The sequence below is a fragment of the Achromobacter piechaudii NBRC 102461 genome, assembly GCF_001571245.1.
GTDB classification, from domain to species: Bacteria; Pseudomonadota; Gammaproteobacteria; order Burkholderiales; family Burkholderiaceae_B; genus Achromobacter; species Achromobacter piechaudii.
This window is the reverse complement of record NZ_BCTK01000001.1, coordinates 560733-616518: the sequence shown is the minus strand read 5'-3', so window position 1 is coordinate 616518 and position 55786 is coordinate 560733. Positions and strand designations below refer to the sequence as shown.

Annotated in this window: 55 protein-coding genes (2 of these 55 only partly in view); 16 read left to right on the top strand and 39 right to left on the bottom strand. The window is 65.1% G+C overall.

Annotated elements, in window-relative coordinates; genetic code table 11:
- Nucleotides 1-1429, top strand: the 3' portion of a protein-coding gene (locus API01S_RS02960) for a TonB-dependent siderophore receptor (RefSeq protein WP_061303019.1). 662 nt of this gene lie to the left of the window's left edge; the window shows 1429 of its 2091 coding nt (coding positions 663-2091); the start codon falls outside the window, past its left edge; its stop codon occupies nucleotides 1427-1429.
- 38 nt (nucleotides 1430-1467) lie between these two features.
- Here the strand turns inward: API01S_RS02960 and API01S_RS02955 are convergent, their stop codons facing one another.
- The 8 genes from API01S_RS02955 to API01S_RS02920 form a co-directional block, all read right to left on the bottom strand.
- Nucleotides 1468-2262 (bottom strand): SDR family NAD(P)-dependent oxidoreductase, encoded by a 795-nt coding sequence (locus API01S_RS02955; RefSeq protein WP_061303018.1) that lies wholly within the window; start codon nucleotides 2260-2262, stop codon nucleotides 1468-1470.
- A 13-nt stretch (nucleotides 2263-2275) separates the two neighbouring features.
- Nucleotides 2276-2782, bottom strand: coding sequence for a 2,4'-dihydroxyacetophenone dioxygenase family protein (locus API01S_RS02950; RefSeq protein ID WP_061303016.1), 507 nt, complete (start codon nucleotides 2780-2782; stop codon nucleotides 2276-2278).
- Nucleotides 2783-2806: 24 nt separating this feature from the next.
- Nucleotides 2807-3826, bottom strand: coding sequence for a LacI family DNA-binding transcriptional regulator (locus API01S_RS02945; protein ID WP_039883322.1), 1020 nt, complete (start codon nucleotides 3824-3826; stop codon nucleotides 2807-2809).
- Between the two features lie 60 nt (nucleotides 3827-3886).
- The gene (locus API01S_RS02940) at nucleotides 3887-4417 is read right to left on the bottom strand and encodes a VOC family protein (RefSeq protein ID WP_061303014.1); all 531 of its coding nucleotides are present in this window, start codon (nucleotides 4415-4417) and stop codon (nucleotides 3887-3889) included.
- Between the two features lie 9 nt (nucleotides 4418-4426).
- On the bottom strand, nucleotides 4427-5191 hold the full coding sequence (locus tag API01S_RS02935; RefSeq protein WP_061303012.1) for an SDR family NAD(P)-dependent oxidoreductase: 765 nt from the start codon (nucleotides 5189-5191) through the stop codon (nucleotides 4427-4429).
- Nucleotides 5192-5250: 59 nt separating this feature from the next.
- Nucleotides 5251-6210, bottom strand: coding sequence for a Bug family tripartite tricarboxylate transporter substrate binding protein (locus API01S_RS02930; RefSeq protein WP_006220119.1), 960 nt, complete (start codon nucleotides 6208-6210; stop codon nucleotides 5251-5253).
- A gap of 120 nt (nucleotides 6211-6330) precedes the next feature.
- Nucleotides 6331-6771, bottom strand: a complete 441-nt coding sequence (locus tag API01S_RS02925; RefSeq protein ID WP_061303010.1) for a nuclear transport factor 2 family protein — start codon at nucleotides 6769-6771, stop codon at nucleotides 6331-6333.
- A 204-nt stretch (nucleotides 6772-6975) separates the two neighbouring features.
- Nucleotides 6976-7881 (bottom strand): LysR substrate-binding domain-containing protein, encoded by a 906-nt coding sequence (locus API01S_RS02920; protein WP_061303008.1) that lies wholly within the window; start codon nucleotides 7879-7881, stop codon nucleotides 6976-6978.
- 103 nt (nucleotides 7882-7984) lie between these two features.
- On the opposite strand from API01S_RS02920, the gene API01S_RS02915 reads away from it, so the two are divergent.
- The 3 genes from API01S_RS02915 (at nucleotide 7985) to API01S_RS02905 (ending at nucleotide 10468) form a co-directional block, all read left to right on the top strand.
- The gene (locus API01S_RS02915; RefSeq protein ID WP_061303006.1) at nucleotides 7985-8968 is read left to right on the top strand and encodes a Bug family tripartite tricarboxylate transporter substrate binding protein; all 984 of its coding nucleotides are present in this window, start codon (nucleotides 7985-7987) and stop codon (nucleotides 8966-8968) included.
- Nucleotides 8969-9041: 73 nt separating this feature from the next.
- Nucleotides 9042-9764, top strand: coding sequence for a PIG-L deacetylase family protein (locus API01S_RS02910; protein ID WP_006220123.1), 723 nt, complete (start codon nucleotides 9042-9044; stop codon nucleotides 9762-9764).
- On the top strand, nucleotides 9761-10468 hold the full coding sequence (locus API01S_RS02905; RefSeq protein ID WP_061303005.1) for a 4-carboxy-4-hydroxy-2-oxoadipate aldolase/oxaloacetate decarboxylase: 708 nt from the start codon (nucleotides 9761-9763) through the stop codon (nucleotides 10466-10468). The genes API01S_RS02910 and API01S_RS02905 overlap by 4 nt, the downstream gene beginning before the upstream one ends.
- A gap of 37 nt (nucleotides 10469-10505) precedes the next feature.
- On the opposite strand, the gene API01S_RS02900 is transcribed toward API01S_RS02905, so the two are convergent.
- On the bottom strand, nucleotides 10506-11729 hold the full coding sequence (locus tag API01S_RS02900) for a serine aminopeptidase domain-containing protein (protein WP_061303003.1): 1224 nt from the start codon (nucleotides 11727-11729) through the stop codon (nucleotides 10506-10508).
- Nucleotides 11730-11974: 245 nt separating this feature from the next.
- On the opposite strand from API01S_RS02900, the gene thiM reads away from it, so the two are divergent.
- Nucleotides 11975-12796, top strand: coding sequence for a hydroxyethylthiazole kinase (thiM, locus tag API01S_RS02895; RefSeq protein WP_061303002.1), 822 nt, complete (start codon nucleotides 11975-11977; stop codon nucleotides 12794-12796).
- Between the two features lie 98 nt (nucleotides 12797-12894).
- The gene (locus tag API01S_RS02890) at nucleotides 12895-14112 is read left to right on the top strand and encodes an MFS transporter (protein ID WP_061303000.1); all 1218 of its coding nucleotides are present in this window, start codon (nucleotides 12895-12897) and stop codon (nucleotides 14110-14112) included.
- A 16-nt stretch (nucleotides 14113-14128) separates the two neighbouring features.
- On the opposite strand, the gene API01S_RS02885 is transcribed toward API01S_RS02890, so the two are convergent.
- The 5 genes from API01S_RS02885 to API01S_RS02865 are packed head-to-tail and all read right to left on the bottom strand — an operon-like array spanning nucleotide 14129 to nucleotide 19907.
- Nucleotides 14129-14887 (bottom strand): iron ABC transporter ATP-binding protein, encoded by a 759-nt coding sequence (locus API01S_RS02885; protein ID WP_050730151.1) that lies wholly within the window; start codon nucleotides 14885-14887, stop codon nucleotides 14129-14131.
- A complete protein-coding gene (locus API01S_RS02880) occupies nucleotides 14884-15864 on the bottom strand; it encodes an iron chelate uptake ABC transporter family permease subunit (protein ID WP_174544657.1) in 981 nt (326 codons plus the stop codon). The genes API01S_RS02885 and API01S_RS02880 overlap by 4 nt, the downstream gene beginning before the upstream one ends.
- On the bottom strand, nucleotides 15857-16849 hold the full coding sequence (locus API01S_RS02875) for an ABC transporter permease (protein WP_061302998.1): 993 nt from the start codon (nucleotides 16847-16849) through the stop codon (nucleotides 15857-15859). The genes API01S_RS02880 and API01S_RS02875 overlap by 8 nt, the downstream gene beginning before the upstream one ends.
- 31 nt (nucleotides 16850-16880) lie before the next feature.
- Nucleotides 16881-17831: a siderophore ABC transporter substrate-binding protein gene (locus tag API01S_RS02870; protein WP_061302996.1), complete on the bottom strand. Its 951-nt coding sequence runs from the start codon at nucleotides 17829-17831 to the stop codon at nucleotides 16881-16883.
- Nucleotides 17832-17885: 54 nt separating this feature from the next.
- Nucleotides 17886-19907 (bottom strand): ligand-gated channel protein, encoded by a 2022-nt coding sequence (locus API01S_RS02865; protein ID WP_061302995.1) that lies wholly within the window; start codon nucleotides 19905-19907, stop codon nucleotides 17886-17888.
- A 210-nt stretch (nucleotides 19908-20117) separates the two neighbouring features.
- Between API01S_RS02865 and API01S_RS02860 the strand changes: the two genes are divergently transcribed.
- Both API01S_RS02860 and API01S_RS02855 read left to right on the top strand, forming a co-directional pair.
- On the top strand, nucleotides 20118-20831 hold the full coding sequence (locus tag API01S_RS02860; RefSeq protein ID WP_061302993.1) for a response regulator transcription factor: 714 nt from the start codon (nucleotides 20118-20120) through the stop codon (nucleotides 20829-20831).
- Nucleotides 20831-22303 carry a sensor histidine kinase gene (locus API01S_RS02855; RefSeq protein WP_061302991.1) on the top strand — a complete coding sequence of 491 codons (1473 nt, stop codon included), beginning with the start codon at nucleotides 20831-20833 and terminating at the stop codon, nucleotides 22301-22303. Before API01S_RS02860 ends, API01S_RS02855 begins: the two co-directional genes overlap by 1 nt.
- Here API01S_RS02855 and API01S_RS02850 read toward each other — a convergent pair.
- From API01S_RS02850 to API01S_RS02835, 4 genes are all read right to left on the bottom strand, one after another.
- Nucleotides 22293-24599, bottom strand: coding sequence for a TonB-dependent receptor domain-containing protein (locus API01S_RS02850; protein WP_254598507.1), 2307 nt, complete (start codon nucleotides 24597-24599; stop codon nucleotides 22293-22295). The two genes, API01S_RS02855 and API01S_RS02850, sit on opposite strands and share 11 nt — an antisense overlap.
- 207 nt (nucleotides 24600-24806) lie before the next feature.
- On the bottom strand, nucleotides 24807-25625 hold the full coding sequence (locus API01S_RS02845; RefSeq protein WP_061302989.1) for a TatD family hydrolase: 819 nt from the start codon (nucleotides 25623-25625) through the stop codon (nucleotides 24807-24809).
- A gap of 53 nt (nucleotides 25626-25678) precedes the next feature.
- Nucleotides 25679-26377, bottom strand: coding sequence for an ABC transporter ATP-binding protein (locus tag API01S_RS02840; protein WP_006220143.1), 699 nt, complete (start codon nucleotides 26375-26377; stop codon nucleotides 25679-25681).
- Nucleotides 26370-27602, bottom strand: coding sequence for a lipoprotein-releasing ABC transporter permease subunit (locus API01S_RS02835; protein WP_061302987.1), 1233 nt, complete (start codon nucleotides 27600-27602; stop codon nucleotides 26370-26372). Before API01S_RS02835 ends, API01S_RS02840 begins: the two co-directional genes overlap by 8 nt.
- Nucleotides 27603-27780: 178 nt before the next feature.
- Here API01S_RS02835 and API01S_RS02830 point away from each other — a divergent pair, with 178 nt between their 5' ends.
- Both API01S_RS02830 and recJ read left to right on the top strand, forming a co-directional pair.
- On the top strand, nucleotides 27781-28725 hold the full coding sequence (locus API01S_RS02830; RefSeq protein ID WP_061302984.1) for a hypothetical protein: 945 nt from the start codon (nucleotides 27781-27783) through the stop codon (nucleotides 28723-28725).
- On the top strand, nucleotides 28707-30407 hold the full coding sequence (gene recJ / locus API01S_RS02825) for a single-stranded-DNA-specific exonuclease RecJ (RefSeq protein ID WP_050730142.1): 1701 nt from the start codon (nucleotides 28707-28709) through the stop codon (nucleotides 30405-30407). Before API01S_RS02830 ends, recJ begins: the two co-directional genes overlap by 19 nt.
- Nucleotides 30408-30486: 79 nt before the next feature.
- Here recJ and API01S_RS02820 read toward each other — a convergent pair whose 3' ends face one another.
- Nucleotides 30487-31797: an MFS transporter gene (locus API01S_RS02820; RefSeq protein WP_006220147.1), complete on the bottom strand. Its 1311-nt coding sequence runs from the start codon at nucleotides 31795-31797 to the stop codon at nucleotides 30487-30489.
- Nucleotides 31798-32084: 287 nt separating this feature from the next.
- On the opposite strand from API01S_RS02820, the gene prfB reads away from it, so the two are divergent.
- The 4 genes from prfB (at nucleotide 32085) to API01S_RS02800 (ending at nucleotide 35856) form a co-directional block, all read left to right on the top strand.
- Nucleotides 32085-33189 (top strand): peptide chain release factor 2 gene (prfB, locus tag API01S_RS02815; RefSeq protein WP_156329936.1). Its coding sequence is split into 2 segments (ribosomal slippage): nucleotides 32085-32165 and nucleotides 32167-33189, totalling 1104 coding nucleotides; the frame shifts between segments, so codons are not numbered across the junction.
- Between the two features lie 41 nt (nucleotides 33190-33230).
- Nucleotides 33231-33986 carry an SDR family oxidoreductase gene (locus API01S_RS02810; protein WP_061302982.1) on the top strand — a complete coding sequence of 252 codons (756 nt, stop codon included), beginning with the start codon at nucleotides 33231-33233 and terminating at the stop codon, nucleotides 33984-33986.
- A 10-nt stretch (nucleotides 33987-33996) separates the two neighbouring features.
- Nucleotides 33997-35520, top strand: coding sequence for a lysine--tRNA ligase (gene lysS / locus API01S_RS02805; RefSeq protein WP_006220150.1), 1524 nt, complete (start codon nucleotides 33997-33999; stop codon nucleotides 35518-35520).
- 15 nt (nucleotides 35521-35535) lie between these two features.
- Nucleotides 35536-35856, top strand: coding sequence for a preprotein translocase subunit TatB (locus tag API01S_RS02800; RefSeq protein ID WP_050730139.1), 321 nt, complete (start codon nucleotides 35536-35538; stop codon nucleotides 35854-35856).
- 100 nt (nucleotides 35857-35956) lie between these two features.
- On the opposite strand, the gene API01S_RS02795 is transcribed toward API01S_RS02800, so the two are convergent.
- The 8 genes from API01S_RS02795 to API01S_RS02760 form a co-directional block, all read right to left on the bottom strand.
- Complete coding sequence (locus API01S_RS02795; RefSeq protein ID WP_061302980.1) at nucleotides 35957-36613, bottom strand: TetR/AcrR family transcriptional regulator; 657 nt, start codon at nucleotides 36611-36613, stop codon at nucleotides 35957-35959.
- 6 nt (nucleotides 36614-36619) lie between these two features.
- Nucleotides 36620-37774 (bottom strand): thiolase family protein, encoded by a 1155-nt coding sequence (locus tag API01S_RS02790; protein WP_061302978.1) that lies wholly within the window; start codon nucleotides 37772-37774, stop codon nucleotides 36620-36622.
- Nucleotides 37771-39627, bottom strand: a complete 1857-nt coding sequence (locus tag API01S_RS02785) for an AMP-dependent synthetase/ligase (protein WP_061302976.1) — start codon at nucleotides 39625-39627, stop codon at nucleotides 37771-37773. Before API01S_RS02785 ends, API01S_RS02790 begins: the two co-directional genes overlap by 4 nt.
- A complete protein-coding gene (locus API01S_RS02780; protein WP_039884277.1) occupies nucleotides 39624-40418 on the bottom strand; it encodes an ABC transporter ATP-binding protein in 795 nt (264 codons plus the stop codon). Before API01S_RS02780 ends, API01S_RS02785 begins: the two co-directional genes overlap by 4 nt.
- A 64-nt stretch (nucleotides 40419-40482) precedes the next feature.
- Entirely contained in the window at nucleotides 40483-41664 is a 1182-nt protein-coding gene (locus API01S_RS02775) for an ABC transporter substrate-binding protein (RefSeq protein WP_061302974.1), read from the bottom strand.
- Nucleotides 41665-41721: 57 nt separating this feature from the next.
- A complete protein-coding gene (locus API01S_RS02770; RefSeq protein WP_061302972.1) occupies nucleotides 41722-42759 on the bottom strand; it encodes a branched-chain amino acid ABC transporter permease in 1038 nt (345 codons plus the stop codon).
- A 3-nt stretch (nucleotides 42760-42762) separates the two neighbouring features.
- Nucleotides 42763-43641 (bottom strand): branched-chain amino acid ABC transporter permease, encoded by an 879-nt coding sequence (locus tag API01S_RS02765; protein ID WP_061302970.1) that lies wholly within the window; start codon nucleotides 43639-43641, stop codon nucleotides 42763-42765.
- Nucleotides 43641-44465 (bottom strand): ABC transporter ATP-binding protein, encoded by an 825-nt coding sequence (locus tag API01S_RS02760; RefSeq protein WP_006220161.1) that lies wholly within the window; start codon nucleotides 44463-44465, stop codon nucleotides 43641-43643. The genes API01S_RS02765 and API01S_RS02760 overlap by 1 nt, the downstream gene beginning before the upstream one ends.
- A gap of 266 nt (nucleotides 44466-44731) precedes the next feature.
- Here API01S_RS02760 and API01S_RS02755 point away from each other — a divergent pair, with 266 nt between their 5' ends.
- Entirely contained in the window at nucleotides 44732-45535 is an 804-nt protein-coding gene (locus tag API01S_RS02755) for an enoyl-CoA hydratase/isomerase family protein (RefSeq protein WP_061302968.1), read from the top strand.
- A 12-nt stretch (nucleotides 45536-45547) separates the two neighbouring features.
- On the opposite strand, the gene API01S_RS02750 is transcribed toward API01S_RS02755, so the two are convergent.
- Genes API01S_RS02750 through API01S_RS02740 form a run of 3 tightly spaced genes read right to left on the bottom strand, consistent with a single transcriptional unit; the run spans nucleotide 45548 to nucleotide 48542 of the window.
- A complete protein-coding gene (locus tag API01S_RS02750) occupies nucleotides 45548-46330 on the bottom strand; it encodes an enoyl-CoA hydratase/isomerase family protein (protein ID WP_061302966.1) in 783 nt (260 codons plus the stop codon).
- A complete protein-coding gene (locus tag API01S_RS02745) occupies nucleotides 46327-47547 on the bottom strand; it encodes a CaiB/BaiF CoA transferase family protein (RefSeq protein ID WP_061302964.1) in 1221 nt (406 codons plus the stop codon). Before API01S_RS02745 ends, API01S_RS02750 begins: the two co-directional genes overlap by 4 nt.
- Before the next feature lie 23 nt (nucleotides 47548-47570).
- Nucleotides 47571-48542 (bottom strand): Bug family tripartite tricarboxylate transporter substrate binding protein, encoded by a 972-nt coding sequence (locus tag API01S_RS02740; RefSeq protein ID WP_061302962.1) that lies wholly within the window; start codon nucleotides 48540-48542, stop codon nucleotides 47571-47573.
- Between the two features lie 128 nt (nucleotides 48543-48670).
- On the opposite strand from API01S_RS02740, the gene API01S_RS02735 reads away from it, so the two are divergent.
- A complete protein-coding gene (locus API01S_RS02735) occupies nucleotides 48671-49606 on the top strand; it encodes a LysR family transcriptional regulator (protein ID WP_050730127.1) in 936 nt (311 codons plus the stop codon).
- A gap of 8 nt (nucleotides 49607-49614) precedes the next feature.
- Here API01S_RS02735 and API01S_RS02730 read toward each other — a convergent pair whose 3' ends face one another.
- The 9 genes from API01S_RS02730 to iscR all read right to left on the bottom strand — a co-directional run.
- Nucleotides 49615-50505 carry a methylglyoxal synthase gene (locus tag API01S_RS02730; protein WP_006220168.1) on the bottom strand — a complete coding sequence of 297 codons (891 nt, stop codon included), beginning with the start codon at nucleotides 50503-50505 and terminating at the stop codon, nucleotides 49615-49617.
- Between the two features lie 126 nt (nucleotides 50506-50631).
- A complete protein-coding gene (gene iscX / locus API01S_RS02725; RefSeq protein ID WP_006220169.1) occupies nucleotides 50632-50826 on the bottom strand; it encodes a Fe-S cluster assembly protein IscX in 195 nt (64 codons plus the stop codon).
- Nucleotides 50826-51167 carry an ISC system 2Fe-2S type ferredoxin gene (gene fdx / locus API01S_RS02720; RefSeq protein WP_006220170.1) on the bottom strand — a complete coding sequence of 114 codons (342 nt, stop codon included), beginning with the start codon at nucleotides 51165-51167 and terminating at the stop codon, nucleotides 50826-50828. The genes iscX and fdx overlap by 1 nt, the downstream gene beginning before the upstream one ends.
- Before the next feature lie 9 nt (nucleotides 51168-51176).
- The gene (gene hscA, locus API01S_RS02715; protein WP_061302961.1) at nucleotides 51177-53039 is read right to left on the bottom strand and encodes a Fe-S protein assembly chaperone HscA; all 1863 of its coding nucleotides are present in this window, start codon (nucleotides 53037-53039) and stop codon (nucleotides 51177-51179) included.
- Between the two features lie 72 nt (nucleotides 53040-53111).
- Nucleotides 53112-53624 (bottom strand): Fe-S protein assembly co-chaperone HscB, encoded by a 513-nt coding sequence (hscB, locus tag API01S_RS02710; RefSeq protein ID WP_061302959.1) that lies wholly within the window; start codon nucleotides 53622-53624, stop codon nucleotides 53112-53114.
- A gap of 3 nt (nucleotides 53625-53627) precedes the next feature.
- The gene (gene iscA, locus API01S_RS02705; protein WP_006220173.1) at nucleotides 53628-53951 is read right to left on the bottom strand and encodes an iron-sulfur cluster assembly protein IscA; all 324 of its coding nucleotides are present in this window, start codon (nucleotides 53949-53951) and stop codon (nucleotides 53628-53630) included.
- A gap of 2 nt (nucleotides 53952-53953) precedes the next feature.
- Nucleotides 53954-54358: a Fe-S cluster assembly scaffold IscU gene (gene iscU / locus API01S_RS02700; protein WP_006220174.1), complete on the bottom strand. Its 405-nt coding sequence runs from the start codon at nucleotides 54356-54358 to the stop codon at nucleotides 53954-53956.
- Nucleotides 54359-54391: 33 nt separating this feature from the next.
- Complete coding sequence (locus tag API01S_RS02695) at nucleotides 54392-55603, bottom strand: IscS subfamily cysteine desulfurase (RefSeq protein WP_006220175.1); 1212 nt, start codon at nucleotides 55601-55603, stop codon at nucleotides 54392-54394.
- A gap of 21 nt (nucleotides 55604-55624) precedes the next feature.
- A protein-coding gene (iscR, locus tag API01S_RS02690) for a Fe-S cluster assembly transcriptional regulator IscR (protein ID WP_006220176.1) crosses the window boundary here: on the bottom strand, nucleotides 55625-55786 show its 3' end. Its footprint extends 381 nt past the window's final position; the window shows 162 of its 543 coding nt (coding positions 382-543); the start codon falls outside the window, past its right edge; the stop codon is at nucleotides 55625-55627.

Genomic DNA, 55786 nt, shown 5'->3' with positions numbered 1-55786 from the left:
GTTCAAGAATCGATGGATCGCACCGTCGCTGTCGCTCGATCTTGGAACGCGCACCGACTTCACGATCCTGACCAGCTATCAGGAACGCCGGTACATCCGGCAGCAAGGCCTGCCCGTCGTGGGGTCCGTGCTTGAAAACCCCAACGGAAGCGTCCCTCGCGATCGCTTTATCGGCGAGCCGGATCAGGACCCCTATCGCGGATTCCAGAGCCGGGTGGGATACGCGCTGACGCATCGTTTCGACAACGGCTGGACGGTCAATCAGAACCTGCGCTGGCAGCAATACACGCTGGACGGCCAACTGGTGGCGGCCGGCACGCTGGCAGCTGGAGGACGCAGCCTGAGGCGTACCTCTACCGACCAACATTTCGATGGCGACACGTTTTCGATGGACACGAATGCGCAGCGCCGCTTCGACACAGCATGGGGCAAGCACGAGATCACGCTGGGCGTCGACTATCTGCGCTCGCGCGAGAACGCGCTGCAAACCAGTTGTTCCGTCGGCGCATTGAACCTGTACGACCCGGTCTACGGAAGCCCGATAGTCTGCCCCGCCCAACCGCGCACCGACAGCGCCAGCACCGTGCGTTCCGTCGGCGTGTATCTGCGCGACCAGATCCAGATCGGCGAACGCTGGCGCCTGATCGCCGGCCTGCGCCGCGATGACGCCGCCAGCTATTCGACGGACAGGCTGACCAGCAACCGGCAGGACAATCCTTCCCAGAAGACGACGGGGTCCGGCGCCGTCATGTACGAGATCGCGCCGGGGGTGCGCCCGTACATCAGCTACGCCACCTCGTTCTATCCCAACCTGGGTACCGACGCCAACGGCCAGGGCTTTGATCCCGAGACGGGCCGCCAATGGGAGGCGGGCGTCAAGTTCGACCTGGATGACGGCAACACCAGTCTGACGGTGGCCGCCTTTGACCTGCGCCGTCGCCAGGTGCTTCAGGCCGATCCGGTGAACGACGGCTACAGCATCGCCGTCGGCGAGCAACGCACGCGCGGCGCCGAGCTGGGCTTTGCTTCCGACCTGGGCGATGGACTGAGCCTGATGGGCGGCTACGCCTACATTGCCGCCGTGGTCACGGACGACGGCGGCCAGGCAACGTCCACGGTAGGAAGCTGGCTGGACAACGTGCCCCGCCACAGCTTCAACGTGACGGCGCGCTACCGCTTGCGCGGCAAGGCGCTAGGCTGGGAACTGAACGGCGGAATGCGCGGCGAAAGCCCTCGCCATGCTTATGGATACGTCATTCCGGGTTATGCCGTGGCCGACGCGGGCATCGCCTATCAAGCGGACCATTGGCGCGCCGCGCTGACCGTGCGCAACCTGTTCGACAAGGATTATTTTGCCGGCGGCCTGCGCAACGCCGTCGCCTTGGGTGACGGCCGCAGCACCATGCTCACGCTGGGATATCGGTATTGATAGCGGGGCCGGGCAGCCGGATTGGCCGCCCTTTAGCGCTACAGGCTCGATCCGCCATCTACCACCATCAAGCACCCGGTGACATAAGCTGCCTCGTCAGAGGCCAGGAACAGCGCCGCATTGGCAATATCCCAGGGGCTGCCCTGGCGCCCCATCGGACACCTTGCGTCGCGGGCCTCATGGCCCTGTTGCGCAGCCTCTGCGCTGGAATACAGCGCATCGGCATGCGGCGTGCGGATCATGCCCGGAATGATGCAATTGCACCGCACCTGGTCCGCCGCATATTGCCGGGCGATGACCCGCGTCATGTGATTGACCGCCGCCTTGGCCGTGCTGTAGGAAAGGAATTGCATCGGGCTCCATTTCAAGCTGGCCGTTGACGAGACATTGATGATGGAGCCGCCACCGCGCGCTTTCATCTGCGGCAGGAAGGCCCGCGCCATCGCCATGGATCCACGCACGTTGACCGTCATGACGCGGTCCCACTCGTCGTCCTGCACCGCCAGCAGATCGCCCTGGATTTCGATGCCGACATTGTTGTGCAGGATATCGATCCCCCCAAAACGCGTTGCCACGTCTTGCGAAGCCCGCTCGATCTGGGCGGAATCCGTGACATCCAGCTCAAGCGCCTGCGCGACGCCGCCTTCCGCCCGAATCCTGTCAACGGTCTCTTGCGCGGCCGCCAAGGACCGGTCAGTGCAGATGACGGTTGCGCCTTCACGCGCGAACCGGATCGCACAGGCTGCGCCATTGCCCACCTGATCGGCGGCGGAAAACGAATTTCTCAATGTACCGGCGCCTGCTACCAGCGCCACTTTCGATGCCAAGCGCATAATCCGCCCCCGCTCAGTCGCGCGTGAACTCGGCGCCGCCCTTCGGGCGGATATAGCGAGGCATGGGCAGCCCAGCCTTCTTGGCTGCCTCGATGATCGAGTCTTCGATGGCGCCCGCATCGCGGATGTTGGCGAACTGGCCGTCGATGAAGTTGATGTTGGCGCCGAACACCACCATGAAGCCTTCGGCCGGCTCCGTGGCGTCCTCGGGCACGGAAAACGTATGGACGGATCCGCCCGGCTCGTACAGATAGCTGCCGGCCTTCTGCACGTCGTCCGGATACTCCAGATAATTCCACTGCCCCTTGGTGGTGTAGAAGTGGACGACGCCGGTATGAAAGTGCGTGGGCAGGCGCGTGCCCGGTGCGAACTTGCCGTACAGCACCCACACGCCGTTCTCCCGATCCAGGAACAACGGAATGATGGACGAGCCTGGCGCAGCGCCTGGCAGCTGCACACCGTCTTCGATGTTGACGGTCAGCAGGCGATCTTGATGGGTGACTGTGTACGGTTGTGTCATGAGGGTTCCTGATGGTTGGTTAGGTCAAGACGGCGCTGCGGGCGCGCACGATTCACGCAATATCAGCTGCGTCTTGATGACGATGCGATCGCCTTGCGCTGGCGCGCTCTGGCGATCAAGTTGCTTTAGGACCAGCTGCGCCGCGCAAGTGCCGACCGCCTCCAGGTCCCAACTGAGCGAGGTGATGGCAGGGCTGAATAGTTGAGACAGATCGGTGTCGCCAATGCTGATCACGCTGATATCGTTGGGAACCGAATCTCCGGTATGGCGCAGGGCCTGAAGCACGCCGGACAGGATTCTGGTGCCCAGGCATACAAACGCCGTGGGGCGATTGGCGTGCGACAGCAGTGACATCGCTTCGGAAAACGCAAACTGCATCGCGGACGGTTCAGCCCGGATCAGCGCGGGATCGAGAACGATGCCGCGCTCTTTGAATGCCTGACGAAAGCCCGCGATACGCTCTTTGCCGGTTCGCAAATCCGTCCCCGGGGTCAGCAGCGCAATCCGGGTGTGGCCCAGGTTCAACAGATACTGGGTCGCCTGCAAGGCCCCCGCCGCATGGTCGACGTGAATGCCGACCGACGATGCGCCGAACTCGCGGTCCAGCGCGACGACGGGCAGTTCTTGCGACAACTTGTCGATCAGGTCGGCGGATTCCTTTTCGCACGGGCCCAGAATCAACGCATCGACTCGGCGGCCACGAAAGATGTCGACTAAGGACGCTTCGCGCCGTCTTTCGTTATGCGTGCTGGCCACCAGCAACGAATAGCCTTTGGCTTGTAGCGCGGTCTCGGTGGCGGTGATGATCCGGGCATAGAGCGGGTTGGCAAGGTCGGACACCAGCAGCCCGATCACGCCGGAGGATTTCGTGCGCAGGCTACGCGCCACGGCGTCCGGCCGATAGTCCAGACTGCGTACCGCCTGCTCGACCGCCGCAATGGCGGCTTCGCTGACTCGGCCCGTCCGGTTGAGCGCGCGCGACGCCGTACCCAGGGAGACCCCGGCCTTCTTGGCAACGTCGCGTATGGTGATGCGGTCTTTCATGATTGAAGTTTTGTCCGTGCCGAAAGTGGCTAACATACACCGTCTTCGGCACTCGGCCGGCTAGGTGCGCGGGCGTATCGGCGCGGAGCCGTCCCATGATTCGCTTGCCTTCCTGATCTCTTCGAAATACTCGCCTTTGCCGCCCTTCATTTCCGACACTTCGATCATGCCGCTTGGAAGTTCGGGGTGAACGAAGTATGCGAAGCGGCCACGCAACCCCATCCGTCCGCCGTGCCCTTCCTCGTAGCCGCTGGTCAGCAGCCGGTCACAAAACTCGTCGAAGTTGTCCAGCGTCCAGAACGCCACGTGCTGGGCGCATTCCCCATTTGTGCGCAGGGAGTCCAGATATAGCGACGGCGCATCGTCGCGTTGCTGGATCAGTTCGATTTGCAGGTCACCCGAATTGGCCAGCGCAATCGACAGGCGCGGCGGCTGCGAGACCTGACCGCGATACCGGAATTCAGTGGTTCCCACCTCTTCCTTGTAGAACCAGGGCCCCACCCCCAGCACCGCTGACCAGTGATGCATGGCCTTCTGGATATCGCGCACGACATAGCCGACCTGGCGAACGCCACCAAAGAATTTGCTCATCGATGTTCCTTAATTCATGTGGGCGCCGCCGTTGATGTCCAACGTCGTGCCGGTGACGTAGCTGGAAAGCTCGCTTGCCAGGAACAGGCAGCCCCCGGCGACTTCGTGCGGACGTCCGGCCCGGCGCAGCGGCCAGACCTGTGCGGCGTCGTCCTTGCTGGCATCCGAGCGCCCGGTGCGAGAGAAATCCGTCGTGATAAGACCCGGCGCAATCGCATTGGCCCGGATCTTGTGTTCGCCGAATTCCTTGGCCATGGCACGGGTGATTCCTTGCACGCCCGCTTTGGCTGCGCAGTAATGGGCGCCGCCGAAGATCCCCCCGCCGTTCTGCGCCGACAGCGAGGAAATCGAGACGATGCTTCCTCCGCCGCGCTGAATCATCAAGGGAATGACAGCTTGGCTCAGGTTGAAGACGCCGGTCAGGTTCACCCGCAGGATGCGCTCAAAATCGGCGGGGGTGATGTCGCGAAAAGTGGCCTTTTGAGTGATCGCCGCATTGTTCACCAGCACGTCGACCACCCCGCCCGACCATGCGGCGACCCTGTCCAGCGCCGCGCGGCATTGCTCATCGCTGCCGACATCGCAGGCCAGGGCAATCAGCTGGCTTGACGCAACCCCAAGGTCTGCCGCGCTTTCCTGTATGCGGGTCTCGTCAAGATCAAGAATGGCCACACGGGCGCCGTGCTCAAGAAAGAGCTTTGCGGTGGCTTTGCCTATGCCTTTCGGATGGGCGGCCCCCGAGATGACGGCAACGCGGTCTTCAAGCAGTTTCATCGAAGTCTCATGCAGGAAATGGGCAACGAGATGACTCGTCGCCACGACAAGGGAATCGCCTACTGCGGCTGAATACCGGCTTCTTTGGCCACCACGCGCCAGGCTTCGATGTCGGCAGCGTTGGCCTTTTCATGCGCAGGCCCGGACACATAGTTGGCCGAGATGCCCAAGCCGAGAAGCTTGTTGATGACTTCCGGCTCTTTCAACACTTTTTCCAGGGTGCCGGACAAGCGTTCGACAATGGGCTTGGGCGTGCCGGCGGGCACGTACATCGCCCAGTTCAAGTCGCGATCGAAGTCGATGCCCTGCTCTTTGTAGCTGCGGATCTCGGGCACGCTGGGAGAGCGCTTGGTACAGACCGCCAGCCCCTTCACCTTATGCTGCGTGACCATCGGCGTGGCGGTCGCCATGTCGACAAAACCCACGTCGATGTGCCCGCCCATGATGTCGGTCATGATCTGCGTGGTGCCTTTGTATGGCACGTGCTGCATCTTCAGATTGCCCTTCTGCACCAGGACTTCGCCGCAGAAATGTCCGGTCGAGCCGATTCCCCAACTGGCGTATTGCACGGGATCTTTGCGCGAATCCGCCAGCTTCTTCAGCCCTGCAAGGTCATTGGCGGGAAAATCATTGTTCGCGACCACCATAATTGCCGAGTTGCCGATGGCGCCCAGCGACGTGAAGCTCTTGATGGGGTCGTAAGGCAGGTCCTTGTAGACCAAGGGTGACAGCACGTGCGTGGTCATCCCGCCTATCGTGATCGTGTAGCCGTCAGGCGCGGAACGGGCAACCGTCGCAATGCCGATCGTGCCTCCGGCGCCGGGCTTGTTCTCGACAATGACGGGCTGCTTCAATTCGGCCGAAAAGCGCTCGGCCAGGATACGGCCCAGGGTATCGCCGCCCCCGCCTGCCGAGAACGGCAACAGCATGCGGATCGGACGATTCGGGTAGTCGTCGGCATACGCGGTGCCCATGCCAAGCAAGGCAAGCATCGCCGCTGCAACGGAAAGCTTTTTCATTGTTGTCTCCTCGGTTTTGTCTCCGGGTGCAGCGCCTGGCCGGCCCGCCCGGTTTTTATCTGTAGAACGTGTTGGTCTTCACAAGGCTGCCCAGCCTCCTGTACCGGGCAACCGCTACCACTACAACAACCCGAGCGAACGCAGCTTTGCGTTCTGACAGGTGTAGGGACGCTCGCAGATCACCTTGGCCGAATTGGGCGCGAACTCGAAAGTCGCAGCCATGCGGACGCGAAACTGGCGTCCCGTGGGCTCGTAGGTCTTGCCGTCAACCGTGAATGGCCCGGCATGCGTGCCGGAAAGCCAGAACTCCACCAGGACGATGTCCGTCCCTTCAGCGGCCGCCACTGCGATGATCTCGTTCTTCAAGTCGGGAAACGAGGCGCGCGACGAATGGAAGTACCCCATGACCTCGCTTTTGCCGTCAAAGACCGCGCCGCTGGAGTGCATCTCATAGCGGGGATGTTCGAACGTGTCGATGACCTTGTCCCACTCCTGCACGCACTCCAGGGCCATGTGGTCGATGACGGTCTGGACGCGTTCTGCCTGCAACTGGGTACTCATGAAAATTCCTTTTTGTGGAAACGTTTCCGCAAATTATGAAGCCGCTATAACTCCATAAAAAGCTAGGGATTTCCATAAGAGTGGAAACGATAACGCAACCGGAAGGCAATCCCACCGGTGCCTTGGGCGGGCGCTGGCTACCCGCGAAGTGCAGTCATGCGCAGCCCGCCGCGCGCACGCGGCGGGCATGTCCCGATGGCGGACCTACACCGCCATTCCCGCGCTCGGCCTGACGACATCCACAAAGCGTTGCAGTAGCGGTGCCGCATCCTCGCGCCGGTACGCCAGCAGCAAGCGGCTGGTCGCATCGGGGGTGTCCAGGTCGCGATACACCACGCCCGGAATGCCGGTGCGGGCGTAGGTATCGGGCAGCACCGAAATGCCCATGCCCGCCGCCACCAGCCCGACGATGGTCGCGCCTTCGCGCGCCTCTTGAATCAGGCGCGGCGCGAAGCCGGCGCGGCTGGTCAGCACCATCACATGTTCAAACAGCCCGCAGCCCAGGCCGCGCGGAAACAGAATGAACGGCTCATCCGCCAAGGCCGCCATCGGCAAAGGATCTTGCGATGCCGCCAGCGGATGCCACGCCGGCAGCACCGCCACCAGGCGGTCCTTCCACAAATCCAGCGTCTGGATATTGGGCGGTGCGCAAAACAGCAACGAGGGGCGCAGAAAGCCCACGTCGATACTCTTGTCGGCCAGCGCCTGAAGCTGCTGCCCGGTGGACATGTGGATCAGGTCCGCGCGCGCCGCGGGGTGGCTGCTGCGAAACGTATGCACCACGCGCGGAAAGGCTTCGGCCATGGGTACCGAAGCGGTGAACGCGATGCGGATTTCGCCCGCCTCGCCCTGCGAGGCCAGGCGCACGACCTCGGCCGCGCGGTCCAGGTTGCCCAGCGCGCGGCGCGCCTGCTCCAGAAACAGCGCGCCCGCAGCGGTCAACGCGACATTGCGCTTGTCGCGCTCCAGCAGCACCGCGCCCAACTCGTTTTCCAGCGCTTTGATCTGCAAACTCAGCGGCGGTTGGCTGACGTGCAGGCGACGGGCGGCGGCGCTGAAACTGAGTTCCTCGGCGACGGCGACGAAATAGCGGAGCTGGCGGAATTCCAATTTATTTGCAATCCAAATAAGTCGACGGGGGAAAAAGTATTGGACGATATTATTGCCCGCCCAGCACCATGTCGACATCAGAACAACGACACAGGAGACATTGATGCAGAAGCAAAAGCTCGCCTCGCTCGGGGCGGCCGTTGGCCTTGCCACCGCCCTGACGGCGACCTTCAGCGCGCACGCGGCGGACAGCTTTCCCGACAAGCCGGTGCGTATCGTGGTGCCGTATGCCGCCGGCGGCGGCGTGGATATCGTGACCCGGCTGATCACGCAGAAAATGGCCGACGTGCTCAAGCAACCGGTCATCGTCGACAACCGCCCGGGCGCCGCCACCAACATCGGCATGGAGCACGTGGCGCGCGCCGAGCCGGACGGCTACACCTTGCTGACCGCCTCGAACACGCTGGCCAGCAACGCGGCCTTGTTCCCCAAGCTGAACTTCAATCCCGCGAAGGATTTCACGCCCATCGGCGCCATCGGCTACGCGCCGCTGGTCGTCGTCGTGCGCAGCGATTCCTCGGCCAAGAGCCTGAAGGACCTGGTCGCGCAGGGTCGTGCGCAGCCCGACAAGCTGACCTACGGCTCGGCCGGCAACGGCAGCTCGGGGCATCTGGGCAGCGAACTGCTCAAGTCCGAAGGCGGTTTCAAGGCGCTGCACATTCCCTACAAGGGCGGCTCGCCCGCCGTCACCGACTTGCTGGGCGGCCGTCTTTCTTTCATGTCGATCAACCCGCTTGAAGTCGTTTCGCATGTGAAGGCCGACAAGCTGCGCGCGCTGGCGGTGCTGAATCCGCATCCGGCCAAGCTGCTGCCCGACGTACCCACGGCCGCCTCGCAGGGCCTGTCGGGCGCGGACGCCACGGTGTGGTGGGGATTGGTGGGCCCGGCCGGCATGCCGCCTGCGGTGGTGAGCAAACTGAACCAGGCCTTGCAGGCTGCGTTGGCGGACCCCGCGTTCAAGCAGCGCATGAGCGAAATCGGCGCCGAAATCACGCCGGGCAGCGCCTCGGACTTCGGGCATTTCGTGGCGGATGAAACGGTGAAGTGGACCCGGGTGATCCGCGAAGCGGGCATCAGCGCGGACTGACGAGCCTTCGGGCCGCGCCGGGCAGCGCCATCGCCCTGCCCTGGCGGCCTTTCTTTTTATTCAGGATGAAAGCATGAGCAGCACAACGCAAAACGGTCTGATCGTCAGCGCCCATTCGGCAGATTTTGTGTGGCGCGCGGGCGGCGCCATCGCCCTGTATGCGCAGCGCGGTTTCAACATGACCGTGGTGTGCCTGTCGTTTGGCGAACGCGGCGAGTCGGCCAAGCTGTGGCGTGAACCGGGCATGACGCTGGAACGCGTCAAGGCGGCGCGCCGCGAAGAAGCCACGCGCGCTGCCGGCATTCTTGGCGCGTCGGTGCGCTTTCTGGATTGCGGCGATTACCCGCTGCGGGTCAGCGACGACGCCCTGTTCCAGTTGGCCGACATCTACCGCGAACTGCGGCCGGCCTTCGTGCTGACGCATTCGCTCAAGGACCCCTACAACTTCGATCACCCGCTGGCCACGCACGTGGCGCAGGAGGCGCGCATCATCGCCCAGGCGCATGGCCATCGGCCGGATCAAACGGTGCTGGGCGCCCCGCCCGTGTTCCTGTTCGAGCCGCATCAGCCTGAACAATGCGAGTGGAAGCCCGAAGTGCTGTTGGACATTTCATCGGTGTGGGACGTCAAGCGCCGCGCCTTTGAGTCCATGGCTGCGCAGGAGCACTTGTGGGAGTACTACACGCGCGTCGCGTTGCAACGCGGCGTGCAGGCATCGCGCAATTCGGATTTGAAGATCTCGCACGCCGAAGGCTATCAGCGGATATTCCCGCAAGTGACGGGGGCTTTCGCATGAGCGCGCGCGCCATCGCCGTCCGGAACATTGCACGCGCCGAGGCCGCCGTGATCGATCGTCTGCAAGCGGGCGGCGTATCCACGGTGCACGAAGCCCAGGGCCGCTCGGGTTTGCTGCAACCTTACCTGCGGCCGGTTTGGCGCGGCGCGGCCATCGCCGGCAGCGCCGTGACGGTGCTGGCGCAACCCGGCGACAACTGGATGCTGCACGTGGCGGTAGAACTCTGTCAGCCGGGCGACGTGCTGGTCGTGGCCTGCACCACCGAAAACCATGACGGCATGTTCGGCGAACTGCTGGCCACCTCGTGCGCGGCGCGCGGTGTGCGCGGCCTGGTCATCGACGCGGGCTGCCGCGATGTGATGGCGCTGGAGGCGATGCGCTTTCCCGTCTGGTCGCGCGCGGTCAGCGCCAAGGGCACCGTCAAGGCGACGCCAGGCAGCGTCAACGTGCCAGTGGTGTGCGCGGGTGCGCTGGTGCGTCCCGGGGACGTCATCGTGGCCGATCAGGACGGCGTCGTCGTGGTCGAGCGGCAGCGCGCAGCGACTGTCGCGCAGGCCAGTGAGGCGCGGCTGCGCAAGGAAGACGCCACGCGGGCAAGATTGGCCGCCGGCGAACTGGGTCTGGACATCTACGGCATGCGCGACAAGCTGCGCGAGGCGGGCTTGATGTATGTCGACACGCTGGACGAGGCGCAGTCGCACTAGACAGGCGGCGGACCCTGCACGAGTCCGCCCATACCCCTCACATCCCGTCGAACCAGGATTTCCACTGCGGCACCGCCAGCGCATAAGTGCCCCGGTGGCTGGTCGGCCCCGTCGAGATCGCCTGCACCGCCGCATTGCCCGCGCCCATCGCGTGTTGATAGGTCGCGGCCAACTGGCCCAGTCCGGTGCTGATGGCTTCGTCGCTGTCGCCGTAATAGTTGCGCACGGGCGTCTTGATGACCCAGCGATAGGCCTGGGTCTGAGCAACCAGACGGCCATACGCCGATGCCGCGAAGAATTGCGGATCGAAGTATTCGGCGCGGATCAGCTTGCGCACGTCCGTCGGCACATCGGCTGGCTTGAAGGGTTCGCGCGCATAGGCCTTGCGCGATACCTCGTAGTACTCGGGGTTCAGCAACGAGCGCGCCAGGCCCGGCTCGCCGTAGTAGTTCTCGAACGAGAACGAAGACAGGATGAACAGGCTGGTGACCCAGTCTGCATCGTTGGGACGCGGAAAGCTCAGAAACCCGTTCAGCGCAACCGACACATCAACTGGCGCGCTGGCCGTCACCGCCGCCTGCACCGGAACGCCCGCGGCCTCCAGCTTTTCCAGGAAGGCCATGGTCACGAAGCCGCCTTGCGACCAGCCCGCCAGGAACAGCTTGCTGCTGTCGCGCTTCAGGTCGGCAAGCACCGCGCGCCCGGCCACCAGCATGTCGTAACTGGCTTGTTGATGACTCGCCTTGACCATATAGCCTTCGGGCTCCGGCGAATCGCCCAGCCCGAAATAATCCGCGCCGATCAGCGCGTAACCCTGGCCCGCGAACTGGGCAATCATCAATTGGGTTTCGGGCGACTGTTCGGGATAGGACGGCACTTCCTGCTTGCCGTAAACGGTGCCGTGCTGATAAGACACCATCGGCACAGACGCCTGCGCCGTGTCCGGCAGCGCCACCAGGCCGGTCGCGACCGTCGGGCGATTGCCGCGCTCTGGAATGACCGATGCGTAGCTGACGCGATACAGATTGACCGCATTGCGCGCCGGCGTGTAGGTCGCTTGCGTACCCGCGAAACTCGGCGTGTCGGTTTGCAGGATGCGGTTGAGCCGGTCAATGTCCCAGCGGGCCAGCCATTCATAGCGCACGCCAGAAGCCAGCACCGTACTTGTGCTTGCCGTCGCGGCAGGGGCCGGGGTCGGGGCTGGGGCCTGCGCCTGCGCGGAAAGCGACCCAAGGCTGCCCAGGGCAAGCCCGACTGTCATGCAACACCGTGCCGCCCAACCCTTTGCACGTCCGCGAACTGCATGGCCCATCTGTATTCCTTGTGAGTCCAACGACTTGACGCGCCCTGCGCAATGGCGCCGGGGATAGCACAGGCACGCACGACTGGCGCCCCGGCATCTTAATTTTGAGGCGCGATTGTACTGCCGGCCCTCCCGCTTGACAGCCCCCTTGCGCCGCCAGAACATACGCCGATCAACCCAACTGCGTCGCAAGGATCCCAGGCATGACTCCCTCATCGAACGGCACCGCCGCCCTGGCGCGTGCCAGCCAGGACCTGTACGTCGCGGTGCGGCGCGATGCGCCGCTGGTGCAGTGCCTGACCAATTTCGTATCCATGAACATTGCGGCCAATGTGCTGTTGGCGATGGGCGCGTCGCCCGCGATGGTGCATGCCTCGGACGAAGCGCCAGAGTTCGCGCGCCTGGCGGGTGCGGTGGTCATCAATATCGGCACGCTATCCGCGCCGTGGCTCGACAGCATGCTGCTGACCGCCGCGTCGGCGCACGAGGCTGGCGTTGCCTGGGTGCTGGATCCCGTCGCCCATCACGCCACGGCATTCCGGCGCGACGCCGTGCGGCGATTGATGGCGTTGCAACCTGCCATCGTGCGCGGCAACGCATCGGAAATCATCGCGCTGGCAGGCGGCCAGAGCGCGGGCAAAGGAGTCGATGCGCGCGACGCGGTGGCGCAGGCGGAGCAGTCGGCCAGGGAAATCGCCATCGCGCACCGCACCGTGGTGGCGGTGACCGGCGAAACCGATTACGTCACCGACGGGCAGCGCTCGGTACACATCACGGGCGGCTCGGCGCTGATGCCGCTGGTCACCGCCACCGGCTGCGCATTGAGCGCACTGGTGGGCGCCTTCGCCGCCGTTGCCAAGGATGACGCCTACACGGCGGCGGTGGCCGCACTGTCCTGCTTCGCCATCGCGGGCGAACGCGCGGGCGCGCTGGCGCAGGGCCCGGGGTCGTTCGCATGGCGCTTCCTGGACGCGCTGGCGGGGCTGGAGGCAGAGAGCCTCACGCGGGAATCTCCGCTGCGCTGAAACGTGAATGGCGGGCTGACACGTCAATGACAGCTGGGGGTGCTTACAATAGCGCTGTTGCATCGCAACAATTCTCGAATCACCCCTCGCCCTTCCCCATGTCTCACCCCGCACTTACGCAGCACCGACCCGCGCTGGTCCTCATTGCGCTTGCTATCGGCAGCTTCGCCATCGGAACCACCGAGTTCGCCACGATGAGTCTGCTGCCTTATTTTTCTCAATCGCTGGGCATCGATGCCCCCACCGCCGGCCACGTCATCAGCGCCTATGCGCTGGGGGTGGTGGTCGGCGCGCCGATCCTGGCCGTGCTGGGCGCGAAGATGCCGCGCCGCCGTCTCTTGATCGCGCTGATGGGTCTGTTCGCCATCGGCAATGGCCTGAGCGCCATCGCGCCCGATTATCACTGGATGCTGTTCTTCCGCTTTCTTAGCGGCCTGCCGCATGGCGCGTATTTCGGTATTGCCTCGCTGGTGGCCAGCTCGCTGGTGCCGGCCAATCGCCGCACCGTGGCGGTAGGCCGCGTGTTCCTGGGCCTGACGGTCGCCACCATCGTCGGAGTGCCGATGGCCAACTGGCTGGGACAAGTGATCGGCTGGCGCTGGAGCTTCGGCCTGGTGTCGCTGCTGGCGGTGCTGACCATGATCAGCGTCGCCATCTACGCGCCCGATACGCCCGCCGTCCACAAGGCCAGTCCGCTGCGCGAACTGAGCGCGCTGGGTCGTGGCCAGGTCTGGATCACGTTGGCGATCGGCGCGGTGGGCTTTGGTGGGCTGTTCTCCATCTACACCTACCTGGCCGACACGCTGACCGCCGTGACGCAGGTAGCCCCCACCACCGTGCCCTTCGTGCTCAGTGCGTTCGGCGTGGGACTGACCGTGGGCAACATGGTGGTGCCGGTGTTTGCGGACCGCGCCGTCATGCGCACGGCGGGCCTGCTGCTGCTGTGGTCGGCCATCGTGCTGGCGCTGTTTCCGTTGATGGCGCACAACGTCTGGCTGATCACGCTGAACGTGTTCCTGGTGGGCGTGGGCGGCGCGTTGGGGACGGTGCTGCAAACCCGCCTGATGGACGTGGCGGGCGACGCGCAGGGGCTGGCCGCCGCGCTGAACCATTCCGCCTTCAATACCGCCAATGCGCTAGGCCCCTTGCTGGGCGGCCTGGCCATTGCGGCCGGCTACGGCTGGACCTCGACGGGCTGGGTGGGCAGCCTGCTCGCCATCGCCAGCATGCCCTTGTGGCTGTGGGCCGTCCTGCTGGAACGCCGCCATCGCGCCGCGCGCCAGGCGCGCATGGTGGCCGCGACCGAGTCGGCGTAACCGCCTGCTGGCGCATCTAGCGGTAATACACGCAGATGCGCCGACCGCCGATCTCGTGCACGTCGATCGGCAATTCGTACAGTGGCCCCAGCACCTCGGGCCGGATCAGTTCGGCCGGGGTGCCCTGATGCGCCACGCGGCCCTGGCGCATCGCCACGATGCGGTCGGCGTAGCTAGACGCGAAATTGATGTCATGCAGCACCAGCACCACCGTCTTGCCCAGCTCATCGGCGGCGCGGCGCAAGGTGCCCATCATCGCGACCGCGTGCTTCATGTCCAGGCTGTTCAGCGGCTCGTCCAGCAGCACGTAGCGCGTGTCCTGGCACAGCACCATCGCCACGAAAGCGCGCTGGCGCTGTCCACCGGACATCTCATCCAGATAGCGATCCGCCAAAGTATCCAGGTTCAGATACGAAATGGCGCGGTCGATGTGGGCTTTGTCGTCCAGCGTCAGCCGGCCGCCCGTATGCGGATAGCGGCCGAACGCCACCAGATCCCTGACGGTCAGGCGCAGCGGCAGGTGGTTGTCCTGCCGCAGGATGGACAGGCGGCGCGCCAGCTCGCGGCTGTCTGCGCGAGTCACGTCCAATCCGTCCACGTGGATGCGCCCCCCGGACAACGGCAACAGCCGGCTCACCATGGAAAGCAGTGTCGACTTGCCCGCGCCGTTCGGCCCGATGATGGCGGTCACGCCACGCGCGGGCAATCGGAGCGTGACCTGATTGACGACCACGCTGTCGCCATAGTGTTTGCTGACACGGTCTATTTCTATCATCGGCGCCCCTTGCGCAGGATAAGGATCAGGAACATCACGCCGCCCACGAATTCGATCACGACGCTGACCGTGGTGTTCAGGCCCAGCACGCGTTCCAGCAAGGTCTGCCCGCCTACCAGGAAGATGACGCCCAGCAAGGTTGCAGCGGGCACGGTGTACTGATGCTTGTCGGACCCCATCGCCTGGTAGGCCAGGTTGCTGACCAGCAGCCCGAAGAATGTGACGGGGCCGACCAGCGCGGTGGATACCGACACCAGCACCGCGATCGCGCCCAGCGTCAGCAGCAGGCAGCGGCGATAGTCCACGCCCAGGTTCACGGCAATGTCGCGTCCCAGCGCCAGCACGTCGTAGCGATGACGCAGCCGCCAGATCACCAGCGTCGCCACGCACACGGCGGCCATCGCGATGGGCAGCAGCGACACGCGCACGGAATTGAAGCTTGCGAACATGCGGTCTTGCAGCACGAGGAATTCGTTGGGATCGATCAGCCGCACGACGAAGCTGGACAGGCTGCGAAACAGCAGGCCGAAGACGATGCCCACCAGCATCATCAGGTGCAGGCTGCGCACCGCGTCGGAAAACAGCCAGCGAAACAGCAGGCAGGCAAATGCCGTCATCGCGCCCACCTCCAGTACAAAGGCCGCGACGGAATGCTCGGCGGCAGCGGCGGCCTGACCGAATCCGAACACCACCACGGCCTGGATCAACAGGTACAGCGCATCGAAGCCCATGATGGCGGGCGTCAGGATGCGGTTGTGCGTGATGGTCTGGAACAGCACGGAAGACACAGCCACGGCGTATGCCACCAGCAGCATCGCGGCCAGCTTGCCGCCGCGAAAAGGGATCACGAACGACCATTGGCCCTGCGCGCCCAGGCTCATGTAGGCCACGATGCATGCCAGCGCAACGGCGGACAGCCATAACAGGCGCAGGCGTTGCGGCGCGGCTGCGGAGAAGGAGCAGGCGGATTCAGCCAAGGCGCGTCCTTTTCAAACGCAGCAGGCAGAGGAACAGGATGCTGCCGACCACGCCCACGACCGTGCCGATGGGAATTTCATAGGGATGGATAACCAGCCTGCCGATGATGTCGCAGGCCAGCACGAACACGCCGCCCAGCAGCGCCACCCACGGAATGGCGCGGCGCATGTTGTCGCCCAGCACCAGGCTGACGGCGTTGGGTACGATCAGGCCCAGGAACGGAATGCCCCCGGCCGTCACCACCACCACCGCCGATATCGCCGACACGATCAGCAGGCCCACGAAGGTCAGGCGCGCGTGGTTCAAGCCCAGGTTGGACGCGAACTCGCGGCCCATGCCGGCCACCGTGTAGCGGTCCGCCGCCATGTAGGCGGCACAGGCGAGCGCGAAGCCGATCCACAGCAATTCGTAGCGGCCGCGCAGCACGCCTGAAAAATCGCCGGTGGTCCAGGCGTGCAGCGATTGCAGCAGGTCGAAGCGAAACGCGATGAAGGTGGTGGCGGCGTGAATCACGCCGCCCAGGATCAAGCCGATCAGGGGCACGATGAACGGCGTGCGCAGCGGCACGCGGCGCAGCAGCGCGAGGAACAGCAAAGTGCCCGCGAGCGCGAAGGCCGTGGCCGTCATCATCTTGCCGATCACGGGCGTGTCCGGCGCCAGCAGCGTGATGACCAGGATGCCCAGCGTGGCCGACTCCACCGTACCGGCGGTGGTGGGCTCGACGTAGCGGTTGCGCACCAGCATCTGCATGATCAGGCCCGCCACCGCCAGCGCCACGCCGGCCAAAAGCAAGGCCAAGGTGCGCGGCACTCGGCTGACCAGCAGCAGCCGCCACGCGCGCTCGGCCTCTTCCCCGCTACCCCAGAGCGCCGTGAAGGACAGCTTGCCCGCCCCCAGGCTGACGCTGGCCGCGCACAGCGCCACCAGCACCAACACCACCCCGGCCATGCCGCCCCACCCGCTTATCGCCCGCCGCCAAGTCATCGACGGCCTTTTGCTACGTACCACATACCGCCTACTTTCCTTGCGCCAGCACGGCTGCGATATCGTCCACGTTCTGCTGCATGGCCGTCAGCCCGGCGCTGCCCAGCAGATACCAGTTGAAGCCGTTCAGATACACCACGCGCTTGTTCTTCCATGCCTGGGTGGCGCGCACCAGATCGTTGTCCAGCATGCGCTGGGCCGACACGCCTTCGCGACCGATCGCGGCGTCGCGGTCGATCACGAACAGCCAGTCGGGGTTGGTCTCGGCGATGAACTCGAACGACACGGCCTGGCCGTGATTCGACACGTTCAGATCCGGCGAGGCGGGCTTGAAGCCGAACGTATCGTGGATCACGCCAAAGCGCGAGCCAGGGCCGTAGGCGCTCATCTTGCCGCCCGTGGTCAGCACGATCAGCGCGGTGCCGGCCGACGCGGCCTGCCCGTGCAGCGCGGCAATCGAGGCGCGCAAGGCGTCCAGCTTCTGTTTGGCCTGCGCTTGCCTGCCGGTAATGGCCGCCAGCGTTTCGGTGTTGCGCGCGACGCTGCCCACCAGGTCGCGCGGGTCGACGGTCAGGTCGATGGTGGGCGCCAGCCGGGACAACTCATCGTATTTGGGCGCGGACCGGCCCGCCACGACGATCAGCTGCGGCTGCGCGGCGTGGATCACCTCGTAGTTGGGCTCGAACAGCGAGCCGACTTTCAGGTAGCGATCGTCGGCGTACTGCGCCAGTTGCGGCGGCAGCTTGGCGGCGGTCGGCACGCCCGCGACCTCCGCGTCCAGCGCGTGCATCGTGTCCAGCACCGCCATGTCCATGACGATGATCCTGGCCGGGTTGGCGGGCACCTCGGTCTGTCCGCGCGCATGTTTGACGGGCACGGTGGCAGGTGCGGCCCACACGCCAGCCGCCGAGCACAAGGCCAGCGCCGCGCCCGCGCGCAGCAGCCAACGGCGGGCACGGTACTTGTTTTCCAGCATAGTCATAAGAACCTCAGTGTGTTGCGGGGGGACAAGCAGCGCCCCCGCTTCTTGTCGCTGTCAGAACTTCACGCCCACGCCCAGCCAGTAGCGGCGGCCGTCTTCGACGTATTCGTAGTCGTCATACGTGACCTGCTTGTCGAACAGGTTGTAGATGCCGGCGTAGACCGACACGGTCTTGTTCACCGCGTAGGACGCGCCCAGGTCCACGAAGGTGTAGGACGGCGCCACCACCGAGGACGACGATGCGCCCGTGGTCGGCTGGCTTTCCTTGCCCCGGTAGTTCACGCGCGCCCACGCCTGCAAGGCGTCGGACGCCTGCCAATCCACCGTCGTGGTGAACAGGTGCTTGGGCAGCTGGTTCAACGGTTCGCCCTTGTACTGGCCGGATTTCTGTTCCGACTTGGTGTACGTGTAGCTGCTGGTCAGCGACCAATCGCGCGCCAGCGGCAGCTTCATGCTGGCTTCCACGCCGCGCGACACGGCCTTGTCCACGTTCATGTAGGTGGTGGGATTGGAGCCGAACTGGTTGGGGCCTTCGGTGCATTGCGTCAGCGGGCAAGCCACGCGGGTGATCTTGTCCTTGAAGTCGTTGTTGAACAGCGTGACCCCGGCGTTGAAGCCTGCGCCGTCGTCATACAGCAGGCCGATTTCCTCGGTCACGGACTTCTCGGGCGTCAGGTCGGGGTTGCCGTACATGTTGCCGCCCCGGCTAACCTGGCCCCACCCCGCCACCGTCTGGCGCAGGTCCGGCGCGCGAAAGCCCGTGGACACGCCGCCCTTGAGCGTCCAGCGGTCCGCCATGCGCCACACGCCGTACAGGCGCGGACTGAAGTGCGTGCCGAAGTTCTCGTCCTCGTCCATGCGCAGGCCGGCGGTGACGGCGAAGCTGTCGGTCAGCCGCCATTCGTCTTCGGCGAACAGGGCCCACTGATAGCGGTCGATCTTGTTGGGCCCGCCCGACAGCTGGTTGCCGGTCTGGTCGTTCAAGCGCTGGCTCAGGTATGTGCCGCCCAGCGTCAGCATGTGCGAGCCCAGCGGCAGTGTCCAGCTCGATTGCAGATTCAGGTTCTTGACCTTCATCTGGCGCGAGCGGTTGTCGAATTCTTCCTGTTGCACATAGCTGTCTGACACGGCCCAGCCCCAGCGCCCGGTGTGCGACAGGGCCCACTTGTTGCTGCGGTAGTCGTTCTGCGCCGACGCAGGGCAACCCGTGCGTGCGCAGGCGACGCCGGGCGCCAGCGGGGCGACGGTCTTGCCCAGCGTCTCCTGGATTTTCTGGCGCATCGCGGTGGCTTCCAGCACGATGTCATGATCGCGGTTCGGCGTCAGCGCGAGCTTGGCCGTGACGCTGTCGGAATTGCGCTTGCGGAACCCGTTGACGATGTTGTCTTCGTCGCGCTGCGATGCCTGGCCGTAGATCTGCAAGCCCAGCAGATCGTTCTTGATGGGACCGGCCAGGTAGAAGTTGCCCTGGTAGATATCGCCCGACTTGCTGCTTTCCTGGATCGTGGTGTCCATGCGGATTTCGCCGCCCCATTCCTTGGGCACCTTGCGCGTGATGATGTTGATGACGCCCCCCATGGCGTCCGACCCATACAGCGACGACATCGGCCCGCGCACCACTTCAATGCGCTCGATGGCGGCCAGCGGCGGCGTCCAGCCGCCTTCCACGCCGGCGGAATCGGAGTTGGTACGGGTCTCGCGCGAGCTCTGGCGCTTGCCGTCGATCAGGATCAAGGTGTATTGCGGGCCCATGCCGCGCAGGCTGATGTCCTGGCGGTCGCCGCCGCCCGTCACGATGACGCCGGGCACGTCGATCAAGGCGTCGTTCACGTCGCGGTAGAACTTCTTGTCCAAGTCTTCGCGGGTGATGACGCTGATCGACGCGGGCGCGTCCTGGATCTGCTGTTCGAAGCCGCTGGCCGTCACCACGACGGTATCCAGGGTCTTGGCCTCGTTGGCGCTTTGCGCCCACGCGGCGGCGGGTCCCATGCCCAGGCCCGCGGCGCAAAGCGCCGCCGCCAGTTGGGTCCGCGATGTCAAAACACGGCCGCCCAAGGCCAGATCGTTGCTGCTCATGATGCTTGCTTGCTCCCGTACCAGGACCCTGCCGCACCCTGCGTGCAACTTCGGGCCTGCCTCTTATTTCTTAATGAAAACTATTCTCATATTAGAATTGAGGCCTTCGGAACCGGGCAAACACCTTTCCGCAACTTTTATCTTCTTCGCACTTCTTGACACTTCGGCGGGCGGCCATCGGCCACACTACCGGGTGCGGACACACTACGGATGCTCTTCTCAACCCCAGCGGTCGCACGCCGCATCCTGCTCATCGACGACGACGTCGAGCTGGCGCAGATGCTGCGTGAATACCTCGAACCCAATCACTGCCTGCTGACGCTGGCGAGCACGGGCGCGCAAGGCCTGGCCATGCTCGCGCAGGACGATTACGACCTGGTCCTGCTTGATCTCATGCTGCCGGACGGCAACGGGCTGGACCTGCTCAAGCGCTATCGGCAGCGCTCGCGCCGCCCGGTCATCATGTTCACCGCGCACGGCGGCGAAACCGATCGCGTGTTGGGCCTGGAATTCGGCGCGGACGATTATCTGGCCAAGCCTTTCAGCCCGCGCGAACTCAAGGCACGCATCACCGCCGTGCTGCGGCGCTTTGAAGAGGTGCCCGAAACCTCGCGGCCCAGCCTGACGCTGGGCGCGCTGTCGCTGGACCCTGCCTCGGGCCGGGCCTGCCTGGATGCCGAAGAGGTGCTGTTGACCGGCGCTGAACAACGGATCCTGGAACTGCTGATGCGCGCCCCCGGCCAGGTCGTGGCGCGCGAGCAGATCGGCATGTACGCGCTGGGCCGCCGCCCTGACCGCTACGACCGCAGCATCGACACGCACATCAGCACCCTGCGCAAAAAGCTGCGCCTGGATCAATCCAGCGGCACGCTGTCGATCCGCAATCTGCGCGGTCTGGGCTACGTGCTGGCAGGCGCGGCCTGATGCGCTGGTTGTTGCCGACGCGGTCGCTGTTCTGGCGCGCCTTCCTGACCTTCTGGTGTGCGATGGCCGTCATCCTGGTGTGCGGCATGCTGTTCACCGCCGCCGTGGCCTGGTATCGCATCAATTCGCTGGACGGGCTGAACCCCGGCAGCCTCACGCACGACGCTGCGCAGATTGCGCGCATCCACGGCAAGGACGGGCTGGAACGCTGGGTCCAGGCCATGGACCAGCGCTACTCGGCGCTGAAGATCTACATCCTGGACAGGGACGACCGGGAAATCCTGGGCCGCACGCTGCCCGCCCGCATGCACGACTGGTTGAGCGCGTATCGCGCCGCGCCCGACCGGCCGCTGCCCTCGAACCTGACCCAACCCGATCCCGCTGTCCAGCGCGTGTCCTGGTGGCAACCCCAGTTGCTGGTGCTGCCCGATGGCGATGAACTGCTGATGCTGTTCCTGCCGTTCGACTCATCGCATTGGGAAGTGTTGGGGCTGTCCCCCGTCGCGCTGGCCTTGCTGCTGTTCGCCCTGGCCGTGACCGCGCCCTTTTGCTGGGCGCTGACCCGGCACGTGACCGCGCCCTTGACGCAACTGCGCCACACCACGCAGGCGCTGGCGGCAGGTCACCTGGGCGCGCACACACCGGACAAGCTGGCGGGCCGCAAAGACGAGCTGGGCCTGCTGGCGCGCGACTTCAACGCCATGGCCGACCGGCTCAAGGCGGTGGTCGACACGCGCGAACAATTGCTGCACAACATCGCGCACGAGTTGCGCTCGCCGCTGGCCCGGTTGCGTCTGGCCAGCGAACTGGCGCGGCGCAAGGACGAGCGCCAGGACGTGCAGCTGGACCGCATCGAACGCGAATGCGAACGCCTCGATGCGTTGATCGGCAGCACGCTGCGGCTGGCCCGGCTGGGCGCGCTGCCCGAACCGCGCGACACGCTGGACCTGATCGATCTGGTCAGCGCCGTGGTGGACGACGCGCGTTTTGAAGCGACGCAATCGCAAGTGCGCATCGTGTGGGAGCCGCCTTCGCCCGTTTTCATCACGGGCGAAGCTGACAGCCTGTCCAGCGCCATTGAAAACGTGCTGCGCAATGCGCTGCGGTTCGCGCCCGCGCATAGCGCCATCCGCGTGCGGCTGCTGCAAAATGCGCAGCACGCCTGCCTGGAGATCGAAGACCGGGGGCCGGGCGTGCCGCAGGAAGACCTGGGATCGTTGTTCGAACCCTTCTTCCGTTCGGCCTCGGGCGCGCACACTCCCGGTTCCGGCGCGGGCCTGGGCCTGTCCATCGCCCAGGCCGCCGTGGCCGCGCACAAGGGCCGGATCGCGGCCAGGAATGTGTCTCCGCATGGCTTGGCCGTGCGCATCGAAATTCCGCATCCGCTGCCCCGCCCCGTGCCGCCATCGCTGACGCATTCGGGCGCGCAGCCGCCCCTGTCACCAGGGCGGCCGGCTGGCGTCAGAACGTGATGTTGGCCGACACCCACAAGCGGCGGCCTTCCAGCACCTGGCGGTACGAGTTGGACCAGTTGGCGTTGGCGGCCGGCGTCGTTGCGCCCACCTTCGTCGGGCCGTAGTTCACGAAGTTCTTGTCGAACAGATTGAATACGGACGCCGACAGCGTCACGTTCTTGCTCACGACATACGAGCCGCCCGTGCTGGCCAGCCAGTACGGGTTGTAGAACACCTGCTCTTTTTCCCAGTTCATGTCGTTGAACTGCTTGGCGCGGTATTCGCCGCGCGCCCACACGTTGAACTGGTCGTTGATGCGCCAGTTAAGGCCCAGGTTCAAGGCGTGGCGCGGTTGCGAACCCAGCGGTTGGCCCTCCTTGGCGCCCGACGTCACTTCGCTGGCCGTCAGGGTGTAGTTGCCGTTGAATGACACGCCGCCGCCCAGCGGCACGCGACCGCCGAGTTCGAAGCCTTGAATGGTGGCGGTATCGATGTTCACGCGCTGCGAGAAATTGGCCACCGGGATACCGTTGCGTTCCCACACGCCCAGGTCCAGGCAGCCCGCCGCCGGGCCGCCGACCGCGAGGCAGTTGGGCACGTTCTGGCTGTCGATCTTGTCCTTGAACTTGGTGTGGAAGGCGGTCAGGTTGCCCGACAGACCTTCGCCGTCGTCAAACAACAAACCCAGTTCCGACGCGGTGCTGCTTTCAGGCTTGAGCTGGGAATTGCCCAACAGCGGCATGGTGCCCTGCGCACCCAGGCCGATGATGCCGTCGGTCATCAGGTTGATGTCGGGCGTCTTGTAGCCCTTGCTGACGCCGCCCTTGACGGTCCACATCGGCGTGGCGTTCCACACCAGATAGCCGCGCGGGCTCCACTTGCCGCCGAACTGTTCGTTGCGGTCGTAGCGCGCGCCGGCCGTCAGGGCCAGGTCGTCGACAATCCGCCATTCGTCTTCGGCGAACAAGGCCCATTGATACTGACGCTGGTTCAGCGGCGCGGACACGAGCGTGTCCTTGAAATGCTGCTCGCGCCACTGCCCGCCCACGGTGAGGTTGTGGCGTTCGTTGAACAGCGGCGTCGTCCACTTCGTGTCGAACACCCAGTTGTCGTATTCAAGATCGCGCTTGTCGCCGTCGGTGGGACGACGCGGCGCGTTCATGGGGTTGGTGCGGCCGATGGTTTCGGTGGTGTCGTACACCAGGCTGGTGTCGGAGCTGACCGAACCGCTGTAGCGGCCCAGGTGCGTCAGCGCATAGCGCTGGCGGTTGAACTTCATCTCCGGGTCGTAGCCGCCGCCCTGGCGGTTGGGCGCGATGCTGGTGTTCAGCGTGCCGAGTTCTCCGTTGGCGTTGTCGTAGGTCTGCCAGTTGCTGTCCACGTCGAACAGGATGTCGTGGTTGCGGTTGGGCGTGAGCGCCAGGCGCAGGCCCACGTTCTGCTGCGTGCTGTCGCCCAGGCCCGAGAAGCTGGCGATGTCGCCGGTGTATTTGCCGCTGTCGTATTCGGCCTGGTTGACCGGGTAGTCGCCGTTGGCGCTCAGGCGGCGGTAGTGGCCGCCGCGCAGCGTCAGGCCCAGCTTGTCGGTCTTGATGGGGCCGCTCAGGTAGAACGCCGCGCCGTAGTTGTTGCCGTAGGTGTTGTCACCCTGGGCGGTGCCGTCCAGCGTGATCTGGCCGGTCCACTCCTGGCTGACCTTGCGCGTAATGATGTTGATCACGCCGCCCATGGCGTCCGAGCCGTACAGCGTGGACATGGGCCCGCGCACGACTTCGATGCGTTCGATGGCGGCCATGGGCGGGATGAAGTTGGTGTCGACGTCGCCAAAGCCGTTGGGACGCGCGCCCGAGCTGTTCTGGTTCAGGCGCTTGCCATCGACCAGCACCAGTGTGTAGTCGCTGGGCAGACCGCGGATGCTGATGTTCATGCCCCCGGCCTTGCCGCCCCGCTCGACCGTCACGCCTTCCACATCGGCCACGGCATCGGCCAGATTGTGGAACGGACGGGTTTCAAGCTGCTCGCGCGTGATGACCGAAATAGAAGCCGGCGCGTTCTTGATTTCCTGTTCAAAACCCGAGGCCGTCACGACCACGGTATCCAGTTGCGCAACACCCATGGTGTCTTCCAGGGATCGCGCGGCGTTCTGGGCCTGCGCGGCGCAGGGCGCGATGATTGCCAAGGCCAGCGCAGACAGACGGAATGCGGGCGGCAAGGCGCGGCGGGATGCACGGCCGGCCGGATCGGCGTTGCTGGCGTTTGATGGGTTTGCTTGATCTTGCAGGCGTATCTGACGGGGCGAACTGATGAGCGACATAGGAAGTTGTAAGAACCACCCGGGCGGGCGGCGCGCTAGGCGCTGATTGGGATTTTTTTAGAACGCCAATGATATTCATTCCCAATATGATCTTCAACTTTTTGTCAGCTTTAATTCAGTTTTTAGAAAGTTTTGAGAAATTTCTTGGATTTATGCGGCATCCAGACGACAAATTGCCGTCATCGGACGCCAAGATGCGGGGACGGGTTATTCGTCGCCGGCGAGGATGGCGGCGGGCAGACGCGGCAATACGCGCATGGCGTTGGCCGTGGTGGCATGGGCCACCTGCACGGGCGTGATGCCGCGCAACTCGGCCAGCACGGCCGCGATCCGCGCCAGTTCGCCCGGCCGGTTGCGGCGCTGGGGCGGATGCAACCACGCGGGCGGAATGTCGGGCGCATCGGTTTCCAGCACCAGATGCGACAGGTCCACGTCCACCGCATGGCGGCGAATCTGCAAAGCGCGTTCGTAGGTCATCGCACCGCCCATGCCCAGCGCAAAGCCATGGTCGATGAACGCCTGAGCCTGCTGCGAGCTGCCGTTGAAGGCATGCGCGATGCCGCCAATGGGACCATGGCGGCGCAGGTACTTGAGCAGGATGTCTTGCGAGCGTCGCACGTGCAGCAGCACGGGCAAGTGGAACTCTTCGGCCATCGCCAACTGGGCGGCGTAGAAGCGTTCCTGGCGTTCGCGCGGCTCGCCCGTGGCGAATTCCGGCACGAAGAAGTCCAGGCCGATTTCACCGATGGCGACAAAGCGCGGGTCGCCCAGCGATTGCTTAATGGCTTCGCGCAGCGCGTCCAGGTCGGCGTCGTCCGCGCGTTGCACGTACAGCGGATGGATGCCCAGCGCGTAGGCGCCGCCGTCGATCTGTGCGGCAAGTTCGCGCACAACGGAAAAATTGGCGCGTTCGATGGCGGGTATCACGATGCTGCGCACGCCGGCCTCGCAGGCATGGTCGGCCACCTGCGCGCGGTCGGCGTCGAACTCGGCGGCGTCCAGATGGCAGTGGGTGTCGATCAGCATGGTTGTGGCCTCCTTCGGCGCATTATGCGCGCCGCCCCTTGCCCCGGCTATCCCTATACGAGCCGGCCGTTTTCCATCAGCAGTTGGCGGTCGGCGCGGGCGGCCAGTTCCGGGTCATGCGTGACGATGGCAAAGGCGGTGCCCGATTCCTGGTTCACGCGCGTCAAGAGTTCAAACATCTTGTGCGCCGTGTTGCGGTCCAGATTGCCGGTGGGTTCGTCCGCCAGCACGCAGACGGGGCGCGTGACCAGCGCGCGCGCCAGCGCGACACGTTGGCGTTCGCCGCCCGACAACTGGCCGGGGAAATGATCTTCGCGCGCGGCCAGGCCCACCAACGCCAGCACCTCGCGTGCGGCGGCGCGGGCCTTGTCGCGGTTTTCGCGGCGCACGATCAAGGGCATCGCCACGTTGTCCAGCGCCGAAAATTCCGGCAGCAGATGGTGGAACTGATAGACAAAGCCCAGGCTGCTGTTGCGCACCGCGCTCTTCTTGGCTTCGGACAGGCCGACGGCCAACTTGCCGTCCACGGACACCGAGCCGCTGGTGGGCACGTCCAACAGGCCCAGAATGTGCAGCAAGGTGCTCTTGCCCGAGCCCGACGCGCCGACGATGGCGACCATTTCGCCGCGCGCGACCGACAGGCTTACGTTACTCAACACGTCGATGCGGGCGGGGCCTTCGTCGTAGTACTTGACGATGTTCTCGGCTTGCAGGGCAGGCGTCAGGACATCAGCGTTGGGAATCTTAATCATGGCGCAGCACCTGGGCCGGTTGCAGACGCGAGGCGCGCCAGCTGGGATACAGCGTCGCCAGCAGGGACAGCACCAGCGACGTCAGGCCGATGGTGACGATGTCGCCCATTTGCGGGTCGGAAGGCAGCGCGCTGATGAAATAGACTTCGCGCGGCAGGAAGTGCACGCCCAGCAGGCGTTCGATGAACGGCACGATGACATCGACGTTGTAGGCAATTGCAATGCCGCCCACCACGCCCAGCAAGGTGCCGATGACGCCGATCAGCGCGCCTTGCACCAGGAAGATGCGTGCGACCTCGCCCGGCCCTGCACCCAGGGTGCGCAGGATGGCGATGTCCGACTGCTTGTCCTTGACCGCCATCACCAGCGAAGACAGCAGGTTGAACGCGGCCACGGCGACGATCAGCGCCAGGATCAGGAACATCATGCGCTTTTCGGTTTGCACGGCGGCGAACCAGGTGCGGTTGTTGCGCGACCAGTCGCTGGCCATCACGTAAGGCGGCAGCACCGCCTTCAGTTCGTTGGCCACTTCGGGCGCTTTCTGCATGTCGGCAATGCGCAGCCGCACGCCGGCCGTGCCGCTTTCACGGAACACGCGGGCGGCGTCCTGGTTGTCTACGAAGGCCAGCGATGAATCGTATTCATAGTGGCCGGACGAGAACACGCCCACCACGGTGAACTGGCGCATGCGCGGCGCGAAACCGGCCGGGCTGATCGAGCCTTGCGGCGCCATCATCAACAGCGTGTCGCCGACTTTCACGCCCAGCCCGTCGGCCAGCTCGTTACCCAGCACCACGCCGAAACCGCCGGCTTTCAGATCGGTCAACTTGCCCGACACCATCTGGCGCGGCAGGTCCGATACGTTGCCCTCGGTGGCTGGGTCGATGCCCCTGACCTGCACGCCTCGCAGCGCCTGTCCGCGCACCAGCATGCCTTGCGCCGCCACGAAGGGCGCGCCGGCCTTGACCTCGGGGTTCTTTTCGGCCGCCGTGGCGAACTGCTGCCACTGCTCAAGCACCCGTTCCGGCAAGGCGCCGGGGATGTAGAGTTCGATGTGCGGCAGCACCGACAACATGCGGTCGCGCACTTCTTTTTGAAACCCGTTCATCACGGACAGCACCACGATCAGGGCGGCGACGCCCAGCGCGATGCCCGCCATGGAGCTGGCTGCAATGAAGGAGATGAAGCGATCGCGGCGCCCGCGTCGCTGGCGGATTCGGGCCATCCCGGCATAGCGGGCGCCTATCCAGAGTTCGTAGGGTATTTTCAGCACGTGCGCATTATTGCATTAACGGCCTGGAAATCGCGCCGCGAATGTGCGGTTCCACGACCAGCCGTGTCAAGCTATGGCAGTGCTGCCGGCCGCTTAGTTCCCGTCGCCTGGGCGGACTACAATCGCCGCCATGCTGATCGTCATTCCGGGCGCCCTGCCCGCCCTTCCCGTTGCCGCCGAACTGGCCAAGCTGCTGCCCGAACGCGCCCCCACGCTGCACCGCTGGCTGCTGGCCGGCACCGCCCGAGCCACCGCCTTCGATGCGCGCGCCTCGGGCTGCACCTCCTTTGAATCCTGGCGGCTGACGCGCGCGGGCTACCGGGCCGAAGCCGGCTTGCTGCAAGGCGCCGGCCTGGGCCCGCTGCTGGCAGGCAGCCAGGCACCCGCCGGCCAGGCCGTCTGGCTGGCCGAGCTGGTCCATCTGGCGCTGGGCGCCGATCAGGCCAATCTGCTGGACCCGGGCCAGATGGAATTGCGCCCCGAAGAATCCGCCGCTCTGCTGGAGACCGCGCAGCCCTTGTTCGAGGGCACCGGCTTCACCGTCCAGCCGCTGTCCCCCGAACGCTGGCGGCTGACGCTGCCGGACGGCCTGCGTCCCCAGACGGCCTCGCCGCTGGTGGTGGCGGGCCATCGGCTCAATGAATGGTGGCGCCAGGACGCGGAGACGCGACCGTGGCGACGGCTGCTCAATGAAATACAGATGGCGTGGCATGAACACCCCGTCAACGACGCACGCGCCGCGCGCGGCCTGCCGCCCGTCAACGCGCTGTGGCTGTATGGCGGCGGCACGCCCTGGACGATGGCCCCGGCCGGCGACGAACGCGTACTGACCGGGCTGGACGCCCCGCAACGCGCGGGCGACTGGGCCGCCTGGCTGGACGCGCTGGCCGAACTCGATACGCAGCACCTGCGCCCGCTGGCCGGCAAACAGGGCGTGCCCGACGCGCCCGCCGAACTGCTGCTGCTGGGCGACGACCGCCAAGTCGCCCTGACCCTGAAACCGCGCGGGGGCCTGCTCGGCTTGCTGCCCGCGCCCAAGAAAAACTGGAGCGCCTGGTGGTCTCACCCCGCTTAACGACTCGCCCCGCCGACCTGGAAGCCTGCCGCATCCTGGAAGCCTCGGGCATCCATCCCCTGCTGGCCCGCCTGTGGGCCGCGCGCGGCGTCACGCATCCCGATCAGACCCGGCTGGCCTGGCCCTCGCTGCTTCCGCCTGCCGGTCTGACCCATTCCGCCCATGCTGCCGGTGTGCTGGCCGACGCCATCCAGTCCGGCAAGAAGCTGCTGATCGTGGCCGACTACGATTGCGACGGCGCCACCGCCTGCGCGGTCGGCCTGCGCGCGCTGTCCGCCATGGGCGCCGACGTCGACTTCCTCGTGCCCAACCGCTTTGAAACCGGCTATGGTCTGTCGCCCGCCGTGGTCGAACTGGCCGTGCGCCATCGTAGCGGCAAGCCCGACATCATCATTACCGTCGACAACGGCATCGCCAGCGTCGACGGCGTGGCCGCCGCCAACGACGCGGGCATCGGCGTGGTCATCACCGACCACCACCTGCCGGGCGACACCCTGCCCGACGCGCTGGCCATCGTGAACCCGAACCAGCCCGGCTGCGGCTTCCCGTCCAAGAACCTGGCGGGCGTGGGCGTGATCTTCTACATGATGCTGGCGCTGCGCGCCGAGCTGCGCCGCCGAGGCGTGTACGCGCCCGATGGCGGCCCGCGCCTGGACGCGCTGTCGGATCTGGTCGCGCTGGGCACCGTGGCCGACGTGGTCAAGCTGGACGCCAACAACCGGCTGCTGGTCACGCAGGGCCTGCAACGCATGCGCAGCGGCCGGCTGCAACCCGGCTTGCGCGCGCTCTTTGCCGTGGCGGGCCGCGAGCCGCGCAGCGCCAATGGTTTCGACCTGGGCTTTGCGCTGGGGCCGCGCATCAATGCGGCGGGCCGGCTGGCCGACATGAGCCTGGGCATCGCCTGCCTGACGACCGACGACGAAGCCCAGGCGCTGGAAATGGCGCGCGAGCTGGACAACATCAACCGCGAACGCCGCACCATCGAAGCCGAGATGCGCGAGCAGGCGCTGGCCGCCATGGAAGAACCCAACGCATCGGCCGGCGCCACGGTCTGCGTGTTCGACCCGGGCTGGCACCAGGGCGTGGTGGGCTTGGTGGCCTCGCGCCTGAAAGAAAAATTCTGGCGTCCCACGCTGGCCTTCGCGCCTGCCGGCGACGACGAAATCCGCGGCTCCGGTCGCTCGATTCCCGACGTGCATCTGCGCGACGCGCTGGACCTCGTGTCCAAGCGCCATCCCAACCTGATCCGCAAGTTCGGCGGCCACGCGATGGCGGCCGGCCTGACGCTGGGCCGCGCCGACTTTCCCGCCTTCGCCCCCGCCTTCGATGCCGCCGTGCGCGAACTGACCGGGCGCGATACCTTCGAGCCCGTCATCGAAACCGACGGATCGCTGGAATCGGGCTACGCCAACGCCGAAGTCGCCGGTCTGTTGCAGCAGCAGGTCTGGGGCGCGGGCTTTGCGGCTCCGTTGTTCCTGGACGAATTCACCGTGCGCAACCAGCGGCTGGTCGGTGAAAAGCACTTGAAGCTGTCGCTGGAGCGCGGCCATCAGCGCTTTGACGCCATCTGGTTCGGCCACGACCAATCGCTGCCCGAACACATCCAGGCCGCTTACCGGCTGGAGCAGAACGTGTGGAACGGCATGGTGTCGGTGCAGTTGGTGATCGAACACGCGGGCTGAAGCCGCCTCCGCCGCCACCGACTCCCTATCAAGGGGGAAGGCGCAGACCCGCCAGGGCCGCGCCTTCCCCCTTTTTTCATTACTTGTTCACCAGCTTGGCCGGCTGCGCCAGCGCCACCAGCGCCCCCACCACCAGGCAGCCCGACAGCATGTACAGGCCGGTGTTCGTCGTCCCGGTTGCGTCCTTCAACCAGCCCACCAGATAGGGGCTGACAAAGCCCGCCAGGTTGCCTACCGAGTTGATCAGCGCAATGCCGGCCGCCGCCGCCGTGCCGCCCAAAAGCGCCGTCGGCAGGCTCCAGAACAAGGGCAGCACCGTGCAGATGCCGATGTTGGCCACCGTCAGCGCCAGGATCGCCAGCACCGTATTGCCGCTCCAGACCGCCGAGAAGAACAGGCCCACCGCGCCGAACAGCGCCGGCAGCGCCACGTGCCAGCGGCGTTCGCGCAGCCGATCGGAGTTGCGCGAAATCAGGATCATCCCGATCACGGCGAACAGGTTGGGAATGGCGGTCAAGAGGCCGATGGCCAGCGGGCTTTGCACCCCCGTGCTTTTAATGAGCGACGGCATCCAGAAGCCCACCCCATACAAGCCCATGACGAACGAAAAATAGATCAGCGCCATCGCCCACACGCGCGGCCGCGTCAGCGCGGCGCGGATCGGCGGATCTTCCTTCTGCTGTTCTTCGGCCGCGATATTGCGGATCAGCACGGCGCGCTCGGCGGCGGTCAGCCACTTTGCCTTGTTGATGCGGTCGTCCAGATAGATCAGCACCAGCACCCCAATCAGCACCGACGGAATGCCTTCCATCAGAAACAGCCACTGCCAGCCCGACAAGCCGTGGTCGCCATGGAAAGTGGACATGATCCAGCCGGAAATCGGTCCGCCGATCAGGCCCGACATGGGCACGGCGGTCATGAAGAAAGTGGTGATACGTCCGCGTCGGGCTGCCGGATACCAATAGGTCAGGTACAGGATGATGCCGGGAAAGAAGCCGGCTTCGGCCGCGCCCAGCAGAAAGCGCAGCGCGTAGAACATGTGCTCGCTGGTCACGAACATCATGCAGGACGAAATGATGCCCCAGGTAATCATGATCCGCGCGATCCAGATCCGCGCGCCCACCTTGTGCAGGATGACGTTGCTGGGAATTTCGAAAATGAAATAGCCGATGAAGAAGATGCCCGCGCCCAGCCCGTACACCGTTTCGCTGAACTGAAGCTCTTGCAGCATCTGCAACTTGGCAAAGCCGACGTTCACGCGGTCCAGGTACGCCACCACGTAGCAGACCACCAGCAGCGGCACCAGCCGCCAGCCCACTTTGCGATAGATGCGGTCTTCCTCACTCGCCGGGATCGCCGGCGTGACCCCGGGGGTCATCGTGTTTTCCATCGTTGTCTCCTGTCCTCTGGCGGGATAGTCCGGCGGGTTGCCGGCGCGGGCGGTCCGCCCTTCCCCGGGAGCTTCCGCCGCCAGGGCAACGGAAACCGGCACGGGGACAAAGGGGCCGCTGACCTAGCCTAGAGCGGGGAAGGTGACAAAAAACTGAACAACTTGGCGCGCTGCACCCAAATGCCCGGAAGGGGATCCGGCCCCTGCTTGCAAACCGCGCCCGCGCAGTCAGGCCATCCACGGTAAAATGCCAGGTTTCGCACAAAAGTCATCAGGACAGGATCATCATGGAAGCCGAACGTCAGAACCAGCTCGCAGCCCGCCTCGCCGATTACGCGGAGCGCGAACAGGCTCTACGGAGGTATCTTTGACTACGATGCCAAAGCTGAACGCCTGCAAGTTGTAAACGCCGAGCTCGAAGACCCGGCGGTCTGGAACGACCCCAAGCACGCCCAGGACCTGGGCCGTGAAAAGAAAGCCCTGGAAGACGTGGTGGAAACGCTCACCAGTCTAGGCACGGGCCTGGCCGACGCCAACGAATTGTTCGAACTGGCCAAGGCCGATGACGACGATTCCACGCTCGAATCCATCGAAAAAGACGCCGACGCGTTCCAGGAAAAGCTCGAGAACCTGGAATTTCGCCGCATGTTCTCCAATCCGGCCGATCCGCTCAACTGCTTCCTGGACATCCAGGCGGGCGCGGGCGGCACGGAAGCGCAGGACTGGGCTTCGATGCTGTTGCGCCAGTACCTGCGCTATGCCGAGCGCAAGGGCTTCAAGGTCGAAGTGCTGGAAGAATCCGAAGGCGACGTCGCCGGCATCAAGTCGGCCACCATCAAGATGGAAGGCGAATACGCCTTCGGCTATCTGCGCACCGAAACCGGCGTGCACCGCCTGGTCCGCAAGAGCCCGTTCGATTCGTCCGGTGGCCGCCACACCTCGTTCGCCAGCGTCTTCGTGTACCCGGAAGTCGATGAATCGTTCGAAGTCGAAGTGAACCCCGCCGATCTGCGCGTGGACACCTACCGCGCGTCCGGCGCGGGCGGTCAGCACATCAACAAGACCGACTCCGCCGTGCGTCTGACCCACATCCCGACGGGCATCGTGGTGCAGTGCCAGAACGACCGCTCGCAGCATCGCAACCGCGCCGAAGCCATGCAGATGCTCAAGTCCAAGCTCTACGAACTGGAAATGCGTAACCGCATGGCCGAGCAGCAGAAGCTGGAAGACTCCAAGACCGATGTGGGTTGGGGCCACCAGATTCGTTCCTACGTGCTGGACCAGAGCCGCATCAAGGATCTGCGCACCAACGTTGAAATTTCCAACACGCAGAAAGTGCTGGACGGCGACCTGGATCCCTTCATCCAGGCCAGCCTGAAGCAAGGCATTTAAGCTCCGAGATTTTTCCCCTCACCGCACCCAGAGGTCCACGAATGTCTGACACCATCGCAATCCTTACCGGCGCTTCGCGCGGCATCGGCGCCGCCATGGCGCGCGGCCTGGCCAAGCCGGGCACCCGCCTGATCACGCTGGCGCGCCGCGAAGACCCCGAACTGGCCGCCTACGCGCAGTCGCAGGATGTGCAACTGGAACAACTGTCCGTGGACCTCTCGGACCTGAATGCGGCCCAGAGCGCGGCCGAACGCATCTGCTCGGCCTTGCCGCGCGACGCCAAGCGCTATCTGCTCATCAACAATGCGGGCACCGTCCACCCCGTGGCCAGCACCGACGCCCTGAACGACGGCGCCGCGATTACCGCCGCGTTCAACCTGAACGTCAGCGCCGTCATGCTGTTGACCGCGCGCTTCCTGGCCGCCGTCAACGGCATCCAGGCCGACCGCCGCGTGCTGAACATCTCGTCCGGCGCGGGCCGCAACCCGAACGCCGGCTGGGGCGTCTACTGCGCCACCAAGGCCGCGCTGGACATGTACTCGCGCGTGGTCAAGCAGGAACAAGGCGCTGACGGCGCGCGCATCGTCGCGCTGGCTCCCGGCATTGTCGATACCGACATGCAGGTCGCCATCCGTTCCAGCGACCCCGACAGCTTCCCCGCGCTGGCCAAGTTCCAGGACTTCCACGCCACGGGCAAGCTGGCCTCGCCCGCCAACGTGGCCGCCCGCATCCTCGCCTACCTGGATCGCGAAGATTTCGGCACGACCGAGATCGACGACATCCGCAATTACGACTGATCCCCTTACCATGACCGACCACTCGACCGCTCCGGCACCCGCCCAGGATGAAAACCGCTTGATCGCCGAACGGCGCGCCAAGCTGGCCAAACTGCGCGAAACCGGGGTCGCGTACCCCAACGATTTCGTCCCGGACGCCCGCGCCGCCGCGCTGCACGACAAGTACGACGGCCAAGAGCAGGAAGCCCTGGCCGCCGCCGGCGTCACCGTCAAGGTTGCCGGCCGCATGATGCTCAAGCGCGTCATGGGCAAGGCCAGCTTCGCCACGCTGCAAGACAGCACGGGCCGCATCCAGATCTACCTGGACCGCGGCACGCTGGGCGAAGACAACTACGCCGCGTTCAAGCAATGGGACATCGGCGACATCATCGCGATCGAAGGGTCGGTCTTCAAGACCAACAAGGGCGAACTGTCGGTGCATGCCGCGACCGCCCGCCTGCTGTCCAAGTCGCTGCGCCCCCTGCCCGACAAGTTCCACGGCGTGGCCGACCAGGAACTGCGCTATCGCCAGCGCTACGTCGACCTCATCATGACGGACGCCACGCGCCGCACGTTCGAAGCGCGCAGCAAGGCCGTGGGCAGCATTCGCCAGTTCATGCTGAACGCCGGCTTCCTGGAAGTCGAAACGCCCATGCTGCACCCGATCCCGGGCGGCGCGGCGGCCAAGCCGTTCGTCACGCACCACAATGCGCTGGACATGGAAATGTACCTGCGCATCGCGCCCGAGCTGTACCTGAAGCGCCTGATCGTCGGCGGCTTCGAGCGCGTGTTCGAAGTGAACCGCAACTTCCGCAACGAAGGCGTCAGCCCGCGTCACAACCCTGAATTCACGATGATGGAGTTCTATGCAGCCTACGCGGAATACCGCTGGCTCATGGACTTCACGGAAGAACTGATCCGCCAGGCCGCCATTTCGGCGACCGGCAGCGCCGTGCTGACCTATCAGGAACGCGAGCTGGACCTGTCCAAGCCGTTCGACCGCCTGACCATCTGCGAAGCCATCCTGAAGTACGCCCCCGGCTACACCCAGGCACAGCTGGACGACCCGGTCTTCGTGCGCGCCGAACTCAAGAAGCTGGGCGCGGACGCCGACGGCCCCGTGCTGTCGCGCGCCGGCCTGGGCGCGCTGCAACTGGCGCTGTTCGAAGAGACGGCCGAAGCCAAGCTCTGGAACCCCACCTACATCATCGACTACCCGGTGGAAGTGTCGCCGCTCGCGCGCGCCTCTGACACCCGCGAAGGCATCACCGAACGCTTCGAGCTGTTCATGACGGGCCGCGAGATCGCCAACGGCTTCTCGGAGTTGAACGACCCCGAAGACCAGGCCGAACGCTTCCGCTCGCAAGTCGAAGCCAAGGACGCCGGCGACGAAGAAGCCATGTTCTATGACGCGGACTACATCCGCGCGCTGGAATACGGCATGCCTCCGACGGGCGGCTGCGGCATCGGCATCGACCGCCTGGTCATGCTGCTGACCGACAGCCCCAGCATCCGCGACGTCATCCTGTTCCCGCACCTGCGCCGTGAAGACTAAAGACGGGTCGGCATCATGATCTTCAAGATCCTGATGCTGCTGCTGATCGTGGCGGGGCTGATCTACTGGATCAAGCAACCCCGCCGCGTGTTGCCGGGCGCGGCCTACGCGCCCGCGCAGCCGCGCCGGCCGGTGTTCGTGGCCCTGTGCATCGCTGCCGCGATTTCGGCGGTTGCCGCCTTGTTGACGGCCCTGCTCTGGATGGGCGCGGTGGCTGGCGCCACCACGGGCGGCGGTTATCGCGGCCAGGCCGACTTCCTGCTGCCCGTCTCGGGATGCCTGCTGGCACTCGCCGTCGGCTGCGCCGTGGGCGCGTTCTTCAAGCGACGCGGCTAGGCTCGGGCTTCACACTCGCGCTGGCAGGCGCGAGGGGCCGCGCGTCGGCGCGGTCATCCAAAAACTTGGCCAGCCCCGTGGATTGCGCCCTCGGCGCGATCTACACACTACGCGGCTGCACGCCCTCCAGCGGCCATGCGCCCGCTCCTGACGGCAACGCCGGCAGCGAAGCCAGCAACATTGCATCGATGAACGCGGCGGGCGCCAGCCGGCCGCCCGGTTTGTACCACTGCACCGTCAGGTTCATCGCCCCCAGCACGCAGCGCTTGATGACGCGCGCGTCGCCCTGGATCAGGCCGGCACCGACCGCCTCCGCCACGACCGACTGCCACATCGCCTCGTAGCGATCGCTCAGGGCTTTGACGGCCGACTGGCTGGGCGCGGACAAGCTGCGCCATTCGTAGACCAGCGCGTTCATCGCATCGCCGCCCGCGCCTTGCAGCATGCTCCACATGTGTACGCGAAACAGCGCCGCCAGCCGGTCAGCCGGCGCGTCGTAATGGGCCAGCGCGCGTTCGCCGCCGTCGATCACTTCCTGGATGCCGTTGTTCATCACGGCCACGAGGATTTCTTCCTTGCTGCGAAAGTGATGGAACAGGCTGCCGGACTGCAAGCCCACCGCGCGCGCCAGTTCACGCACGGTGGTGCGTTCGTAGCCATGCTTGCAGAACAGCCGTCCGGCCGTCAGCACCAGTTCGCGGCGGCGCTCGGAGTCCGCGCCTTCATCGCGCGGCGCGGCGGCCGCGGTCTTGTTCATGGCCGTTCACAGTCTCTGGAGTATCGTGGCGGTGGCCATGCCGTGCCCGATGCACATCAGCTGCATGCCGATCTCGCCCTCGGTGGCTTCCAGCCCGGCCAGCATCTTGGCCATCAGGCCCGCGCCGGTCGCCCCCAATGGGTGACCATGGGCAATCGCCCCGCCCCAAGGGTTCACGCGCGCAGGCTTGGCGTCCAGTTCACGCTGCCACGCCAGCACCACGCTGGCGAAGGCTTCATTGATTTCGATCCAGTCGATGTCTTCCAGCGACAGCCCGGCACGCGCCAGCGCCATTCGCGCCGCCGGGATCACACCGGTCAGTTGCATGACCGGGTCGGAACCGACCACCACCCGCGCCAGAAAGCGCGCGCGCGGCCGCAAGCCATCGGCTAACGCGGTATCGCGGTCGGCCAGCAACACGGCCGACGCGCCATCGGCCAACTGGCTGGCGTTGGCGGCCGTCACGCCGCCCTGCCCCACCGGCCGCATCGCCGGCGCCATCGCGGCCATGCGCGCGGCATCGGTTTTTTCGCGGATACCTTCATCCCGATGCACGGCCTCTTGCGGGCCAGGCAGCAGCTCCGCGTGCACGCCGCTGCGCGCCGCCGCCCATGCGCGCGCGTGGCTTTCGCGCGCCCAATCGTCCATGTCGGCCTGCGACAGCTGCCAATGGTCGGCGATGCGTTCCGCGCTTTCAATCTGGTGGATCAACGCATGGCGCTCCAGCAGCGCGGGGTTCAACGACTCGAAGCCCTTGAATTCGCCCTGCCCCAAGGTCACGTCCAGGAACATCGGCACGCGGCTCATGCTTTCGACGCCGCCCGCCACCACGTAGCGCATATCGCCTGCCGCGATGGCCTGCGCGCCCATGTGCACCGCCTGCTGGCTGGAGCCGCACATGCGGTTCAGCGTCATGCCGGGCACGCTCAACGGCAGGCCCGACAGCATGGCCGCCAGCCGTCCCACGTTAGCGCCCTGCTCGCCGGCCTGGCTGACGCAGCCCGCGATCAGATCCTCGACCTTCTCGCCCGGCAGGCCCGCGCGCGCCAGCAACCCGTCCACCGTTTGCGCCAGCAGCGTATCGGGCCGCGTGTCGGCCCACCATCCGCCGCGCCGGCCGAAAGGCGTGCGCACCGCTTCGACGATCACCGCTTCGTTCATGCCATCGTCTCCTCAACGTAGAGCTTTTCGATCTCTGCCGCATACGTGCGATAGATGCTGGCCCGACGCACCTTCATCGTGGCCGTGACCTCGCCGTCGTCATGATCCAGTTCCTTGGTCAGCAGATGAAAGCGCTTGATCTGCGCCACGGGCGCCAGCCCGGCATTGGCGCGCGAGACCTCCTGCTGCACCAGTTCGCGCACCTGCGCCGATTCCGCCAGCGAGCGGAAATGCGTGAACGCGATGCGGCGCGACTCGGCCCATTTGCCGACGGTGTCGAATTCAAGCTGGATCAGTGCGGACACGAACCTGCGGCCGTCGGCGATCACGATGCATTCCTTCACGTAGGGGCTGCCCTTGACCGCGTTCTCGATTTCCGACGGCGTCAGATTCTTGCCGCCAGCGGTAATCATGATGTCTTTGAGGCGGTCCACGATGCGCACGCGCCCGTCCTGTTCGGCGACCACGTCGCCCGTGTGCAGCCATCCATCTCGCACCGTGTCGGCCGTGGCCTGCGCGTTCTTGTAATAGCCCTGGAACACCATGTCGCCGCGCACCAGCAATTCGCCGGCCTCGCCCATCTTCCATTCCACGCCCAGGATGGGCTCGCCCACCGTGCCCACCTTCACGCGGTCGGGGTGCTGACCGAAGATCATGCCGGCGGACTCCGTCAGGCCGTAGACTTCCAGCAGCGGCACGCCCAGGTTGCGGAAATAGCGCACCACGTCGGGTGGTATGGGCGCGGCCCCCGTCATCGCCACGCGCACGCGTCGCAGGCCAATGAAGTTCTGTAGCGCGCGCAGCACCAGCCAGTACCACAACGCATGCGTCAGGCGTTCGCCCGCGCTGTACTGCGCAGGCGACTTTTCCAGGAACGGCGCGCAGCGCGCCAGCGCGCGTTGATACAGCCACCGCTGCACGCGGCCCGCTTCCTGCATCTTGATCGATATCGACGCATGCAGCTTTTCCCAGATGCGCGGCACGCCCAGGAAGATCGTGGGCGCAACTTCGCGCAGATCCTCCTGCACGGTGCGGATCGATTCGCCGAAATTCACCTGCGAACCCAGGTACAGCGGCACAAAGGTGGACAGCATCTGTTCGGCCACGTGACACAGCGGCAAATACGACAGATGCACCGTGCGCGCATCCATCGACAGCCGGTCCGCAATGCCCGGCGCCACGCCGCGCATGTTGCGGTAACTGAGCATGGCGCCCTTGGGCTTGCCGGTGGACCCGGACGTATAGATCATCAAGCCGGTGTCATCCAGCCGCTGGCTGTCCAGCACGGCGTTCAGCGTCGCCAGTTCGCTTGCCTCGCGGCGCGCGCCGTCGGCCTCGACTTCGGCGTAGGTCACGATCCGTTCGCGTTCGGCCGGCGCGTAGGAACGCAGGCCCTTGGTTTCCATCATCACGATGCGGCGCAGCAAGGGCAGACGGTCGGCCACTTGCAGCACCTTGTCGGTCTGCTCCTGGTCTTCGCACACCACCAGCTCGACGTCGGCGTGCTCCAGCACATAGCCCATTTCCTCGGCCGGGCTGGTCGAATACACACCCACCGCCACGCCGCCGACTGTACCCGCGCCCAACTGCGTCAGCAGCCATTCGACACGGTTCTCCGACACGATGGCGACACGCCCTCCGACGCCCAGGCCCAATGCCCGCAAGCCCAGCCCAACGCGGCAGGCACGCCGCCAGTAGTCGGACCACGTCAGCGGCTTCCAGATGCCGAAGTCCTTCTGCCGGATGGCGATGGCGCCGGGCTGGCGCCGCGCCTGCTCGCGCAGCATCTGCGGCAGCGTCAGTTCGGGCCATACGGCGGTATCTATCGATGCAACCATCGCCTTGTCCTTCATGACAGCCAGCGCTTGCGGCGCTTGTAGTGCTTGATGTCGCGAAAGCCGCGCGCTTCGCCCGTGCCGCCGACGCCCAGGTAGAACTCGCGCACGTCAGGGTCGGCAGCCAGCTTGTCCGCCGTGCCGTCGATGACGACCTTGCCCGTCTCCATGATGTAGCCGTAGTGCGCCACGGCCAGCGCCACCGACGCGTTCTGCTCAACCAGCAGCATCGACACGCCTTGTTCGGCGTTGATGCGCGCGATGATGGAAAAGATGTTCTCGACCAGCATCGGCGACAACCCCAACGACGGTTCATCCAGCAGCATCAGCCGAGGCTGTGCGATCAGCGCGCGGCCAATCGCCAGCATCTGCTGCTCGCCGCCGGACAGATAGCCGGCCAGCCCGCGCCGCCGCTCGAAGAGGCGCGGGAAATAGCCGTAGACCAGATCGAAATCCGGCCGCGCGCCCGACCTGCCCGTCAGCGCATAGGTGGCCGCCACCAGGTTTTCTTCCACGGTCAGGTCTTCGAATACGCGGCGGCCTTCCATGACATGCGCCAGGCCCGCGCGCACCAGGTTCTGCGGCTGGGCGCCCTGCGTGTCGCCACCATTGAAAAGGATGTGGCCGCGCACCAGCGCGCCGTCTTCCAGGTCCAGCAAGCCGGACACGGCCTTGAGCGTTGTGGATTTCCCCGCCCCATTGCTGCCGAGCAGCGCCACGATGCTTCCATCCGGCACCGACAGCGACAGGCCACGCAGCACCTGCACCGCCTTGTTGTAGACGACTTCGATGTTGTTGATGTCCAGCACCGCTGCGGGCGGGGCGGCGCCGGTCGATGCCGCGTGGGGGTCAAGGCGGGAAGTCACGGCAGCCTCACTTGAGCACGATCCAGTCCGAGGCCGGCACCATCTGCTTCTGCTTCACATCGGCGCGGTAGATGCGGCCTACGGGAATGGAATTGCCCTTGATCGTGATCGGCACGCCGATCAGCCCGCCCGTGTCGAAGTCCTTGATGCCATCCAGCGCGGCCTTCATGTTGGCGCTGGTCAGCTCCTTGCCGGCATCCAGCGTGCGCTTGGCCACTTCCGAGAACAGCATCGCCGCCAGGTAGCCCTGCATGTAGCCCGTGCTCTGGTACTGGGGCCGCATCTCGCGGATCTTCTTGAGCATCGGCGCATCGCCTTCGGTGTCGTAGTAGTAGCGATAGGGCATCACGCCCATGAAGCCCTCGGCGTCTTCGCCCATCTGCATGACGGTCGAGTTGTCCATGGTCCAGAACGTGCCCATGTAGCGCGTCTTCAAGCCCATGCGCTTGCCCTGCCCCACGAATTCAGGAATCGGCGCCAGGACGTAGCCGTGGAAGATCGTGAAGTCGGGGTCGGCGCGGCGCAGCTTGATGACTTCGGTCGATACGTCCACGCTGCCCGGCGGCGTCATGATCTCGGTGGCGACCTTCAAGCCCAGCTTCTCGGCCACCGCGCGCGAACTGGCGATGGGGTCGCGGCCGAACTCGGTGTCCGAATACACGAACGCCACTTTCGCGCCAGGCTGTTCCTTGGCGATGTAGCGCAGCAGGATGCCGAACATTTCGGTGTAGTCCGGCCCCAGCATGAATTGCGCCGGGTACTTGGCGGGGTCGTTCAATTCGGTAGCGAACGACGCACCGGTCATCAAGATGTCGCCCGTGCGGTTCAATTCGGCGTTGATCGTCTTTGAAAAGCCGGTGGAATCGCCATAGTAGAAATTCACCTTGTTCTGGCTGGTGATCTTCTTGAACGCCGCCACTGAGGCGTCCACCTTATAGGCCGTGTCTTCGGGCACATAGCGCAGCTTGCGCCCCTTGATGCCGCCCTGGTCGTTGATGATCTTCACGTAGTCGGTGATGCCGGCGTGGATACCCTGCCCGGCAAACGCAAACACGCCGCTCAATGGAATCGACCCGCCCAGCACCAGGTCATCGGCAGCCTGCGCGGCGGGCGCTGCCGCCAATGCCGCCGCCAGGCCCAGTGGGGCCAACAACCTCGATAAACCGCTGCCTATCCGGATGCGCTTCATGGTGTGTCTCCTTGGGGATCTTGTGCGTTTCAGGTCATGCGATCGGCCAGGCGGCGTTCAGGTCCGGAATGGCCACAGGTGAAAGAAGCGGCGCACGCGCCGCCAGATTTCCGCGAGCCCATGCGGCTCGAAGATCAGGAAGCCCACGATCAGCAGGCCGAAAACAATCGTTCGCACCGGCGACACCAGGCGCAGCGCGTCGCCGCCGACGGGCAGCCAGCCGACGATGAGCTTGAGCAGTTCGGGCACCATGGTCATGAATATCGCGCCCAGGATGGCCCCCAGGATCGAGCCCATGCCGCCCACGATGATCGCTGCCAGGAAGAAGATCGACATGATCAGCGGAAAGCTCTCGGGTGTGACCACTCGGAAGAAGTACGCCCACAAGCCGCCCGCCACGCCTGCGTAAAACGACGACAGGCCGAATGACAGCAGCTTGTAGCGCAAGAGAGGGATGCCCAGCACTTCAGCGGAGATGTCGCGGTCGCGGATGGCGATGAAGGCGCGGCCGATGCGCGTGCGAAACAGGTTGGCTGCGCCCAGCACCATCAACACGGTTACCGGAACGATCAGCCAATAGATCTTGAACGAGGTGTCCAGGTCCACCCCCAGCAATCGCGCGGGTGGCACCTGCAAACCCGTGGTGCCGCCAGTGAATTGCCAGTTTGCAAAAATGAAATGCGCGATGAACGACGCGGCAATCGTGGCGATTGCCAGGTAAAGGCCTTTGACCCGCAACGACGGTATGCCGACCAGCAGCCCGCCGACCATCGCCACCACGCCGCCGCCCAGCAGATTGACCAGCACCGGCGTGCCCAGCCGCAGTTCCATCACCGCCACGGTATACGCCCCCAGGCCCATGAACGCCGCCTGCCCCAGGCTGACCAGCCCGGTGTAGCCGGTCAGAATGTTCAGGCCCGTCGCGCTGGCGATATTGATGGCCACCAGGCAGGCCAAGTACAACCAGTACGCGTCCGCGACGAACGGGAACAGCACCAGCGAGGCGGCCAGCAAGGCCAGCCATACGTACTGGGTGCGAGTGTCGAACAAGGCCTCGTCGGCCAGGTAGGTCTGCTTCGCGGTCGCGATGCGCATGGGTCAGAGCCTCTCGATTTCACGGGTGCCGAAAAGGCCATAGGGCCTGACCATCAGCACCACGACCAGCACGATGAAAGTGGCCAACAACTTGAATTCGCCGCCCAGGTACGCGCCGGCCCACGCTTCCAGCAGCCCGATGAAGACGCCGCCCACCAGCGCGCCCGCCACGCTGTCCAAGCCGCCCACGATCACCACCACCAGCACCGACAGGCCGAACACACCCATCGACGAAGAGATGCCGCCGATGGCGCCCACGATCACGCCCGACACCGCCGCCAACGCACCCGCCGCCACCCAGGCCAGCGAGAACACGCGGGGCACGTTGATGCCCATGGCGTAGGCCGCGCCCTGATCGGATGCCGTCGCGCGCAAGGCCACCCCGCCACGCCAGTAGCGAAACACCACCAGCACCAGCAGCGCCAGCACCACGGCCACCCAGAATCCGTAAAACACCTTGGGCGCCACGAACGCCTCGCCCACCATCACGGGCGAACGTGGCATGAATTCCGGCAGGCGGCGCTGATCGGCGGTCCAGATCAGCTCCACCACGCCGACAAGAATCGAGGCCAGACCGACGGTCACCATGAAGACGGAGATAGGCGCTTCACCCAGCATCGGCCGTATCGTCAAGCGCTCCACCAACGCGCCCAAAGCCCCCGACACCACGACCGCGCCCACGATGGCAAGCCAGATCGGCCATTGCATGCCGGTTGCGAAGGCATAGAAGACGTAAGCGCCCAGCATCAGGAATTCGCCGATGGCGATGTTCACCACGCGCGTCGCCTTGTAGACGATGACGAAGGCCAGCGCCGCCAGCGCGTACAGGCCGCCGCTGCCCAGGCCGGCCAGCGTGACTTCCAGGAAGAACAGCGCATCCATCAGGCGGCCTCCCGCAGGCGGCGGCGCAGATCGCCCACGTCGCCCGCGCCCAGGTACGCCTTGATCACTTCGGGATTGGCCTGCACCGCCGCGGGCGTGCCGTCAGCAATCACCTGGCCGAAGTTCAGCACCACGACGTGGTCGGACAGGTCCATCACCATGCCCATGTCGTGTTCGACCATCAGGACCGTCACGCCCCACTCGCTGCGCGCATCCAGAATGAAGCGCGCCATGTCGTCCGTTTCCTCGCGGTTCATGCCGGCCACGGGCTCATCGAGCATCAGCACCTTGGGCTGCATCGCCAGCGCACGCGCCAGCTCGACGCGCTTTTGCAGGCCATACGACAAGGCCGACACCGGCGCATGGCGGATGTGGTCGATTTCAAGAAAATCGATGATGCGTTCTTCGATGTCGGCGCGCAGCGCCATCTCTTCGCGGCGCGCACGGCCCAGGTAGAACAGCGCGTCCAGCACATTGGTGCGCAGGTGCGCGTGGCGCCCAAGCTTGATGTTGTCCAGCACGGTCATGCCACGAAACAGCGCGATGTTCTGGAAGCTGCGCGCCAGGCCCAGCTTGGCGCGTTGCGGCGCCGCCATGCGCGTGATGTCGCGGCCTTCGAAGCGGATCTGGCCGGCTGCCGGCCGATAGAAGCCGGATATGGTGTTGAACAGTGATGTCTTGCCCGCGCCGTTCGGGCCGATGACGGTGGTGATGGTGCCCGGCGCCACGCGAAACCCCACGCCCGTCAGCGCCTTGACGCCGCCAAATGCCAAGGTAACCCCATCCACCTCCAGCAAGGGAGCGTGTTCGGACTGATCCACCATTTGTCTCCTCGCTGATTGATCGCGAAGTTATTTGCCGCCTGGGGCGGACATTTTTTTAGCGATGAATCAGGCGACCCGCGAGGCAGGAGATGCAACGAACCTGTCTTTACCTACGCCAATCCAGCGCCGGAAAATCGTTCAATGCGGCAGTGCTATGCGTTACGCTAGGCCTGCTCAAAAGCAAACCAAGCAAGCGCTCGGTTCAGACCATAGCATCGCGGTTTTTGGATCGACAGTTGGTACTTACCCGATAACGGAGACACGCCATGACCCAGGAACTTCCCACGTTTGAGACGGTGCAATTGACGGCCGACGGCGCACTGGCCACGATCACGCTGAACCGCCCCGACGCGCTCAACGCGATCGACGTCGCGATGGCGCGCGACCTGCAACGCGCCTCGCAATGGATCGAAACGCAGCGCGGCATTCGCGTGCTGCGGCTGCGCGCGGCGGGCAAGGCGTTCTGCGCGGGTGGCGACATCAGCATGTTCACGGGCGAGGCCGCGCAGGTCCGCGCCACGTTGCAGGATCTGTTCACGCCGCTGAACGATTTCATCGCGCGCATCGCCCGCATGGAAAAAATCTGGGTGGCGGAGGTGCATGGCGTCGCGGCGGGCGCGGGCTTGTCGCTGGTGCTGGCTTGCGACCTGGCGATCGCTGACGAAGACACGCGCTTCATGACGGCGTACCTGAAGCTGGGCGCCACGCCCGACGCCGGCATGACGCACGGACTCACGCGGGTGCTGGGCGCGCGCCGCGCATTGGATCTGCTGTTGCGACACGACGCGTTCACCGCGCGCGACGCGCTGGCCTGGGGCATCGTCACGCGCACCGCGCCCGCCGCGCAATTGGCCGAGGCCGGCGAACGCTACGCCCAGGAGCTGGCGCGCCACGCGCCACACGGCATCGCTGGCGCGAAAGACCTGCTGCGCAGCGCGCAGCACGCCACGCTGGAAACGCAGCTGGCCGAAGAGACCGCGCGCTTCCTGGATTCCGCCCGCCGCGCAGACTTCGCCGAAGGAGTGCGCGCGTTCAGCGAAAAGCGTGCGCCGGTATTCAAGGGCGACTAGTCGCCGCGCCCATCACCGGTCCGCCGCGTCGGTCCAGTCAGGCGCGCGCTTGTCCACGAACGCAGCCAGACCTTCGGCTGCATCGGGCGTGGCGGCGGCATTGCAAAACACCTCGACCGCCGTGGCCAGCTTGCGGCGGTAGTCGTTATCGTTGGCGTAGACAAAAGCGCGACGCCCCATGGCCAGCACCTGCGGCGGCTTGTTGGCCAGCGATTGCGCCAACTGGCGCGCGCGCTCCAGCAACTGCGCTTCGTCTTCCACGCGCGCGACCAGGCCCAGTGCATGCGCTTCCTGCGCGCTGAACGTCCTGCCGGTAAAGAGCAGATCGAACGCGCGATGCTTGCCCACGATGGCGGGCAGATGCGCGTAGTGGATGGCGGGCAGCACGCCGACATCGATCTCGGGATAGCCGAAGGTCGCGTTGCTGGCGGCGACGATCATGTCGCTGGAAATGGCCACCGTCATGCCGCCCCCGCGCACTGCGCCCGACACCACGGATACCGATGGCTTGGTCAGGTTGAACTGCGCGTCGTACAGCTTGACGTACAGCCGGCTCAACAACGCGTGTACCTGCGTGGGCGAGCTGGCCAGCAGCTTTTTCATGTCCAGCCCGGCGCAGAAACGGCCCGGTATATCGCTGGCCAACAACACCGCGCGCACGTTCGCATCGGCGTTGGCGCGCTCCAGCGCGTCGATCAGCGCGTCCAGCATGTCTGCATCCAGCGCATTGACCGGGGCATGGCATAGATGGATTTCCGCTATCCGTTCGCGCACTTCGTAGCGTAGGTAGGTCAAGACTCGTCTCCTTGTGCGGCGTGGTCGGGCGCCGCCTGCACGCTGCCTGCGGCAAGCAGCGCTTCGATTTCATCAGGCGCATAGCCCAAGTCTGCCAGAATCTCGCGGCTGTGCTGTCCCAGCAGCGGCGCAGGCATGGCGGCTTGGCGCGGCTGTTTGCCGAACCGAACAGGCAGGCCCACGTTGCGCACCTCGCCCAGCACGGCATGCTGGCTGGTCACGATCAGCTCGCGCGCCGCCACTTGCGGATGCGCCAGCGCCTGATCCAGCGTGTGGATGGCCGAACACGCGATGCCGGCGGGTTTCAGCAACGCGATCCAATCGGCCACCGTGCGCGTCGCGAGCCGCGCCTGGACCAGCGCCACCGTCGCATCGAAGTTGCGCACGCGGGCCGCGTTGGTGGCAAATTCCGGCGCGTTCACCTTATCCTGCAAGCCCGCCACCGCGCAGAAGCGCTGCCACTGGGCGTCGTTACCCACGCCCAACATCAAGTCGCCATCGGCCGCGCGAAACGCTTGATAAGGGCACATCGCGGGATGGCCCGTGCCCATGCGTCGCGGAATCTGCCCGGTGCGCCAATAGTTCTGCGCCATGTATGACATCAGACCCAACGACGTATCCAGCAGAGACACGTCCAGGTACTGGCCCTGGCCGGTCTGGCTGCGTTCCAGCAACGCCGCCAGGATGCCGCTGAGTGCAAACGAGCCGGTACCCAGGTCGACCGGCGAAAAGCTGGCGCGCGCAAAGTTGCCACCCGGCTCGCCCATGGTGCTGATCATGCCGCTGAAGGCTTGCAGCATCACGTCATAGCCCGGCTCGTCGCTCATCGGGCCTTCGCGCCCGTAGCCCGAGATTTCGCAGTAGATCAGCTTGGGGTTCAGCGCGCGCAGCGTGTCGTAATCCACGCCGAGACGCGCGGCGGTCTTGCCGCCAAAGCCCTGCAACACTACGTCCGCTTGCCGGGCCAGCCGGTGCACCACCGCCCTGCCCGCTTCGGACTTCAAGTCGACGGCAAGGCTGCGCTTGTTGTGATTGACCGCCAGAAAGGTGGCCGACTGCCCGGCATCCTGCGGAAGCCAGGCGCGCGTGTCGTCGCCGGTACCGACCGGCTCGACCTTGATGACCCGCGCACCCAGCTCGCCCAGATACTGGCCGCACAAGGGCCCGGCCAGCACCTTGCTCAAATCCAAAACCGTGATGTTCTTAAGCGGCGTCATACGCGCTGGGGTCGGCTGGTTCATCATTCGGCCTTCAAACCTACTGCCTGCGCGGCGTCGGTCCATTGAGCGGTTTCACGTTTGAAGAACGCATCGAGTTCCGATGGCGGCACCGACAAGGCCTCCGCGCCGCGCTCCTGCATGGCCTTGCGATAGGCGTCGCTGGCCACCACATTGGCGACTGCGGTGCGCAGCTTGGCAACCACTTCAGGCGGCGTGCCCGCGGGCGTTTGCAGCGAGAACCAGAACTTCAGGTCCAGGCCCGCATAGCCGGCTTCCTTCAAGGTCGGCACGTCCGGCAAGAGCGGCGAACGATGGGCGGACGTGATCGCCAGCGCGCGCAACCTGCCCGCCTGCACCTGCCCGATGCTGGTCGACATGCTATCGAACAGAAAGTCCACCTGACCGCCGATCACGTCGGTCACCGCATTCGCGCTGCCCTTGTACGCCACACCGACGGCGTCAAACTTCGCCAGCTTTTGCAGCAAGGCGCCGTACACGTGCGGCGAGCTGCCCGGCCCGAAGGTCGCGTAGCTCAAGCCATGCGAGGTCGCGCGGCCGCGCTGGACCAGATCGGCCAGCGTTTTGACCGGCGTGCGCTCGGGATTGACGACCAGCAGGTTCGGCATCGCCCCCGTCGTACCGACCGGCACGTAGTCGGTCAGCGGCTGCATTTTCGCGCTGGGATACATCAGCGGGTTGATCGCCTGCATGCCCACCGTGTTGTGCATCAAGGTGTAGCCATCGGCCGGCCCATTCAACACGCTTTGATAGCCTACGTTGCCACTGGCGCCCGGCTTGTTCTGCACGATGACCTGCTGGCCCAGCTCGCGCGAGAGCGGTTCGGCGACCAGACGCGCAATGAAGTCCGTGGGACCGCCAGCCGAGAACGGCACCAGCAGCGTAATGGGCTTGGACGGCCAGGTGTCCGCAACCGCGGGCGAGACCAGAACCGTCGCGGCAAGCGCGGTGGCCAGTGCTTTCATGAGCGCCATGATGTCTCCTTGTAATTTTTGAATGGTGGCGGCTGCATTATGCAAAGCGGGCGGATATATTAGAAATACCGTTTCAGTATGCGGGCTATCATAAAATTGTTATAGATAAGCTTGATTGGGATGCTTCGATGTCTATGTCGATTCGCGCAATGCAGTGTTTCGTGGCGGTGGTTTCCACCGGATCCATCAGTCGCGCAGCGGGCGCGCTACATGTCGCCCAACCCGCGTTGAGTCTCTTGATCCGCAACCTGGAAGAAGACCTGGGCGTGGTGCTGTTGCACAGGACCTCGCGCGGCGTCACGCCCACCGCCGCCGGCGCGCGGCTCTTGTCGCACGCGCGCGAGATACTGGGGCGCATCGATGCGGCGCGCGCCGATGTCCGCGAAGATCAGGCGGCGCCGCGTGGCACGGTATCGCTGGCGATGTCGATGTCCATGGCCAAGCTGGTGGCCGTGCCGCTGCTACGGTTCAGCCTGCAACACTGGCCGGACGTTTATCTGAAGATCATCGAATCCAGCACGGGGTACATACCGGGTTTCGTCAGCTCGGGCCATGCCGACCTGGGGCTGACATTCAGCGAGGACGCGGCCGTCGATCTGCGCTTTCAGCACCTGATCGATGAAGAACTCGTGGTGGTGTCGCCGCCAGCCGCGCGCGGCAGCGGCAAGGCCGCATCGGGGCAACTGAGCGCGCTGTCCACGATCGGGCTTGCAGCGCTGGCCAAGTTGCCGCTGGTGTTGCCGGGCAATCCGCATAGCCTGCGCCGCTTGCTGGATCGCTATCAGCAGCAAGAACGCACGGCATTTCGCGTGATCGCCGAAGCGAACGCGATCCCGCAGTTGATCGAGCTGGTGCAAGCAGGCTTGGCGCACACGATCCTGTCGTATGAAGCCGTGCGCAAGGAAGCGCTGCGAGGCGAGGTGTTGCTGCGGCGGATCAAGAACCCGCGCCTGACCCGCCCCGTATTTCTATGCCGCTCCGACGTGCTGCCGCTGTCGATGGCAGCTACCGCCGTCGCGGATCAGGTCAGCCGGATCATCGTGGAGGGTCCGGCACCGGCCTAGCGCTGGCGTCAGATCAGGCCGGCGCGCTTTTCGACCGCCTGCGCCCAACGCCGCGCCACCGTGGGCGACGTGGCGCAGGTAGCCGATTCCGTCACCACGCGCACGGCGCGTTCCAGCAACTGGATATCGGCTTCGTGCTGCCGCGCCACGTGCGGATCTTCAAAAAAGATCACGCGCTGACACTGGTGTTCAAGCACCAATTCAGCGATCTGCGCGTCGCCCCCCAGCGGACCGCTCAGGTAACGATGCACCCACGGCGTGTCCTTGGGCCAGCCGCGCGACCAGGCCAGTTCATTCAGGCGGCCACCGGTGGTGCCCGTGGCGACACGCCGGGCAAACTGCGACAGCACATCGAAATGCTCGTCCGCAAACGCCACCATCTCGTCTTTGAGGGCATCGTGCGCGATCATGGCGAGTGTCTGGCCAGTGAAATTGAAGAGGCGCGATGCCGACACATCGGGCGCAAGCCCCGCATGCACGCGTTCGACTTCCATCCATTCGATGGCGCCCGCCACGGTAGAAATGAACGGGCGGCCATGCGTGATGCATTGCCGCTTCAGCGCCAGCGCTTCGGGAAAAATCGACGACGGATCGACCGGATCGATCAGGTAGATGGCTCCGTCGAACGGCGCCTGCCCATCGCGCCCTTCAGTCACGCGGGCCACCAGCTTCATCAGACCGCCTTCGCGGCCGTAGGGATACCGGATCAGGCCGCTGTAGCCTTGCAGCATGCCTTCGCGCACGATGGCGTCATGCGTGCGCCCGACGGTGTGCAGTTGCACCCCCAGCTCGCGTATCGTGGACGAACACGCGCGCAACCAGGTGAACAAAGCAGCATCGGGGGTTTCGTGGTGCAACCGGTTGGCGGCCAGGCCAAAGCGCAATTGGGCAGCGGGCATCAGTAGACTCGGGCAAGGTGGATCAGAAAATGCAGACCTTGATGATACCGTGGCCGCCCGCGCTGCGGCGCGGTGGCCGCGCAAACAAAAACGCTCCCGAGCGGGAGCGTTTTTCGTTCTGGCGGTTCAGTCGGCTTCGTCGATCCAGGCCATCTGGATGGCCTCCAGGATTTTCTCGCCGCAGTGGGCGGGATCATCGCTGAATCCGGGCAAGGCCATGACCCATTCACGCAACTGCGTGAAGCGCAGCGTCTTGGGGTCCACGTCGGGATGCGCGTCCACCAGGGCGGCAGCGACTTCGTAGGTGTCGGTCCACTTCATCAATGGCCCTCTTTGGCATGGTTGATGGTGTACTTCGGAATTTCAACCGTCAGGTCTGAATCGGTCACGAGTGCCTGGCACGACAAGCGCGACGTGGGAGTCAGGCCCCAGGCCTTGTCCAGCAAATCCTCTTCGTCGTCCGTCGCATCTTCCAGCGAGGAATAGCCCTGCTTGACGACCACGTGACAGGTCGTGCATGCACACGACAATTCGCAGGCGTGTTCGATGTCGATGTGATTGTCCAGCAATACGCGGCAGATCGACACGCCTTTGGGCGCGTCTTCAATCACCGCGCCTTCCGGGCAGTAGTCGGGATGAGGCAATACAGTCAGTTTCGGCATAGCGTCTTATCAGGCAATCTCATCAAGTTTTCGGCCCGCCAGGGCGGCGCGAATGCTGCGGTCCATGCGGCGCGCGGCAAAGTCGTCGGTGGCGGCGGACAAGGCCTGTACCGCGCCCTTCACCGTCTCGACGTCGTCGGCGGCTTGAGCGTCGATGGCGGCTTGCAGACATTCGTCCACGCGGCGGCGTTCGTCGGCGTCAAGCAGGTCGCCGTCGACGGACAGCGCGGCCTGAACCGATTCGACCAATTGGCGCGCGTCCACCTGTTGCTCGCGCAGCATGCGCGCGCGGGCATCGGTATCGGCCTGCGCCACGCTGTCGGCCAGCATCTGCGCAATTTCGTCGTCGCTCAGGCCGTAGGACGGCTTGACGGACACGGCGGCTTCGACGCCCGAGCTTTGCTCGCGCGCGGTAACGCTGAGCAAGCCGTCGGCGTCCACCTGGAACGTCACACGGATGCGCGCGGCGCCAGCCACCATGGGAGGAATGCCGCGCAATTCAAAGCGCGCGAGCGAGCGGGAATCCGCGACCAGGTCGCGTTCGCCCTGCACCACATGAATGCTCATGGCGGTCTGGCCGTCCTTGAACGTGGTGAATTCCTGAGCGCGCGCCACCGGGATGGTGCTGTTGCGCGGAATCACCCGCTCAACCAGTCCGCCCATGGTTTCCAGGCCCAGCGACAACGGAATCACGTCCAGCAGCAGCCAGTCTTCTCCGGGCGCGCGATTACCCGCCAGCAGATTCGCCTGCAACGCCGCGCCCAGCGCGACGACCTGATCAGGGTCCAAATCGGTGAGCGGTTCGGTTCCGAACACCTTGCCTACGGCTGCGCGCACGACGGGCATGCGCGTCGCGCCGCCCACCATCACCACGCCCCGCACGTCCGCGGGCTGTAGCGATGCATCGCGCAACGCGCGGCGCGCGCAGTCCAGGGTGCGTTCGATCAAGGGCTGCGCCAGCGTTTCAAATTCGGCGCGGGTCAACACCAGATCAATCTGGCGGCCGTCGGCCAGCGCAAGCTTCAACGTGGCGCTGTCGGCGCTCGACAAGGCTTCGCGAGCGGCGCGTGCGGCCATCAACAGACCGCGCCGATCGGCGGGCGAGAACTCGCCGTCAGCCAGCTTGGCTACGGCGTGATCCGCAATCAACGCATCGAAATCATCGCCGCCCAGCGCGGTATCGCCGCCGGTGGAAATCACTTCGAATACGCCTTGCGTCAGGCGCAAGATGGAAATATCGAATGTGCCACCGCCCAGGTCGTAGACGGCGTACACGCCTTCCGACGCGTGGTCCAGGCCATACGCAATGGCGGCAGCGGTCGGTTCATTCAACAGGCGCAACACGTTCAGGCCGGCCAGGCGCGCGGCGTCGCGGGTGGCTTGGCGCTGCGCATCGTCGAAGTAAGCGGGCACGGTGATCACCGCGCCCACCAGATCATCGCCCAGCACGTCTTCGGCGCGCTGGCGCAGCACTGCCAGGATTTGCGCCGACACCTCGACAGGGCTCAGATCGCCCTGCACCGTGCGGATGCGGACCATGCCGGGGGCATCGACGAATTCATACGGCGCACGCGTGGCGCGCGCCTCTTGCAGCGAGCGTCCCATGAATCGCTTCACGGACACCACGGTGTTCAAGGGATCTTCGGCTTGCTGGGCTAGGGGCTCGCGGCCCGTCGTGACTTTGCCGCCGGGCAGGTAACGCACCGCCGACGGCAACAAGGCATGGCCTTGCGCGTCGGGCAAGACTTCCGCCACGCTGCTGCGCACGGCCGCTACGAGAGAATTGGTAGTGCCCAGATCAATGCCCACCGCCAGCTTGCGCTGGTGCGGCGCGGGCGATTCACCGGGCTCGGATATCTGCAATAAGGCCATGAGTATATTTTTCTGGTCAGTAGGCGGCGATGTGCAGGCGCCCGCAGCACGGGCGCCTCAACGCAGCGTTGGCTATCCAGCGGGCTGGGCCTGCGCCAGCTCTTGCGCCAGTTTTTCCACGAACATCCATTCGCGCACTTTCAGGCCTGCGGCGGCGGGATCGCGCTCGTCGTCAAGCAGGCGCTTGAGCGTCGCGCGCATCGATACGCGAGCTTCGTCCAGTTCCGCGCGCAAGGCCGTCATGGCTTCAGCATCGTCGCGCGCATCGTCCAGCATTTCGCGCCACGTCATCTGCTGCATAAGGAAAGCGGTGTCCATGGACGTGTTGCTCTCGGTCTGCAAGTCCACCCCGGCCTGTTCGCATAGATAGCGGGCCCGTAGTAAAGGGTCGCGCAAGACGCGGTAGGCTTCGTTGGCGCGCGCCGCCCACTGCATGGCGACGCGACGTTCGGCGGGACTGGCGGTGGCATAGCGGTCAGGGTGCACCTGCGCCGCGACGGCACGCCACGACGTCTCCAATGCTTGCGCATCCAGGTCGAAGCGCGCCGGCAAGCCAAATAGGCTGAAGTGATCGTCTACAGCCAAGACTTACACCGTGAACGACTCGCCGCAGCCGCAGGTCGCCTTCTCGTTGGGGTTGCGGAACTTGAAGCCTTCGTTCAGGCCTTCCCGGGCGTAGTCGAGCTCGGTGCCGTCCAGATAAGCCAGGCTCTTGGGGTCAATGAAGACCTTTACGCCAAAGCTTTCGAACACGACGTCTTCCGGCGCCGAGTCGTCCACGTATTCCAACTTGTAGGCCATGCCGGAGCAGCCCGTCGTCCTAACGCCGAGCCGCAAGCCGATACCCTTTCCGCGCTTTTGCAAGTAGCGGCCGATATGGGTGGCAGCCTGTTGGGTCAGGGTAACGGACATGATCAGCCTGCCACCGCTTCAGCCGGAGCCGAATGCTTCTCTTTGTAGTTCTGCACTGCGGCCTTGATGGCGTCTTCGGCCAGGATGGAACAGTGAACCTTCACCGGCGGCAGAGCCAGTTCTTCGGCGATCTGCGTATTGCGGATGTTCATCGCCTGGTCCAGCGTCTTGCCCTTGACCCACTCGGTCACGAGCGAGCTGGACGCAATGGCCGAGCCGCAGCCGTAGGTCTTGAAGCGTGCGTCTTCGATAACGCCGGCTTCATTGACCTTGATCTGCAGCTTCATCACGTCGCCACAGGCGGGCGCGCCGACCATGCCGGTGCCCACCGATTCGTCCGACTTGTCGAACGAGCCGACGTTGCGCGGGTTTTCGTAGTGATCCAGAACTTTGGTGCTGTAAGACATGTTATTTCTCCACGAATTTCTTGGCGCGGGCGCTTAGTGCGCGGCCCACTGCACGGTGTTCAAGTCAATGCCTTCCTTGGCCATTTCCCACAGCGGCGACATATCGCGCAGCTTGCCGACGCGGCTCTTGAGCAATTGAATTGCGTAGTCAACTTCCTGCTCGGTCGTGAAACGGCCAAGCGTGAAACGGATCGAGCTGTGCGCCAGTTCGTCATTGCGGCCAAGGGCACGCAACACGTAGGACGGCTCCAGGCTGGCCGACGTGCAGGCCGAGCCGCTGGAAACGGCCAGTTCCTTGATCGCCATGATCAGGGACTCGCCTTCCACGTAGTTGAAGCTGACGTTCAGATTGTGCGGAACGCGCTGGTCCATGTCGCCATTCAGATAGACCTCTTCGATCTGCGACAAGCCATTCCAGAGTCGATCGCGCAGCATGCGGATGCGCTCGTTCTCGGTGCCCATTTCTTCGCGCGCCAGGCGGAAAGCTTCGCCCATGCCGACGATCTGATGCGTGGCCAACGTGCCCGAGCGGAAACCGCGCTCATGGCCGCCACCGTGCATTTGAGCTTCGATGCGGATACGCGGCTTGCGACGCACGTACAAGGCGCCAATGCCCTTGGGACCGTAAGTCTTGTGAGCCGAAAACGACATCAGGTCGACCTTGAGCTTTTGCAGGTCGATCTCCACCTTGCCGGTCGCCTGGGCGGCGTCCACGTGGAAAATGATGCCCTTCTCGCGGCAGATCTCGCCCAGCGTTTCGATGTCTTGCACCACGCCGATTTCGTTGTTCACCATCATCACGGACACCAGCACGGTGTCGGGGCGCAGAGCCGCCTTGAAGGTGTCCAGGTCAATCAGGCCGTCGTCCTTCACGTTCAGGTACGTGACTTCGAAGCCTTGGCGTTCGAGTTCGCGACAGGTGTCCAGCACGGCTTTGTGCTCGGTCTTGACGGTGATGATGTGCTTGCCGCGTTCCGCGTAGAAATTCGCGGCGCCTTTGATGGCAAGGTTGTCGGACTCGGTAGCGCCGGAGGTCCAGACGATCTCGCGCGGGTCGGCGTTGACGAGCTTGGCAACTTCTTCACGAGCGCGCTCAACGGCCTCTTCCGAATCCCAACCGTACGCATGGCTGCGCGATGCCGGGTTACCGAAATTCTCGTACAGCCACGGCACCATCTTGTCCACGACGCGGGGGTCGACGGGGGTGGTGGCCGAATAATCAAAATAAATCGGACGTGTGGTCATGTCTACAACTCCTGATACTGCTTATACGGTGGCGTTTGCCGCAACGGTCGTGGTCGGGGAATTGGCAGCGGCATTGGCGCCGCCCACCCGATTGACACGCACCGCGCAGGCTTGCGCTTGATTGCTGGCTTCCTGCAATTGGCGCACGCGCTGCTGATCAACCAGATCTTGCAGGGATACCGA

Excerpts from the sequence above, each read along its gene's own strand:
- API01S_RS02955 (WP_061303018.1), bottom strand. The coding sequence starts at position 2,262 with ATGCGCTTGGCATCGAAAGTGGCGCTGGTAGCAGGCGCCGGTACATTG.
- API01S_RS02950 (WP_061303016.1), bottom strand. The coding sequence starts at position 2,782 with ATGACACAACCGTACACAGTCACCCATCAAGATCGCCTGCTGACCGTC.
- API01S_RS02945 (WP_039883322.1), bottom strand. The coding sequence starts at position 3,826 with ATGAAAGACCGCATCACCATACGCGACGTTGCCAAGAAGGCCGGGGTC.
- API01S_RS02940 (WP_061303014.1), bottom strand. The coding sequence starts at position 4,417 with ATGAGCAAATTCTTTGGTGGCGTTCGCCAGGTCGGCTATGTCGTGCGC.
- API01S_RS02935 (WP_061303012.1), bottom strand. The coding sequence starts at position 5,191 with ATGAAACTGCTTGAAGACCGCGTTGCCGTCATCTCGGGGGCCGCCCAT.
- API01S_RS02930 (WP_006220119.1), bottom strand. The coding sequence starts at position 6,210 with ATGAAAAAGCTTTCCGTTGCAGCGGCGATGCTTGCCTTGCTTGGCATG.
- API01S_RS02925 (WP_061303010.1), bottom strand. The coding sequence starts at position 6,771 with ATGAGTACCCAGTTGCAGGCAGAACGCGTCCAGACCGTCATCGACCAC.
- API01S_RS02915 (WP_061303006.1), top strand. The coding sequence starts at position 7,985 with ATGCAGAAGCAAAAGCTCGCCTCGCTCGGGGCGGCCGTTGGCCTTGCC.
- API01S_RS02910 (WP_006220123.1), top strand. The coding sequence starts at position 9,042 with ATGAGCAGCACAACGCAAAACGGTCTGATCGTCAGCGCCCATTCGGCA.
- API01S_RS02905 (WP_061303005.1), top strand. The coding sequence starts at position 9,761 with ATGAGCGCGCGCGCCATCGCCGTCCGGAACATTGCACGCGCCGAGGCC.
- API01S_RS02900 (WP_061303003.1), bottom strand. The coding sequence starts at position 11,729 with ATGACAGTCGGGCTTGCCCTGGGCAGCCTTGGGTCGCTTTCCGCGCAG.
- thiM (WP_061303002.1), top strand. The coding sequence starts at position 11,975 with ATGACTCCCTCATCGAACGGCACCGCCGCCCTGGCGCGTGCCAGCCAG.
- API01S_RS02890 (WP_061303000.1), top strand. The coding sequence starts at position 12,895 with ATGTCTCACCCCGCACTTACGCAGCACCGACCCGCGCTGGTCCTCATT.
- API01S_RS02885 (WP_050730151.1), bottom strand. The coding sequence starts at position 14,887 with ATGATAGAAATAGACCGTGTCAGCAAACACTATGGCGACAGCGTGGTC.
- API01S_RS02875 (WP_061302998.1), bottom strand. The coding sequence starts at position 16,849 with ATGACTTGGCGGCGGGCGATAAGCGGGTGGGGCGGCATGGCCGGGGTG.
- API01S_RS02870 (WP_061302996.1), bottom strand. The coding sequence starts at position 17,831 with ATGACTATGCTGGAAAACAAGTACCGTGCCCGCCGTTGGCTGCTGCGC.
- API01S_RS02865 (WP_061302995.1), bottom strand. The coding sequence starts at position 19,907 with ATGAGCAGCAACGATCTGGCCTTGGGCGGCCGTGTTTTGACATCGCGG.
- API01S_RS02860 (WP_061302993.1), top strand. The coding sequence starts at position 20,118 with ATGCTCTTCTCAACCCCAGCGGTCGCACGCCGCATCCTGCTCATCGAC.
- API01S_RS02855 (WP_061302991.1), top strand. The coding sequence starts at position 20,831 with ATGCGCTGGTTGTTGCCGACGCGGTCGCTGTTCTGGCGCGCCTTCCTG.
- API01S_RS02850 (WP_254598507.1), bottom strand. The coding sequence starts at position 24,599 with ATGTCGCTCATCAGTTCGCCCCGTCAGATACGCCTGCAAGATCAAGCA.
- API01S_RS02845 (WP_061302989.1), bottom strand. The coding sequence starts at position 25,625 with ATGCTGATCGACACCCACTGCCATCTGGACGCCGCCGAGTTCGACGCC.
- API01S_RS02840 (WP_006220143.1), bottom strand. The coding sequence starts at position 26,377 with ATGATTAAGATTCCCAACGCTGATGTCCTGACGCCTGCCCTGCAAGCC.
- API01S_RS02835 (WP_061302987.1), bottom strand. The coding sequence starts at position 27,602 with ATGGCCCGAATCCGCCAGCGACGCGGGCGCCGCGATCGCTTCATCTCC.
- API01S_RS02830 (WP_061302984.1), top strand. The coding sequence starts at position 27,781 with ATGCTGATCGTCATTCCGGGCGCCCTGCCCGCCCTTCCCGTTGCCGCC.
- API01S_RS02820 (WP_006220147.1), bottom strand. The coding sequence starts at position 31,797 with ATGGAAAACACGATGACCCCCGGGGTCACGCCGGCGATCCCGGCGAGT.
- API01S_RS02810 (WP_061302982.1), top strand. The coding sequence starts at position 33,231 with ATGTCTGACACCATCGCAATCCTTACCGGCGCTTCGCGCGGCATCGGC.
- lysS (WP_006220150.1), top strand. The coding sequence starts at position 33,997 with ATGACCGACCACTCGACCGCTCCGGCACCCGCCCAGGATGAAAACCGC.
- API01S_RS02800 (WP_050730139.1), top strand. The coding sequence starts at position 35,536 with ATGATCTTCAAGATCCTGATGCTGCTGCTGATCGTGGCGGGGCTGATC.
- API01S_RS02795 (WP_061302980.1), bottom strand. The coding sequence starts at position 36,613 with ATGAACAAGACCGCGGCCGCCGCGCCGCGCGATGAAGGCGCGGACTCC.
- API01S_RS02790 (WP_061302978.1), bottom strand. The coding sequence starts at position 37,774 with ATGAACGAAGCGGTGATCGTCGAAGCGGTGCGCACGCCTTTCGGCCGG.
- API01S_RS02785 (WP_061302976.1), bottom strand. The coding sequence starts at position 39,627 with ATGAAGGACAAGGCGATGGTTGCATCGATAGATACCGCCGTATGGCCC.
- API01S_RS02775 (WP_061302974.1), bottom strand. The coding sequence starts at position 41,664 with ATGAAGCGCATCCGGATAGGCAGCGGTTTATCGAGGTTGTTGGCCCCA.
- API01S_RS02770 (WP_061302972.1), bottom strand. The coding sequence starts at position 42,759 with ATGCGCATCGCGACCGCGAAGCAGACCTACCTGGCCGACGAGGCCTTG.
- API01S_RS02765 (WP_061302970.1), bottom strand. The coding sequence starts at position 43,641 with ATGGATGCGCTGTTCTTCCTGGAAGTCACGCTGGCCGGCCTGGGCAGC.
- API01S_RS02760 (WP_006220161.1), bottom strand. The coding sequence starts at position 44,465 with ATGGTGGATCAGTCCGAACACGCTCCCTTGCTGGAGGTGGATGGGGTT.
- API01S_RS02755 (WP_061302968.1), top strand. The coding sequence starts at position 44,732 with ATGACCCAGGAACTTCCCACGTTTGAGACGGTGCAATTGACGGCCGAC.
- API01S_RS02745 (WP_061302964.1), bottom strand. The coding sequence starts at position 47,547 with ATGACGCCGCTTAAGAACATCACGGTTTTGGATTTGAGCAAGGTGCTG.
- API01S_RS02740 (WP_061302962.1), bottom strand. The coding sequence starts at position 48,542 with ATGGCGCTCATGAAAGCACTGGCCACCGCGCTTGCCGCGACGGTTCTG.
- API01S_RS02735 (WP_050730127.1), top strand. The coding sequence starts at position 48,671 with ATGTCTATGTCGATTCGCGCAATGCAGTGTTTCGTGGCGGTGGTTTCC.
- API01S_RS02730 (WP_006220168.1), bottom strand. The coding sequence starts at position 50,505 with ATGCCCGCTGCCCAATTGCGCTTTGGCCTGGCCGCCAACCGGTTGCAC.
- iscX (WP_006220169.1), bottom strand. The coding sequence starts at position 50,826 with ATGAAGTGGACCGACACCTACGAAGTCGCTGCCGCCCTGGTGGACGCG.
- fdx (WP_006220170.1), bottom strand. The coding sequence starts at position 51,167 with ATGCCGAAACTGACTGTATTGCCTCATCCCGACTACTGCCCGGAAGGC.
- hscA (WP_061302961.1), bottom strand. The coding sequence starts at position 53,039 with ATGGCCTTATTGCAGATATCCGAGCCCGGTGAATCGCCCGCGCCGCAC.
- iscA (WP_006220173.1), bottom strand. The coding sequence starts at position 53,951 with ATGTCCGTTACCCTGACCCAACAGGCTGCCACCCATATCGGCCGCTAC.
- iscU (WP_006220174.1), bottom strand. The coding sequence starts at position 54,358 with ATGTCTTACAGCACCAAAGTTCTGGATCACTACGAAAACCCGCGCAAC.
- API01S_RS02695 (WP_006220175.1), bottom strand. The coding sequence starts at position 55,603 with ATGACCACACGTCCGATTTATTTTGATTATTCGGCCACCACCCCCGTC.